Origin of the sequence: Nocardioides furvisabuli (assembly GCF_021083185.1) — a bacterium.
Lineage (GTDB): Bacteria > Actinomycetota > Actinomycetes > Propionibacteriales > Nocardioidaceae > Nocardioides > Nocardioides furvisabuli.
In genome coordinates this window covers 1-57,671 of the sequence record NZ_JAIGQB010000003.1, presented here as the reverse complement: position 1 = coordinate 57,671, position 57,671 = coordinate 1, and the positions used below count along the sequence as shown (strand labels likewise).

General features: G+C 70.4%; 49 protein-coding genes (1 of these 49 running past the window's edge). 28 read left to right on the top strand and 21 right to left on the bottom strand.

What is annotated here, in order from left to right; all coding sequences use genetic code 11:
• From K4G59_RS06620 to K4G59_RS06545, 16 genes are all read left to right on the top strand, one after another.
• Positions 1-884 carry the 3' portion of a transglycosylase SLT domain-containing protein gene (locus tag K4G59_RS06620; protein ID WP_231250184.1) on the top strand. Its footprint begins 88 nt before the window's first position, so 884 of the gene's 972 nt are visible here — the last part of the coding sequence; its start codon lies beyond the left edge, outside the window; its stop codon occupies positions 882-884.
• Positions 881-2,110 (top strand): flagellar hook-length control protein FliK, encoded by a 1,230-nt coding sequence (locus K4G59_RS06615; RefSeq protein WP_231250183.1) that lies wholly within the window; start codon positions 881-883, stop codon positions 2,108-2,110. Before K4G59_RS06620 ends, K4G59_RS06615 begins: the two co-directional genes overlap by 4 nt.
• Before the next feature lie 9 nt (positions 2,111-2,119).
• Positions 2,120-2,584 (top strand): flagellar hook assembly protein FlgD, encoded by a 465-nt coding sequence (locus K4G59_RS06610; protein ID WP_231250182.1) that lies wholly within the window; start codon positions 2,120-2,122, stop codon positions 2,582-2,584.
• Positions 2,585-2,610: 26 nt separating this feature from the next.
• Positions 2,611-3,450 carry a flagellar hook protein FlgE gene (locus K4G59_RS06605; protein WP_231250181.1) on the top strand — a complete coding sequence of 280 codons (840 nt, stop codon included), beginning with the start codon at positions 2,611-2,613 and terminating at the stop codon, positions 3,448-3,450.
• A 119-nt stretch (positions 3,451-3,569) separates the two neighbouring features.
• A complete protein-coding gene (locus tag K4G59_RS06600) occupies positions 3,570-3,845 on the top strand; it encodes a flagellar FlbD family protein (RefSeq protein WP_231250180.1) in 276 nt (91 codons plus the stop codon).
• Positions 3,845-4,621 (top strand): motility protein A, encoded by a 777-nt coding sequence (locus tag K4G59_RS06595; protein WP_231250179.1) that lies wholly within the window; start codon positions 3,845-3,847, stop codon positions 4,619-4,621. The genes K4G59_RS06600 and K4G59_RS06595 overlap by 1 nt, the downstream gene beginning before the upstream one ends.
• 1 nt (position 4,622) lies before the next feature.
• Positions 4,623-5,513, top strand: a complete 891-nt coding sequence (locus K4G59_RS20405; RefSeq protein WP_231250178.1) for an OmpA/MotB family protein — start codon at positions 4,623-4,625, stop codon at positions 5,511-5,513.
• Complete coding sequence (locus tag K4G59_RS06585; RefSeq protein ID WP_231250177.1) at positions 5,510-5,950, top strand: flagellar basal body-associated FliL family protein; 441 nt, start codon at positions 5,510-5,512, stop codon at positions 5,948-5,950. Before K4G59_RS20405 ends, K4G59_RS06585 begins: the two co-directional genes overlap by 4 nt.
• Before the next feature lie 62 nt (positions 5,951-6,012).
• Positions 6,013-6,981, top strand: a complete 969-nt coding sequence (locus K4G59_RS06580; RefSeq protein ID WP_231250176.1) for a flagellar motor switch protein FliM — start codon at positions 6,013-6,015, stop codon at positions 6,979-6,981.
• The gene (gene fliN, locus K4G59_RS06575; RefSeq protein WP_231250175.1) at positions 6,978-7,742 is read left to right on the top strand and encodes a flagellar motor switch protein FliN; all 765 of its coding nucleotides are present in this window, start codon (positions 6,978-6,980) and stop codon (positions 7,740-7,742) included. Before K4G59_RS06580 ends, fliN begins: the two co-directional genes overlap by 4 nt.
• A gap of 1 nt (position 7,743) precedes the next feature.
• The gene (locus K4G59_RS06570) at positions 7,744-8,262 is read left to right on the top strand and encodes a flagellar biosynthetic protein FliO (protein WP_231250174.1); all 519 of its coding nucleotides are present in this window, start codon (positions 7,744-7,746) and stop codon (positions 8,260-8,262) included.
• Positions 8,259-9,143: a flagellar type III secretion system pore protein FliP gene (gene fliP / locus K4G59_RS06565; protein WP_231250173.1), complete on the top strand. Its 885-nt coding sequence runs from the start codon at positions 8,259-8,261 to the stop codon at positions 9,141-9,143. The genes K4G59_RS06570 and fliP overlap by 4 nt, the downstream gene beginning before the upstream one ends.
• A gap of 6 nt (positions 9,144-9,149) precedes the next feature.
• Complete coding sequence (fliQ, locus tag K4G59_RS06560) at positions 9,150-9,419, top strand: flagellar biosynthesis protein FliQ (protein ID WP_231250172.1); 270 nt, start codon at positions 9,150-9,152, stop codon at positions 9,417-9,419.
• A 3-nt stretch (positions 9,420-9,422) separates the two neighbouring features.
• Positions 9,423-10,187 (top strand): flagellar biosynthetic protein FliR, encoded by a 765-nt coding sequence (locus K4G59_RS06555; RefSeq protein WP_231250171.1) that lies wholly within the window; start codon positions 9,423-9,425, stop codon positions 10,185-10,187.
• 3 nt (positions 10,188-10,190) lie between these two features.
• Entirely contained in the window at positions 10,191-11,321 is a 1,131-nt protein-coding gene (locus tag K4G59_RS06550; RefSeq protein ID WP_231250170.1) for an EscU/YscU/HrcU family type III secretion system export apparatus switch protein, read from the top strand.
• 122 nt (positions 11,322-11,443) lie between these two features.
• Entirely contained in the window at positions 11,444-13,489 is a 2,046-nt protein-coding gene (locus K4G59_RS06545; protein WP_231250169.1) for a flagellar biosynthesis protein FlhA, read from the top strand.
• Between the two features lie 168 nt (positions 13,490-13,657).
• Here K4G59_RS06545 and K4G59_RS06540 read toward each other — a convergent pair whose 3' ends face one another.
• The 9 genes from K4G59_RS06540 to K4G59_RS06505 form a co-directional block, all read right to left on the bottom strand.
• Complete coding sequence (locus K4G59_RS06540; protein ID WP_231250168.1) at positions 13,658-15,370, bottom strand: sensor histidine kinase; 1,713 nt, start codon at positions 15,368-15,370, stop codon at positions 13,658-13,660.
• A 204-nt stretch (positions 15,371-15,574) separates the two neighbouring features.
• Positions 15,575-16,180, bottom strand: coding sequence for an ACT domain-containing protein (locus K4G59_RS06535; RefSeq protein ID WP_231250167.1), 606 nt, complete (start codon positions 16,178-16,180; stop codon positions 15,575-15,577).
• A gap of 9 nt (positions 16,181-16,189) precedes the next feature.
• The gene (gene recD / locus K4G59_RS06530) at positions 16,190-17,968 is read right to left on the bottom strand and encodes an exodeoxyribonuclease V subunit alpha (protein ID WP_231250166.1); all 1,779 of its coding nucleotides are present in this window, start codon (positions 17,966-17,968) and stop codon (positions 16,190-16,192) included.
• Positions 17,965-21,309, bottom strand: coding sequence for a UvrD-helicase domain-containing protein (locus K4G59_RS06525; protein ID WP_231250165.1), 3,345 nt, complete (start codon positions 21,307-21,309; stop codon positions 17,965-17,967). The genes recD and K4G59_RS06525 overlap by 4 nt, the downstream gene beginning before the upstream one ends.
• Positions 21,306-24,650, bottom strand: a complete 3,345-nt coding sequence (gene recC, locus K4G59_RS06520) for an exodeoxyribonuclease V subunit gamma (protein WP_231250164.1) — start codon at positions 24,648-24,650, stop codon at positions 21,306-21,308. The genes K4G59_RS06525 and recC overlap by 4 nt, the downstream gene beginning before the upstream one ends.
• Before the next feature lie 36 nt (positions 24,651-24,686).
• Positions 24,687-24,821 carry a hypothetical protein gene (locus tag K4G59_RS19915; protein WP_269209785.1) on the bottom strand — a complete coding sequence of 45 codons (135 nt, stop codon included), beginning with the start codon at positions 24,819-24,821 and terminating at the stop codon, positions 24,687-24,689.
• Between the two features lie 43 nt (positions 24,822-24,864).
• Complete coding sequence (locus K4G59_RS06515) at positions 24,865-25,362, bottom strand: CinA family protein (RefSeq protein ID WP_231250163.1); 498 nt, start codon at positions 25,360-25,362, stop codon at positions 24,865-24,867.
• Between the two features lie 116 nt (positions 25,363-25,478).
• Positions 25,479-25,652 carry a CsbD family protein gene (locus K4G59_RS06510; protein ID WP_231250162.1) on the bottom strand — a complete coding sequence of 58 codons (174 nt, stop codon included), beginning with the start codon at positions 25,650-25,652 and terminating at the stop codon, positions 25,479-25,481.
• Positions 25,653-25,759: 107 nt separating this feature from the next.
• Positions 25,760-25,951 carry a hypothetical protein gene (locus tag K4G59_RS06505; protein WP_231250161.1) on the bottom strand — a complete coding sequence of 64 codons (192 nt, stop codon included), beginning with the start codon at positions 25,949-25,951 and terminating at the stop codon, positions 25,760-25,762.
• Between the two features lie 102 nt (positions 25,952-26,053).
• Between K4G59_RS06505 and K4G59_RS06500 the strand changes: the two genes are divergently transcribed.
• Entirely contained in the window at positions 26,054-26,920 is an 867-nt protein-coding gene (locus K4G59_RS06500; RefSeq protein ID WP_231250160.1) for a DICT sensory domain-containing protein, read from the top strand.
• Positions 26,921-26,930: 10 nt separating this feature from the next.
• Here the strand turns inward: K4G59_RS06500 and K4G59_RS06495 are convergent, their stop codons facing one another.
• Positions 26,931-27,209 (bottom strand): DUF7218 family protein, encoded by a 279-nt coding sequence (locus K4G59_RS06495; protein WP_231250159.1) that lies wholly within the window; start codon positions 27,207-27,209, stop codon positions 26,931-26,933.
• 76 nt (positions 27,210-27,285) lie between these two features.
• A complete protein-coding gene (locus K4G59_RS06490) occupies positions 27,286-27,723 on the bottom strand; it encodes an SRPBCC family protein (RefSeq protein WP_231250158.1) in 438 nt (145 codons plus the stop codon).
• Between the two features lie 72 nt (positions 27,724-27,795).
• On the opposite strand from K4G59_RS06490, the gene K4G59_RS06485 reads away from it, so the two are divergent.
• From K4G59_RS06485 to K4G59_RS06465, 5 genes are all read left to right on the top strand, one after another.
• On the top strand, positions 27,796-28,401 hold the full coding sequence (locus K4G59_RS06485; protein ID WP_231250157.1) for a Dps family protein: 606 nt from the start codon (positions 27,796-27,798) through the stop codon (positions 28,399-28,401).
• 270 nt (positions 28,402-28,671) lie between these two features.
• Positions 28,672-29,742, top strand: coding sequence for a sugar ABC transporter substrate-binding protein (locus K4G59_RS06480; protein WP_231250156.1), 1,071 nt, complete (start codon positions 28,672-28,674; stop codon positions 29,740-29,742).
• Positions 29,743-29,848: 106 nt separating this feature from the next.
• Positions 29,849-30,625 (top strand): ATP-binding cassette domain-containing protein, encoded by a 777-nt coding sequence (locus tag K4G59_RS06475; protein WP_231250155.1) that lies wholly within the window; start codon positions 29,849-29,851, stop codon positions 30,623-30,625.
• Between the two features lie 27 nt (positions 30,626-30,652).
• The gene (locus K4G59_RS06470; protein ID WP_231250154.1) at positions 30,653-31,918 is read left to right on the top strand and encodes a sugar ABC transporter permease; all 1,266 of its coding nucleotides are present in this window, start codon (positions 30,653-30,655) and stop codon (positions 31,916-31,918) included.
• 9 nt (positions 31,919-31,927) lie between these two features.
• A complete protein-coding gene (locus tag K4G59_RS06465; RefSeq protein ID WP_231250153.1) occupies positions 31,928-33,160 on the top strand; it encodes an ROK family protein in 1,233 nt (410 codons plus the stop codon).
• Positions 33,161-33,172: 12 nt separating this feature from the next.
• On the opposite strand, the gene K4G59_RS06460 is transcribed toward K4G59_RS06465, so the two are convergent.
• From K4G59_RS06460 to xylB, 3 genes are read right to left on the bottom strand one after another with little or no spacing between them, the layout of a single operon-like run.
• Positions 33,173-34,360 carry an ROK family transcriptional regulator gene (locus tag K4G59_RS06460; protein WP_231250152.1) on the bottom strand — a complete coding sequence of 396 codons (1,188 nt, stop codon included), beginning with the start codon at positions 34,358-34,360 and terminating at the stop codon, positions 33,173-33,175.
• Positions 34,361-34,362: 2 nt separating this feature from the next.
• On the bottom strand, positions 34,363-35,529 hold the full coding sequence (gene xylA / locus K4G59_RS06455; RefSeq protein WP_231250151.1) for a xylose isomerase: 1,167 nt from the start codon (positions 35,527-35,529) through the stop codon (positions 34,363-34,365).
• Entirely contained in the window at positions 35,526-36,932 is a 1,407-nt protein-coding gene (gene xylB / locus K4G59_RS06450) for a xylulokinase (protein ID WP_231250150.1), read from the bottom strand. The genes xylA and xylB overlap by 4 nt, the downstream gene beginning before the upstream one ends.
• A gap of 188 nt (positions 36,933-37,120) precedes the next feature.
• On the opposite strand from xylB, the gene speB reads away from it, so the two are divergent.
• The 4 genes from speB to K4G59_RS06430 all read left to right on the top strand — a co-directional run bounded on the left by speB (position 37,121) and on the right by K4G59_RS06430 (position 41,186).
• Entirely contained in the window at positions 37,121-38,131 is a 1,011-nt protein-coding gene (gene speB / locus K4G59_RS06445; RefSeq protein WP_231250149.1) for an agmatinase, read from the top strand.
• Positions 38,132-38,226: 95 nt separating this feature from the next.
• Positions 38,227-39,435 (top strand): glycoside hydrolase family 16 protein, encoded by a 1,209-nt coding sequence (locus tag K4G59_RS06440; protein WP_231250148.1) that lies wholly within the window; start codon positions 38,227-38,229, stop codon positions 39,433-39,435.
• A gap of 122 nt (positions 39,436-39,557) precedes the next feature.
• A complete protein-coding gene (locus K4G59_RS06435; protein ID WP_231250147.1) occupies positions 39,558-39,716 on the top strand; it encodes a hypothetical protein in 159 nt (52 codons plus the stop codon).
• Positions 39,717-40,112: 396 nt separating this feature from the next.
• Positions 40,113-41,186, top strand: coding sequence for a hypothetical protein (locus K4G59_RS06430; protein ID WP_231250146.1), 1,074 nt, complete (start codon positions 40,113-40,115; stop codon positions 41,184-41,186).
• Positions 41,187-41,305: 119 nt separating this feature from the next.
• On the opposite strand, the gene K4G59_RS06425 is transcribed toward K4G59_RS06430, so the two are convergent.
• The 5 genes from K4G59_RS06425 to K4G59_RS06405 form a co-directional block, all read right to left on the bottom strand.
• Complete coding sequence (locus tag K4G59_RS06425; RefSeq protein WP_231250145.1) at positions 41,306-45,637, bottom strand: NACHT domain-containing protein; 4,332 nt, start codon at positions 45,635-45,637, stop codon at positions 41,306-41,308.
• 55 nt (positions 45,638-45,692) lie between these two features.
• Positions 45,693-46,097, bottom strand: a complete 405-nt coding sequence (locus K4G59_RS06420) for a DUF6375 family protein (protein ID WP_231250144.1) — start codon at positions 46,095-46,097, stop codon at positions 45,693-45,695.
• Positions 46,094-46,993, bottom strand: a complete 900-nt coding sequence (locus tag K4G59_RS06415) for a radical SAM protein (protein WP_231250143.1) — start codon at positions 46,991-46,993, stop codon at positions 46,094-46,096. Before K4G59_RS06415 ends, K4G59_RS06420 begins: the two co-directional genes overlap by 4 nt.
• Before the next feature lie 194 nt (positions 46,994-47,187).
• Positions 47,188-47,778 (bottom strand): hypothetical protein, encoded by a 591-nt coding sequence (locus K4G59_RS06410; protein WP_231250142.1) that lies wholly within the window; start codon positions 47,776-47,778, stop codon positions 47,188-47,190.
• Positions 47,779-47,862: 84 nt separating this feature from the next.
• A complete protein-coding gene (locus K4G59_RS06405) occupies positions 47,863-48,678 on the bottom strand; it encodes a nuclease-related domain-containing protein (protein ID WP_231250141.1) in 816 nt (271 codons plus the stop codon).
• 158 nt (positions 48,679-48,836) lie between these two features.
• Here K4G59_RS06405 and K4G59_RS06400 point away from each other — a divergent pair, with 158 nt between their 5' ends.
• A complete protein-coding gene (locus tag K4G59_RS06400) occupies positions 48,837-49,886 on the top strand; it encodes a tyrosine-type recombinase/integrase (RefSeq protein WP_231250140.1) in 1,050 nt (349 codons plus the stop codon).
• A 60-nt stretch (positions 49,887-49,946) separates the two neighbouring features.
• On the opposite strand, the gene K4G59_RS06395 is transcribed toward K4G59_RS06400, so the two are convergent.
• Positions 49,947-51,389: a hypothetical protein gene (locus K4G59_RS06395; RefSeq protein WP_231250139.1), complete on the bottom strand. Its 1,443-nt coding sequence runs from the start codon at positions 51,387-51,389 to the stop codon at positions 49,947-49,949.
• A 98-nt stretch (positions 51,390-51,487) separates the two neighbouring features.
• On the opposite strand from K4G59_RS06395, the gene K4G59_RS06390 reads away from it, so the two are divergent.
• Positions 51,488-55,126, top strand: a complete 3,639-nt coding sequence (locus K4G59_RS06390) for a PIN domain-containing protein (RefSeq protein WP_231250138.1) — start codon at positions 51,488-51,490, stop codon at positions 55,124-55,126.
• Between the two features lie 412 nt (positions 55,127-55,538).
• Here K4G59_RS06390 and K4G59_RS06385 read toward each other — a convergent pair whose 3' ends face one another.
• A complete protein-coding gene (locus tag K4G59_RS06385) occupies positions 55,539-57,545 on the bottom strand; it encodes a KAP family NTPase (protein WP_231250137.1) in 2,007 nt (668 codons plus the stop codon).
• Between the last annotated feature and the right edge of the window lie 126 nt (positions 57,546-57,671).

Sequence of the window (57,671 nt, the reverse complement as noted above, 5' to 3'; positions counted from 1 at the left end):
CCGGCGCGACCGGCTTCGCGGACGCGATGGTGCGCACCGCCCCGGGTGCCGCCGCGGCGGGCGGGGTCACCGGGGAGGAGGTCTCGCTGAAGGCGCTCGAGCTGGTCGGGCTGCCCTACGTCTGGGGCGGCACGGACCCCGAGCGCGGGGTCGACTGCTCCGGACTGGTGCAGTCGGTGTACGGCTCGTTCGGCATCGAGCTGCCTCGTCTGTCCGCCGACCAGGCGCGCGCCGGGACACCGGTCGCGAGCCTGGACCAAGCGCGTCCCGGGGACCTCATCGCGTGGGACAACTCGGGTCGCAACGTCGGGGCCGACCACATCGCCATCTACCTCGGTGACGGGCGGATGATCGAGGCCCCGAAGCCAGGTGGCCAGGTCCAGATCGTCCCGGTCACCACGCCCCCCGACTACATCCGTCGCGTGCTGCCCGGCACGACCGCCTCCGCCCCGCTCGCCGCCGTGGGCGCGGTGGGCTCGGCGCGCAGCGTGGCGATGTCGGCCGGCACGCCGTACGGCGACCTGTTCCGTCGGTCGGGGGCGGCCCACGGCGTCGAACCGGCGCTGCTGGCGGCTGTCGCGCGGCAGGAGTCGGGCTTCGACCCGGGAGCCGTCAGCCCCGCCGGCGCCCAGGGACTGATGCAGCTGATGCCCGGCACCGCGCGGGGCCTCGGCGTCAGCGACCCCTTCGACCCGTCCCAGGCCGTCGACGGCGCCGCCCGACTGCTCGGGGACCTGCTTGGCCGGTTCGGCTCGGTCGAGCTGGCCCTGGCCGCCTACAACGCCGGTCCGGGGGCGGTCCTGCGCCACGACGGCATCCCGCCCTACCCCGAGACACGCGCCTATGTCGCCTCGATCATGTCCGAGCTGCAGGAGAGCAGATGACGATCACCCCTGTCCCGGTCACGGGGCGCGCCCCCGTCGCCGTCCCCACCTCCGAACCCGCCGGCACCACCGCTGCGTCCGCCGGCGCAGGCACCTTCGCCGATCTCGTCGCCCGGCTGCTCGGGGGCGCCGAGGCCGCGACCCCGGGCGGGCCGGTCCCCTCGGCACCGGACGTCGAGGCGGGCACCACCGCCGATGCGGGGGCCGCCCCCGAAGCCGCCGACGACACCTCCCCGCCGGGCGCGGTGTCGGTCGCCGTCCCGGTCATCCAGCTCCCTGCGGCGGTGGTCGTCACGCCGGACGCCGTCGTGACCGGGTCCGTCGTGACCGGCTCTGCCACGGTCGCCCCCACCCCGAGGGGGCACGGCTCCCTCCCGGCGGCACCCGAGCCGGCGGCACCCGCCGTCGACACGTCCGGAGCCGTGTCCCCGGGCGCGGTCGGTGCGTCGGTGGCCGAGGGGTCGCACCCCACCTCGTCCTCGGATGCGCACGGCCGGCAGTCCGGGCAGCCGGCACCGGCACCGGCACCGGCACCGGCTCCGGCGGAGCCTGCGGCCGCACCAGGTGCTGCTTCGACCACCGCGCCAGCGCTCGGCCCGACCGCCGCACCCGGCGTCACCGCTCCGGCCAGCGTCGTCGCGGTCGGTGTCGTACCTGCTGGTGTCGTACCTGTCGGCGTCGTCCCAGGCAGCGTCGTGCCGGTCACCGCAGCCCCTGCCGCAGCGGAGGCGTCCGCCGCCGCGGCGCCCTCGCCGGCAGCGCAGCTGTCCCCGGAGATCGGCCGGCTGGTCAGCCGCGGCAACGGGGTGCACCGCCTCACCATGCGCCTCCAGCCCGAGGCGTTGGGCGAGGTGCGGGTCACCCTCACCGTGCGCGACGGTGCGGTGCAGGTGCAGCTCTCGGGAGGTGACGAGGCCGCGCGCGCGATGGCCGAGGGCGCTCCGGAGCTGCGCCGCGTGCTCGAGCTCGCCGGCGCCCCGGAGGCCCGTGTCGTGGTGCGCGACCAGGCCGGCCAGTCGCTCGGCGGCCACGACCCCGGGAGCGAGTCGGCGTACGACCCGCGCGGACGCGCCGACACCGCGTCCCGCGAGGGCACCGGACAGCAGGACCAGCACGCACGGACGCGCGCTGGAGCAGGAGCCAAGGAGGGCCTCACCGACACAGCGAGCCCGCTGCGTCCAGAACCGGTCACCGCTGCCCGCCAGGGCATCGACCTGACCATGTGAGGAGGAACCGTGACCATCTCGGCGAACGAGGCGGTGAACGGCGCGACCACGGCGTTCCAGACAGGAGCGACGACGTCGGCGTCCAGCGAGGACAAGCAGATGTTCCTGGAGCTGATGGTGGCGCAGCTGCGCTACCAGGACCCGCTCAACCCGTCCGACTCGGGCGAGTTCCTCGCCCAGTCGGCCCAGTTCACGGCGCTGGAGAAGATGCAGGACGTCTCCGACCGCGTCGGCGCGCTCCTCGGGGCGCAGATGGCCTTCGGGGCCGGCGCGATGGTCGGTCAGCAGGTCTCGTGGATCGACACCGACGGCGTGACCACCCACACCGGGTCCATCGCCGGCGTGACCTTCGGCGCGCAGGGCCCGGTCTTCGACATCGACGGCTCCCAGGTCCCGCTCGCACAGCTGTTGTCCGTCGGCACGACCACCCCTCCCACCACCACCTCGACCACCCCTACGACCTCGACTCCCTGAGGCCGTCCTCGAAAGGAAAACCCTCCATGCTCCGCTCGCTCTTCTCCGGGATCAGTGGCCTCCGTGCCAACCAGACGATGCTCGACGTCACCGGCAACAACATCGCCAACGCCAACACGGTCGGCTTCAAGGCCTCCACCACGGTCTTCCAGGACACCCTCAGCCAGGTCATGCGCGGCGCGGGTGCCGCGGGCGCCACGGGCGGTGGCACCAACCCCATCCAGGTCGGCCTCGGCGTGCAGGTCGCCGCGACCCGCGGCAACTTCAACCAGGGTTCGGCGCAGGTGACCGGATCGGCCACCGACCTGATGATCCAGGGCGACGGCATGTTCGTCCTCGGGTCGGGTGCCGACCGGGTCTACACCCGCGCGGGGGCGTTCACCTGGGACGAGGCCGGCACGCTGGTCTCCCCGAGCGGCAAGGCCGTCCAGGGCTACGCCCCCGGCGACGCCGGTGGCACGCTCGTCGACATCAACCTCGACGCCCTGGCTGCCAGCCTGCCGGCCGGCGTCGAGATGACGTCGTACTCGATCGGCAGCGACGGCGTCCTGCGCGGCACCTTCTCCGACGACGTGCAGCGCGACATCGCCATCGTCGCGGTCGCCGACTTCACCAACCCCGCGGGGCTCGAGCGCGTCGGCGAGACCGCCTTCCGAGCCAGTGCCAACTCGGGTGCACCCGAGTTCGGCGTCGCGGGCCAGGGCAGCCGGGGCGACCTCATGGGCGGCACCCTGGAGATGTCCAACGTCGACCTGTCGGCGGAGTTCACCAACCTGATCCTCGCCCAGCGCGGGTTCCAGGCCAGCTCGCGCGTGATCACGACCTCCGACCAGGTGCTCGAGGAGCTCGTCAACATCAAGCGCTGACGTCGACGCGGTCGAGGACTCGGCCGCCGGTTCCCCTCAGGTCGGGTGACCGGCGGCCGATCACACGGACGAGGCCCACGGACGGGCCTCGCGTCCAAGCACAGGGATGGTGCACTGACATGATTCTGCTGACCCGACTCTCGGGTACGGCGTTCGCCCTGAACGCCGACCTGATCGAGCGACTCGACAGCACACCCGACACCGTCGTCACCCTCGTCGACGGCAAGAAGTACGTCGTCGCGGAGGACCTCCTCGAGGTCGTCGCCCAGGTCCGCGCGTGGCGCGCCGGGATCATCGCGGCGAGCGCCGTCGCCGAGGCGGAGCTGCCCGGGTGGACGCCGCGCAGCCACCTGGCAGCGGTCTCCAGCCACCCGAGCCGCGAGGGAGAGGCCTGATGGACCCGGCAACCCTGATCGGCGTCATCGTCGGGCTGGTCATCATCGTGGTCGCCAACCTGATGGAGGGCGGCAACCCGACGAGCCTGCTGCTCGTGCCACCGATGCTCCTGGTCTTCGGCACCACGCTGATGGTCACGCTCGCGGGCGGCACGATGTCGGACGCCAAGCACGCGCTCGGCGCCCTCAGGACCGCCTTCACCGGAGGGGTCCGCCCCGCCGGCGAGGTGGTGCCGATGGTCGTCGCCCTCGCCGAGAAGGCGCGCCGCGAGGGGCTCCTCGCGCTCGAGGAGGAGCTCAAGGGGGTCGAGGACCCGTTCCTGGTCAAGGGGGTGACCCTGGCGATCGACGGCACCGACCCCGAGGAGGTGCGCGACATCCTCGAGTCGGAGGTCCACGCCGTGAAGGCGCAGGGCAAGCACTCCGCGAAGTTCTTCGCCGACGCCGGCGCCTACGCCCCGACGATCGGCATCATCGGCACCGTCATGGGACTGGTCCACGTCCTGGAGAACCTCGCACAGCCCGAGGAGCTCGGCCACCTCATCGCAGCAGCGTTCATCGCCACCCTGTGGGGCGTGATGTCCGCCAACGTGATCTGGCTCCCCATCGGCAACCGGCTCAAGCGGCTCACCGAGCTCGAGGCGGCCCGGATGGAGCTGGTCATCGAGGGCGTCGCCGCGATCCAGGCGGGTTCCAACCCGCGCGTGATCGCGCAGAAGCTCTCCTCGCTCCTGCCCGCCGGGGAGCAGGCGGCCCCGCCGGCCAAGGCGGCCTGACGTGAGCACCGGGGGACGCCGCCGCCGCGAGGAGCACGAGGAGCACGAGAACCACGAGCGCTGGCTGGTGACCTACGCCGACATGGTCACGCTGCTGATGGTGCTGTTCATCGTGATGTTCGCGATGAGCTCGGTCGACCAGAAGAAGTTCAACGCCCTCAAGGACGGCCTGGCGGCCGGCTTCGGCGACTCGACGTCGGTCATGACCGGTTCGGAGTCCACCCTCGACCAGCCCGGCGTCGCGGCGATCGCACCGGTGCGCGCGGAGACCTTCATGGGCTCCGGCCCCGGCAGCGCCGGCGCGCAGCAGGCGATGGCGCAGCAGGCGGTGGAGTACGCCGACGCGGAGGCCGAGGTGGCCCGGCTCGACGCGCTCGGTCGCCGCCTCGCCGAGGCCCTCCGCAGGGCCGGCCTCTCCCACGACGTCACCCAGCGGGTGGACGAGCGCGGCCTGGTGCTCAGCCTCACCTCGCGGCACGTGGTCTTCGAGCCCGACCGTGCCGAGCTCAGCAGCCGCGGCCAGCGGGTGCTGGACGCGGTCGCCCCGGTGCTGCGCGGCACCACCGAGGACCTCCGGATCGACGGGCACACCAACCAGGTGCCGGTGAAGCCGCGCTTCTTCGCCACCGACTGGGACCTCTCCTCAGCGCGCGCGGTGACCGTCCTGCGCTACCTCTCCGAGGTCGGCCGGATCCCCGGTCCCCGCCTCAGCGCCGCCGCGTACGGCCACGAGCAGCCGCTCGTCGACCCCCGCGAGCCGGGCTCCCAGCGGGTGAACAAGCGCGTCGACGTTGTGGTCCTGTCCAGCCTGCCCGCCGCCTCCCGTGAGCTGCTCGACGACGTCGCAGCGGCCGGACCGGCACCCGACACCACCGATGGAGGAAGCTCATGACCAGCACCACGCTCGACCGCCCGACCGACGCCGCCGGCGCCCCGGAGGTGAAGGGCGGGAGGAGGAAGAAGCTGCTCCTCGTCGGGCTCGCGCTGGTCGTCGGCGCGGCCGCCGCTTGGTGGTTCGTGCTGCGTCCCAGCGGCCCCACCGAGCCCGTGCCCGGCGAGGTGATGACGATGGAGCCGATCCAGGTCAACCTCGCTGACGGCCACTACCTGCGCATCGGCATCGCCCTCCAGCTCTCCGCCGATGCGCACGGGGCGGACGGGAGCAAGGCCCTCGACGCCACGATCGACCTCTTCAGCGGGGTCGACCAGGCCGAGCTCGCCAAGGCAGGACAGCGGCAGGAGCTCAAGCACGAGCTCGAGGAGAAGCTGCACGAGCACTACCACGGTGACGTGCTGGAGGTGTACTTCACCGAGTTCGTCACCCAGTAGAGAGGCGGGCTCGTCTGCCCGGATCCCTCAGGTCGGCCCGGACGGGGCCGATAGCGGATGTCGTGACGAGCCTGCAGCCCCCGCGCGTACCCGTGCACCTCGGTGCCCGGGGGCGCCGTCGTGCCCGCAGCGGCGTCGAGGCGACGGCGTACGACTTCCGCCGGCCGATCCAGCTCTCGCGCGAGCACACCCGGCTGCTCCAGGTGAGCCTCGAGGGGTTCGCACGCCAGATGGGCACGGTGTTCACCGCCGCGCTGCGCTCGGTGTGCACCGCTCAGCTGCGCGGCGTCGCGCAGCAGACCTATGCCGAGCACGTCGACTCGCTCGACCCGATGACCTACGCCGTCACCGTCGGCATCGAGCCGGTGCCGGGCCTGGCCCTGCTCGACCTGCCGCTGCCCGCGGTGATGGGCGCCCTCGACCTCATGCTCGGCGGCCCCGGCGCCGAGGAGCAGCCGGTCCGGCCGTTCACCGAGATCGAGCACGCGGTCGTCGAGGGGGTCGTGTCCCGGCTGCTCGGCGAGCTGCGCACCGGGCTCGCCGGCATCGTCGAGGTCACCCCGACGCTGGTGGGCACGGAGTACCACGCCCAGCTGGCCCAGGCCGCTGCCGCGAGCGACGTGGTCGTCGTGGCGAGCTTCGACCTCGTCGTCAAGGAGCGCAGCCACCGGGTGACGCTCTGCCTGCCCTTCGCGGGTCTGCACCCCCACCTGGCCCGCGCCGCCGCTCCCGCGCCCGTCTCCGAGCGCGAGCGCGCCCAGCGCTCGCACGCCGCGACGCTCGTGGACCAACGCTTCCAGGACGTCCCGGTCGACGCCGTCGTCCGCTTCCACCCGACCCGTCTCGCTCCCGGGGTGCTCACCGGCCTCGCCGTGGGGGACGTGGTGCGTCTCGCGCACGGCTCGAGCGCCCCGCTCGACGTCGTCGTGGGTGCGGCCACGTTCGCCCGCGCCACGGCCGGCACCCACGGCGCGCGCCTCGCCGCGCTCGTCGTCGACACCGCCGGAACCGACACCCAGGAGATCCGATGACCGCCCTGACCGCCACCCCCTCCGACCTGCACGCGCGCGCACTCACCGCAGCCGCCGCGGCTGCGGAGGTGCTGCCTGCCGCGACGCCCCTCGCCGTCGGCACCCCGGCCGCGGGTGCGACCGAGGCGTGCCGTGACTTCGCCGGTGCGGCGGTGGCAGAGCTGCACCTGCCCGGTGCCCCCCGGATCGCCGTCCTCGTGGGCGCCGAGCTCGTCGCGGCCCTGGCCGGCAGCCCGTTGGGCGGGCTCGACCTCGCGGCCGCCACGCAGCCCGCCCTCACGGCCGCCGCCGAGGCGCTCGGCGTGGGCTGCGGTGCGGCCCGGGAGGTGTCGGTCGACCTCGTCGACGCAGACCTGGGGGGTCCATTCACGCTCGTCCCCCTCGAGGGCGCCGGCGCTACCGCGGGCGCGCTGCTGGTCTCCGCTGCTGCCGTCGCGGCCGTCGAGGCCGTGCGCGGACCGGAGGTCCCGATCAGCCCCCTCCCGACCGGGTCGCTCTCGCCGACCCCGGCCTCTCGCGGCATCGAGATGCTGCACGGGGTCGACATGGAGGTGACCGTCGAGCTCGGACGCGCACGCTTGACCGTGCGCGAGCTCCTCGCGCTCTCGCCCGGCGAGGTCCTCGAGCTCGACCGGGCCGCGGGCAGCCCTGCGGACCTCCTCGTCAACGGTCGCCTCATCGCGCGCGGCGAGGTCGTGGTGGTCGACGAGGACTTCGGCCTGCGGATCACCGAGATCGTCGACGAGACGACAGCGGGCTGACGTGCTGGAGCTGACCGTGCGACTGATCGCCTCCCTGGCGGTCGTCGTGGGACTGATGCTGCTGCTGGCGCGCCTCGTCGGCAAGCGCTACGGCGGCCGGGCCGGGGCGCCGGTGCAGGTGCTGCACCGCCAGCCTCTCTCCCGGGGGTCCTCGGTGGCTCTCGTCGCCGTCGGCTCGCGGGTCCTCGTGCTCGGCGCCACCGACCAGCAGGTGACCCTCCTGACCGAGCTCGACCCCGACGACCTCGACGACTTTGCGGACCTGCCCGACCTCGGCGAGGCCGAGGAGCCGGTCGTGCTCGACGGCGCCGCGCCTGACCCCACCCCTGTGACTGCTCCTGTCCCCGTACGCGGCCTCGCCGCCCTCACCTCGGTCGGCACCGGCGCCGCGGGTGGCGCCCACAGGGCCTCGGCACCGACGCGCGGCAGCGCCTCGGACACGGGTGGGCTGGCCGGCTCGGTGCTGTCGCCCCAGACGTGGCGCCAGGCGTTCGCCGCCGCCACCGGCAAGGCGTCGTGAGCGGTCTCGGCCGCGCCGCCCGGATGCTCACCGGCCTGCTCGCGGTGGTGCTCATCGCCCTCGGCGTCGTGGTCGCCCTCGCGGCGACCTCTGCCACCGCCGCCTCCGGACCCGTCGCCTCTGGCCCGCACGTGTCCGCGCCGTACGCCCTGCCGATGACCCCCCAGGGCCCGGAGGGACCGCGCGCACCCCGGGGTCCCGACGGCCCGGGCAGCGACAGCTCGGTCACCATCGATCTCGGCGGCATCACCGACAAGCCGAGCACCCCGGTCACGGTCATCATCGCGCTCACGCTGCTCTCGCTGCTGCCGGCGATCCTGCTCACCTGCACCAGCTTCACCAAGGTGCTGGTCGTGCTGGGGCTCACCCGCAACGCGCTCGGGTTGCAGCAGATCCCGCCCAACCAGGTGCTCGCCGGGCTCGCGTTGTTCCTCTCGCTCTTCATCATGGCGCCGGTGCTGGGCCAGATCAACGACACCGGCCTCCAGCCCTACCTCGACGGTGACAAGAACGCCTCGGTCGCCTACACCGACGGTGTGCAGCCGCTGCGCGAGTTCATGCTCGACCAGACCGGCGACGACGAGCTGCGGCTGCTCACCAGCGTCGCGCAGCGCGACCTGCCCGAGGACCGTGACGACGTCTCGATGGCCACGCTCGTGCCGGCCTTCGTGCTGAGCGAGCTGAAGCAGGCCTTCATCATCGGATTCATCATCTTCATCCCGTTCCTGGTGATCGACATCGTGATCAGCGGCGCGCTCATGGCGCTCGGCATGATGATGATGCCGCCGGTGATGGTGTCGCTGCCCTTCAAGCTCCTGCTCTTCGTGCTGGTCGACGGCTGGGGCCTGGTCATCACGTCCGTCGTCTCGAGCTATCAGTAGGCCACCATGACCGACACCACCGTCATCAACATCGCCCTGCAGACCATGCTCGTCGCCCTCAAGCTGTCGGCGCCGATCCTGCTCACCTCGCTGGTGATCGGCTTCACGATCTCGCTGTTCCAGTCGATGACGCAGATCCAGGAGTTCACGCTCGCGTTCGTGCCCAAGCTCGTCGGCGTCGGGATCGCCCTGCTCGTCTCCGGCGGCTGGATGCTCCAGACGCTGGTCGACTTCACCCAGGACCTCTTCGCGATGGTCCCCACCCTGCTGGGCTGACGCATGACCCTGACCGTGGCCGGCGAGCCCCTGCTGGCCTACCTGCTGGCCTCGGTGCGCATCATCGCGTGGCTGGCGCTGGTCCCTCCCTTCGCGGGACGCGCGGTGCCCCTGCCGGCCAAGGTCGTGCTGTCGCTCGGCCTGGCCTTCGCGGTGGTGCCGACCGTGCAGCCGGGCAGCGTCCCGACCGCCGGCGGGGAGCTGCTGGTCACCACGCTCACGCAGGTCGTGGTCGGGTCCGCGCTCGGCTTGGTGACGTACGTCCTCCTGGCCGCGGTCGCCACCGCGGGGTCCCTCATCGACACCTTCGGCGGCTTCCAGCTGGCGCAGGGCTTCGACCCGCTGTCGATGAACATGAACACCGTCTTCGGCAAGCTCCACCAGATGCTCGCGGTGATGATCCTCTTCGCCACCGGTGGCCACCTCATGGTGCTCGGCGGGCTGCTGCGCACCTTCGAGGTGCTGCCGCTCGGTGAGGCGCCGCGCATCGAGGGCGCCTCCCACGTGATCCTGACGGCGTTCGGGATGTTCTTCGTCACGGCCGTGCAGATCGCCCTGCCGCTCGTCGCGGTGCTCTTCGTGGCCGACCTCGGGCTCGCGCTGCTCACCAAGGTCGCACCGCACCTCAACGCGATGAACGTGATGTTCCCGGCCAAGATCGGACTCACCCTGCTCCTGCTCGGCATGTCCTTCCCGGTGCTCCCGGAGGCCGTGGCGCGTCTCGTCGAGCTCGCCAACCAGGCCCAGTCCTCGCTCGTGGGCGGGTGAGAGGTGTCGGAGGAGAAGACCGAGAAGCCCACGGTCCGCAAGCGCAAGGAGTCGCGCAAGGAGGGCCAGGTCCCGCGCACCCAGGAGCTCGGGGGATGGGCCACCCTCCTGCTCGTCGGACTCGCGCTGCCACCGCTGCTCACCCGCGAGCTCACCGCGCTGTCCCAGCTGATGCGGGAGTGCTTCACCCTCGGCGGCCACGTCGAGGTGGCCGACGCGATGGTGCTGCTCGGGCGCGGCGCCAGCCACGTGATGATCACCCTCGTGGTGCTCGGCAGCGCCGTGATGCTGGTGGGCGTGGGCGCGGCGCTGTCGCAAGGTGGCTTCTTCCTCGCAACCAAGAGCGTCAAGCCGTCGTTGAAGAAGCTCAACCCGATCCAGGGCTTCAAGCGCGTCTTCGGACCCCAGGCGCTCTGGGAGGGCGCGAAGATGTTGCTCAAGAGCTCGGTCGTCGGGTTCGTGGCCTACGGTGCGGTGAGCGCCCTGATGCCGCTCATCGGCGGCCTCGTCCCGATCACGGCTGTCCTCGAGGCGGTGCGCGACGAGGTGCTGTCGCTGGTCCGGACCGTCGCCGTGGCCGGCATCGTGATGGCCCTGGCCGACTATGCCGTGGTGCGCCGCCGGATGGGCAAGCAGACCCGGATGACCAAGCACGAGGTCAAGCAGGAGGGCAAGCAGACCGAGGGCGACCCGCTGCTCAAGGGTGCCATCCGCTCACGCCAGCTCGCCGCTTCGCGCAACCGGATGATGGCCGACGTGCCGAGCGCCGACGTCGTGCTGGTCAACCCGACCCACGTCGCCGTCGCGTTGCGCTACGACGCCGAGCGCGGGGCCCCGCGCGTGGTGGCCCGCGGGTCCGGTCTCGTCGCGCAGCGCATCCGCGAGCGTGCCACCGAGCACGGCGTACCCCTGGTGCGCGACGTCCCGCTCGCGCGCGCCCTCCATCGCTCGACCGTCGTCGGCCAGGAGATCCCCGCCGAGCTGTACGCCGCGGTCGCGCAGGTGCTGGCGTTCGTGATCTCCCGTCGCTCCGCCGGGGTGCGCGGCGGTGAGCACCGCAGCCCCCGGCAGGAGGCCGACCTGGTCGCCGCCCCGGCGCCCGGGCGTCGTCGCCGGGTCGTGGCTGCCGGCTGACCGGCGGGGCGAACTCCTCAGGAGTGCCTGACGACGGCCGATGGGAGCCGTGACGCCAGGACGGCGTCACCGGTGCCACGGACGGCGCGCCCGCGCTCCGCGCCGTCCCCGAAAGGCACTCCGTGGTTCCCCAGCGTCTGCTCCAGCTCGGCGTGCCGGCCGGCATGGTGCTCATCATCACGATGCTCGTCGTGCCGCTGCCGGCGGTCGTGCTCGACATGCTCATCGCGCTCAACATCACCACGGCGCTGCTGGTGCTGCTGGTGGCGATGTTCGTGCACCGCCCGCTCGACTTCGCCGCCTTCCCCGCCGTGGTGCTGGTCCTCACCCTCTTCCGTCTGGCGCTCAACGTCAGCGCCACGCGCCTGGTGCTGCTCGACGGCTACGCCGGCAAGGTCATCGACACCTTCGGGCACTTCGTGGTCGGAGGCTCGCTGATCGTCGGGCTGATCGTCTTCGCGATCCTGCTGGTCATCCAGTTCCTCGTCATCACCAAGGGCGCGGAGCGGGTGGCCGAGGTGGGCGCGCGCTTCACCCTCGACGCCATGCCCGGCAAGCAGATGGCCATCGACGCCGACCTCAACTCCGGCCTCATCGACGAGGACGAGGCCCGCCGCCGACGTCACGAGGTGCACGCGGAGGCCGACTTCTACGGCTCGATGGACGGTGCGTCGAAGTTCGTCAAGGGCGACGCGATCGCCGCCATCATCATCACCCTGGTCAACCTGCTCGGAGGTTTCGCGGTCGGGATGGCCCAGAAGGGGATGGCGTTCGGCGATGCCATCACGACCTACAGCCTGCTGTCGGTCGGCGACGGCCTGGTCTCCCAGATCCCGGCCCTGCTGCTCTCGACCGCCACCGGACTCATCGTCACCCGCAACACCGGCGACTCCGACATGGGCTCGGACATCCTTCGCCAGCTCACCAACAACAAGGTGCCGCTCCAGATCGCCGGCTTCGGGGCGCTGGCGATCTGCCTGGTCCCCGGGCTGCCCAAGCTGCCGTTCATGGTCGCGGGCGGCATCATGCTGCTCGCCTCCACACGCGTACGTCCACCGGTCGCCGCGGAGACGCACCTGGCCGTGGAGCAGGTCCACAGCTCCGCGCCCGACACGCCCGAGCTGCTGGCCGCCGAGATCCAGGTCGACCCGCTCGGCCTGGAGCTGTCGCCCGACATCATCGACCTCGTCGACGCCGCGAGCGGGGGCGACCTGCTCGACCGGGTGAAGGCGCTGCGCCGCAAGATCGCCGGCGAGCTCGGGATCATCGTGCCGCCCGTCCGCACCCGCGACAGCATCGACCTGCCGTCCAGCACCTACGCGATCCGGCTCTTCGGGATCGAGGTCGCGCGAGGGGAGGCGCCGCGCGGGACCGTCCTGGCCATCGGCGACCACCTCGACGCGCTGCCGGGCCAGCGCACACGCGAGCCGGTCTTCGGGCTCGACGCCTCCTGGATCCCGGCCGAGCTGCGGGTCCAGGCCGAGCTCAACGGTGCGACCGTCGTCGACCGCGCCTCGGTGATCACCACCCACCTCGCCGAGGTCGTCGGTCAGCACGCAGCCCGGTTGCTGGGCCGCGAGGACGTCAAGACCCTGACCGAGCTCGTGCGCACCGGCCACCCGGTCGTGGTCGAGGAGCTCACGCCCGCCCAGCTCAGCCTGGGCGAGGTGCAGCGGGTGCTGCAGGGCCTGCTCGCCGAGGGGGTCGCGGTGCGCGACCTGGTCCGGATCTTCGAGGCACTCTCGCTGAAGGCGCAGGTGACCAAGGACCCCGACGTCCTGGTGGAGGCCGCGCGCGCCGCCCTCGGGCCCGCGATCGTCGCGCCGCACCTGGCCGAGGGCGCCGTCCACGTCATCAGCTTCGAGCCGGGCCTGGAGCAGCGCATGCTCGAGGCGGTGCGACCCGGCGACCTCGGCGCGGTCGTGGCCCTCGACCCCCTGGTCGGCCAGAGCGTGCTCGGCGAGCTGTCCGACCTCCGGACCGCCGCCGAGGAGCGCGGGCTGCGGCCGGTCGTGGTCTGCGCACCCCAGCTGCGTGCCGCCGTACGCCGCATGGTCGCGCCGGCCCTGACGAGCACCCCGGTGCTGTCCTACACCGAGCTCGTCGGCGCCGCCCAGGTCCGCTCGGTCGGTACGGTCACCGGCGACCGGATGGCGGTGACCGCATGATCGCCCCGCAGCAGGTCGCTCCCGCCTGCTGGTCGGCCGGACGACGCTGCGGAGACCACCGGTGAAGCCGGTCTCGGGTGCGGTGCTCCTGGTCGCCGCCGTCCTGACCGCCCCCGCGCTGGCCGGCGCTGCCACCGGGGCCCTGCCCCTCGACGTCGCGCTCTCGCGCTACCTCCTGGCGCTCGGGCTGTCCTGGGTGCTCCTCACGCTCGCCTCGGAGTGGCTCTGGGCCGAGTCCGTGACCACGGAGGACCGCCCGGACCCCTCGACCGGGCCCACCGCGGCGGCTGCCTCCCCCGGATCGTCCGCGGTGGCCCAGGTCGAGGCCGGCGCGGAGACGACCTGAGCCTCCAGCGGGACCCGCCACTGCACTCGGGTTCCGTGCGGGTCGACCGACCGCACGACGAGGTCGCCGCCCAGGCTCGTCGCCCTCGACGCGATGTTGCGCAGACCGCTGCGGGCCACGTCCCCACCCGGGATACCACTGCCGTCGTCGCTCACCTGCAAGGTGAACCAGCCGGAGTCCACCCCCAGGTCCACCTCGCAGCGACCCGCGCCTGCGTGGCGGGCACAGTTGGACAGCAGCTCGCGCAGCACCACCGTGGCCTGGTCGCCGACGTGGGCGTCGACCAGGGAGTCCACCGGACCCCAGGAGCGCACCACCGGAACGAAGCCCAGCACCGGCTCGTACTCCCGGGCCATCGCCAGGGCGTTGCTCCGCAGCGAGGACGAGCGGCCCCGCTCGAGCTCGAAGATGGTGCCCCGGATGTCGCGGATCGACTCGCCGATCTCGCGGATCGCGTCGCTGACGTGCCGGTCGCCGACGCCCGCGCCGGGCTCCGCGCGCGAGCCGACCCGCAGGTTGAGCGCAGTGGCGTAGAGCCTCTGGATCACGACGTCGTGCAGGTCCTGCGCGATGCGGTCGCGTTCGGCGGCCAGCACGCCGTGCTGGCGCTCCTGCTGGAGCACGACGTGGTCGAGGACCAGCGATCCGTGCCGGACGAAGGTCGTCAGGAGCTCGTCGTCGGCGGCGGTGGGTCGAGGACGACGTGGCTCGAAGACCAGCAGCACGACACCCGCGAGAGCCTGCTCGCACCGCAGCGGCAACCCCCACACGTCGGCGTCCGCCACCTGGGCGGTGAAGTCCTGCCCGTCCTCCTGCGCCACGCGCACCAGGTCCGCCACGGCGGCGATCGTGCGGGTCAGCACCTCGTCGACCGTTCCGGCGGAGGCGGCCACGTCCGTGCCCTGGTGGTTCGCGCTGACCACCACGCACGACCGGGCGCCGACGATCCGGAGGGCGCCCTCGGCGATGCGGGTCATCGGCTCGGTCAGCCCGAAGGGCGGGTGCACGGACTGGTCGACCGCTGCGGCGAGCTCCAGCGACGCGCGCCGGCGCTCGCTCAGGGTGTAGCTCAGCGCGTTGCGGGCCGCGACCCCTGCCACCCGTCCCAGCGCGGCGACGCTCTCCACGGACACGTCGGTGAAGCGGCCACCCGGGGGGTCGAGCAGCAGGATGTCGGCGAAGAGCCGGCCCTCCACGACCACCGGCACCCGCAGCACCTCGCGACCCGTCGCGGGATCCTCCAGCCGCACCAGGTCCTGTTCGACCCGCTGCCCCGGCCCGCCCCGCAGCCCCGCGGTGCCCAGCCCGGCCCGCAGCGCCGCAGCGTCGGCGACGGTGATGCCGTGCACCAGGAGAGGATCCCCGGTGGACCGGTCCCCGGCTCCGTCGTCGGCGCGGGCGAGGACGACTGCTCCGGCCTCGGTGCGCTCGGCACCAATCCGCATGGCGCGGGTCAGCACCGAGTCGACGTCGAGCACCGACACCACCTCGAGCAGGTCCGGGCGCCTCGTGGCCGGGTCACCTGAGAAGACCATGCTCCATTGAATCAGCCGCCCCCCGGCGCCGAGCGGGCACTTCCTCGCGGTGGACGAGGCCGAGCGGGCAGTTCCTCGCGGTGCACGAGGCCGAGCGGGCAGCTCCTCGCGCACCGCACCGCGATTCAGCGCGAGGAAGTGCCCGGTCGGCGCGATCCAGCGCGAGGAAGTGCCCGCTCAGCGCGATTCAGGGCGAGGAAGTGCTCAGGCGCGGCTGATCGTCATCGCCAGCCCGAGCAGGTGCTCGAGCCGGGCGAGCTCGGAGTCGAGGAACTCCGGCCCCCCGCGCCGACCCATGGCGATGAGGTCGTCGCCGAAGGGCGCAGCGCACTCGACGTAGGTGTCGTCGCCGGGCAGGCGGGTGGGGGAGGTGAGGTGGCCGATGTCGAACTCGCTCGGCGCGGCGTCGGTCGCGTGCACCACCGCGAGACCTCCGTCGCCGCGGCGCACGCGCGCGGCCCAGTCGACGCGGAACGTGATCGGCAGCAGGTCGACCACCCGGTCCCGCGCCGAGGAGGGGTCCTCGGTGAGGGCCTCGACGACCTCGAGGTCGAGGAAGAGGTTGCCGCCCGCGGCATAGCGGTTGATCCAGAGCACGCTGACCCCGTCAAGCACGCTGCACGCCGACACGATCGAGTCGGGCATCGTGCCGGGCGGGATCTCGAGCACGACGTCGTCGACCGCGTAGCCGTCGCGCTTCTCGACGATCTCGATCGCCTCGATGTCACCACCCGCCTCGCCGATCGCGCTCGCGACGCGGCCCAGCGACCCCGGGACGTCGGGGAGCTCGACACGGATGAGGTAGGGCATGGCCCGAGGCTATCGGGCCGACATGTCGGCCAGGTTTCCGTCGTCCGACAGCCGGGCGCGCAGCCCACTCGCGCGCAGGGCCTGCCGAGCGATGGCGGCGCGGACCGCCGACTCCGAGCCGATGACGCGCACGCGTCGCTGCGCGCGGGTGACCGCGGTGTAGAACAGCTCGCGCGTCAGCAGCCGCGACTCCTCGTCGGGCAGCAGCACCGTCACCTCGTCGGCCTGGCTGCCCTGCGACTTGTGGATCGTCATCGCGTGCATCGTCTCCACGTCGCCGAGCCGTGAGGGGGCCAGCTCGAGGAACCCGACACCCGTCGCGATGGCCGCGCGCGGCCCCGACGGGCCGGCCACGACCACGCCGGTGTCGCCGTTGTAGACGCCGAGCGTGTAGTCGTTGGAGGAGACCAGGAGCGGTCGCCCGAGATAGGCGGAGTCCTGCACGGGCTCGCCGGTCTCGGCGGTGAACCACTGCTCGACACGCCTGTTCCAGTGGCGTACGCCGAACGGGCCGTCGCGGTGCGCGCACAGCAGCCGGTGCCGCTCGAGCGCCTCGAGTGCCCGCCGGGCGTCGCCGGCCGCTGCGGCGTCGTGCACGGCGAGCGCGTGGGGCAGCACGGAGGAGCGGATCGTACGGGCCGGGTCGCCGTCGCGCACCCACTCGACCGCCTCGCCACCGGCGCGCAGGGCCGCGACCGCCCGGTCGGCGTCGCCGAGGCGCAGCGCCTCGGCGAGCTCGCCGATCTCGGCGCCGTAGCGGTGCGCGGTGCGCAGGGCCGCGACCGGGCTGTCGGGACGGTGCTCGTAGCCCCGCACGAGGTCGGTCAGGACGGCGCCGGCGTCGACCGAGCTGAGCTGGTCGGGGTCGCCGACCAGCACCAGACGAGCCTCCGGCCGGACCGCCTCGAGCAGGCGCGCCATCATCGTCAGCGACACCATCGACGCCTCGTCGACCACGACGAGGTCGTGGGGCAGGCGGTTGCCGCGGTGGTGGCGGAAGCGGGTGCTGTTGCCGGGGTGCTGGCGCAGCAGGCGGTGCAGCGTCATCGCCGTCACGTCGGCGAGCCGGCCCTGGTCGGCCGGCCCGAAGCGGGCGGCGGACGCCCGCACCGACTGCTCGAGCCGCGCCGCGGCCTTGCCGGTCGGCGCTGCCAGTGCGATGCGCAGGCGCTCGCCCCGGGCCTCGGCCTGCTCGACGAGGACGGCCAGCAGGCCGGCGACCGCCGTCGTCTTGCCGGTGCCGGGGCCGCCGGTGACCACGGTCGTGGCCTGCGTGGCAGCCCGCCGGCAGGCCTCGCGCTGCTCGTCGGACTCCGCCGCGGGGAAGACCCGCACCAGCGACTGCTCCAGCAACCCGGTGTCGACGGCGTGCGCGACCCGCCCCCGCTCGCGCAGGTCGCCGAGCACCTGGGTCTCCTGCTCGTGGTAGCGGTCGAGGTAGACCAGTCCGTGGTCCAGGCGCACCACCCCGGCCGCCAGCAGCGGGCTCACCGAGACGGCCGCGGACCATCGCTCCGGCGTCGGCCACGGCAGCCCGAGGTCCGCGAGGGAGGCCGGCACGGCCGCCAGGTCGAGGCAGACCGAGCCGTGGCGCACGGCCCGCACGGCGAGCGCCACCGCCAGCAGGACGGACTCGTCCGGCTCGCCGGCGAGCCGCCCGAGCGTCGAGGCGACGTGGACGTCCGCCGACGTCAGCACCCCGGCGATGTTGAAGGTGTGCAGCAGCCCGTGGGCCGCGAGCGCCAGGTCGCGGTCGTGCGCGTCGACCGGCTCGAAGACCTCGCTCATGCCCCCACCACCCCGTCGAGCAGGTCGGAGAGCTCCTCCACGAGCGCCACGGGCGGGCGCCACGAGAAGACGCCGCACGGCATGCCGTCGACCACCGGGGTCTCGGGTCCGCACATGCCGCGGAGGTAGAGGTAGAGCACGCCGCCGAGGTGGGTCGCGGGGTCGTAGTCGGGCAGTCGCCAGCGCAGGAACCGGTGGAGCACCACCGTGTAGAGCAGCGCCTGGAGCGGGTAGTCGGAGTGCGCCATCGCCTCGTCGAGCACCTCGGGGCGGTAGTCGTGGGCCGTGAGCGGCTGGTCCGTCGGGCCGAGCCAGTTGGTCTTGTAGTCGACGGTGAGGTAGCGCTGGGCGCCGTCGACGTCGACGCGCAGCACCACGTCGATCGAGCCGGTGAGGTAGCCGCGCAGCGGCTGGGACGCGAGCTCGTGGTCACCGTCGAGTGCGTCGGCGTAGACCCGGACCGCGTCACCCTCGGGCAGGTGCCGGCGCAGCAGGGGCGCGAGGTCGCCCAGGCGTACGTCGGCGGGCGTGGCCACCGTGTCGCCACCGGCCAGCGGGACCTCGAAGTCGAGCTCGCGCAGCCGGTCGGGCAGGCCCAGGGAGAGCAGGGTCCGGTCGGCTGCGAGCGGTCCGAGCGGGCTCGAGCACACCGCGACGAGCGCGTCGGCGAGCTCGACCGGGTCGACGTCGACCGGCCACCAGACCAGCTGCTCGCGCACGTGTGCGAGCAGCTCGGCGTGGACGTCGTCGGCGCCCGGGTCGGCGTGCTCGAGCACCGCGTGGACCAGGGAGCCGAAGGTGGCGCCGACCGGCAGGGTCGCCATCGGCGACGGCACCGCTGCGGCCGCGAGATCGCCCTCGGCCGCCCCGTCCAGCTCCTCGGGCGAGACCTCCGCGTCGGCGCTCGCCTCCAGCTCAGGCTCCATCTGGGGCTCCATCTCGGGCTCCGACAGCGCGGCGGCGTGGGCGGCGCTCGTCGCGGAGAGCGAGGAGTAGGACGTACGGCGCCAGGAGGTGTCGACCTCGCGGCTGAAGGAGCGGACGGCCAGGCGCTCGGTCGAGCCCTCGATCGGCGTCGGGTCGGGCGGGGTGAGCGTGGCGAGCTCGACGCTCGGCCCGCCCGCCTGCTCCCAGGCCGACAGGATCGACATGAGGCGGTCCTCGTCCACCAGTGCCTGGCTGTCGGGCACCGGCGCCATCCCCGGCCGGCGTCCGAAGAGCATCCGGTGCAGGGGGGAGTCGGGGGTGTTGCGGTCGGCGGCGGCGTACCACGCGACGACCTGCGACTGGGCGCGCGTCATCGCGACGTAGAGCAGGCGAAGCGACTCGCCCGCGTCCTCGCGCCAGTGGCGGCGCACGGCGTCACGGTGGAACGCGCTCGCTCCGCCGACGTCGCGGCACCGGCGGCCGGTGTCGTCGTGGAAGAGCGGCACGGCCGGGTCGCGACCGGTGAAGCGGTTCCACAGGGTGGGGAGGTAGACGACGGGCCACTGCAACCCCTTGCTGCCGTGGATCGTGACCAGCTGGACCGCGGCGGCGTCGGAGTCGAGGCGGCGGGTGCGCTCCGAGGCGACCTCGAGCTTGTCGTCGGCGACCTGCTCGCGCAGCCAGGCGAGCAGGCCGACCAGCCCGAGGCGCTGCTCGGTGGACACCCGCAGCAGGGACTCGCCGATGTGGCGCAGGTCGGTCAGCGTGCGCTCGCCGCCCACGCGCCCGAGGACCCGGGCGGTCAGCCCCTCGACCGCGGCCACCTCCACCACGGCGGCGACCCCTCGCCGGGTGAAGACGTCGGCCAGGGTGCGGACGCGTGCTGCGAGGTGGTCGGTCAGTCGGTCGCCGCCGGCGTCGAGCGAGACCGCGTCGTGGCCGAAGAACGACGTGAGCGCAGCGGCGCGCACCCGGTCGGCGCGGTGGGGCTGCTCCATCGCCTCGAGCAGCGTGAGCCACTCACCGGCGGCAGGCGTGTGGAAGACCGACCCGCCGGCATTGACCACCGACGGCACGCCGATGTCGGCGAGGGCCGCCTGGACCGCCTCGAGCTCGTTGCGCCGGGCCGCCAGCACGGCGATGTCGCCGGGCCTGAGGTCCCGCCCCTCGAAGCGTGCACCGGCGTCGATGAGTCGCTTGATGTCGTGGGCGGTGTCGGTGACGACGTGGTCGCGCCACAGCGCCACCGGCGGCCTGGACCGCGGCCCCTTGCCGAGCTCGGCACGACGGACCACCCGAAGTCGGAAGGGAGCACCCGCTCCCTCGAGGCGTGAGTGGGCGAGGTGGGCCTCGACGGGATGGACGACGATGCGCTCGTCACCGAGCTGGGCGCCCTGGAGGACCGCGTGGACGGCGTCGAGCAGCGGGCGGTCGGAGCGCCAGTTGACGCCGAGGGTCTGGGTCGTGGTCGCGGTGTCGGCGGCCTGGAGGTAGGTCACGACGTCGCCGCCGCGGAAGGCGTAGATCGCCTGCTTGGGGTCGCCGATCAGCACCATCGTGGTGGTCTCGGAGAAGGCACGCCGGAAGACCTGCCACTGCACCGGGTCGGTGTCCTGGAACTCGTCGATCAGCACGAACTTCCAGCGGTGCTGCATCCGGCGCCGCGCCGCCGCGTGCGTGTCCTCGAGGGCGTCGGCCAGCTGGCTCAGCAGGTCGTCGTAGCTCAGCACGCCGAGGCGGCGCTTGCGGTGGTGCACCTCCTCCAGCACGTCGCACGCGAAGCGGACCCGCATCGCTGCCGAGGAGTCGGGTGACGCGGTGAGCACGGCGGCCGGCTCGACGACGGCTCGTGGGTCGCCGATGACGTGCCGCGCGAGCTCCAGCGCGTCGGCGCGGCTCCACGGAGGGCGTGCCTGGGAGCCGAAGCGGGCGAGGTAGAGGTCGTCGACCACCTCGGTGGTGAGCTGCTCGAGGTCCTCCACCAGCGTGGCCGAGGCGTCGGTGTCCCCGGCCACGCCGAGGCTGCGGAGCACGAGCTGGCAGAACTGGTGGATGGTGGCGATGGTGGCCGCGTCGAAGGACACCAGCGCCTGCGTCAGGCGGTCGTGGCGGGCCGCCCGCGCGGTCGAGTCGGCGTCGAGCAGCCACGTGTGCAGCCGGTTGGCCGGGTCGGGCGCGCGCGTGGCGGTGAGCAGCTGCACGGCCTCGTCGAGCTGGCGGCGTACGCGCTCGCGCAGCTCCTGGCTGGCGGCGCGGGTGAAGGTGACCACCAGCATCTCGTCGAGGCGTACGTCGCCGGACGCGACGTGCTTGGCCACGAGCGCGGCGATGGTCCACGTCTTGCCCGTGCCCGCGCTGGCCTCGAGCAGCGTGGTGCCGGGGCGGAGGTCCGCGGCGATGTCGAAGGTCTTCACAGGCCCCTCACCTGCTCGTGGCCGCCGTCGATGAGCGGTGCCCACAGGGACCAGGCGTAGTGGCCGAGCCGGTGCGGTCCGTCCTCGCCCGTGCGTGGCGCGGTGGTGAGGAGGGAGTAGTCGGCGTGGTGGCCGAAGGCGCGGACGTGCCAGGCGTCGGCGTCCTCCTTGGGGAAGCCGGCGTCGTTGAAGCGCGGCGTCTCCCACTCCGCGCGCGCCCGGGCGTCGGGGTCGCCGTCGCTGCCCGCGAGCACCCGGCGGTGCTCCTCGGCCCACGCCAGCGAGGTCTTCACCGGTAGCGGGAGCGGCTCGCGCTGGCCGGCGTCGTAGAGGGAGACGAGGCCGCGCAGCCACTCCTGTGCCTCGTGCTGGGCGAGTGGGCCGATGAGCTGCACCTGGCCGCCGGAGCGGTGCTTGCCGATGGTGTGGACGGTCCAGTTCTCGTCGGGAGCCCCGGCCGCGAGGGCCAGGGCGTCGATCCACGCGGCCAGGCGGTGCTTGGCGGCGAGGTTGGAGAAGGACACCGACACCACGTTGTTGCCCCACACGTCGCCCACCGTGCCGGAGAGCCGGCGCCCGGCGCCCAGGTCGACGTCGACGTCGAGGGTGCGCTGCGGTCCGCGCCGCAGCTCGAGTGCCTTCATCACCAGGGGGCGGACCACCTCGATGATGTCGTCGAGGACGCCCTCCCCGAGCGGGCCGGGTGGGAGCTGGCCGGTGACCTTGAGCGCCTTGCCCACGGCGAGGGCGTCGGCGCCGCCGAGCACCTCGGAGGCCAGGTGGTCGCCGACCGCCCACTTCTCCAGCGCGTCGAGCGTGATCGGGATGGCGTCCTTGACGACGTCGGCGTCATAGGGGCGCGCGATCCGCAACCGGCGGAAGAACCCGCGGACGGGGTGGGCGAAGAAGTCGTGGAGGTCGGCCAGCGAGACGTCCTCGGACGCGCCCGCGGGCGGGAGCGCGTGCGGCACCAGCACCCCCACGGGGCGGCGCTCGTCGCGAGCCGCGCTCGCACCGGCGAGCGCGAAGCGGTCGAAGGTGAAGGGCCCGCCCCCGCGCAGCGCACCGGCGACGAAGTTGTCCTCGTCGAAGGGCTGGAGCGGGTGCTGGGTCAGCACGTGCTCACGCACCGGCGACGCGGCGGTGCGGTCGAGGGCGTCGAGGAGCTCGCCGAGCGGCACGGCGGGCGGTCGCTCGGCGCCGGTGTGCTCGCCGCGGCCGGTGTAGGTGATGACGAGCTTGTCGGTGGCCGCGACGATCGCGTCGAGGAAGAGCTGGCGGTCCTCGGCGCGCAGGTCGCGCTCGCCGGTGCGGGGGCGGCGCGCCAGCACGTCGTCGCCGTCGACGGTCGACACCCGGGGGAAGACGCCGTCGTCGAGCCCGACCAGGCACACCACCCGGTGCGGCACCGAGCGCATCGGGACCATCGTGCAGACGGTGAGCGTGCCGGTGCGGAAGTTGGCGCGCGTCGGGCGCCCGCGCAGCCGCTGCCGGAGCAGGGCTCGTACGTCGGCCTGCCGCAGCCGGGTGCCGGTCCCCTCCGCGCCCGCCGCGATGCGTGCGACCTCGCGGTCGAACTGCGCGACCTGCCACACCTCGGACAGCGGCGTCGAGGTCAGGTGGTGCACCGCCTCACCCAGTGCCGTGGTCCAGTCGGTGACGGTCGTGGCCTGCTCGGCGCGGGTGACGAAGGTGTGGAGGCGCTCGACGAGCTCGGCGAAGCGGCCGACCAGGTCGAGGTCGCCGTCGCTCACGTCGTCGACCGGGACGGTGCCCGCGACCTGGCGGTGGTCGAGCCCGGACATCGCCGCGCCCAGCAGCACCCGGCGCAGCCCGGTGACCCACGTGTTGGCGTCGAGGCCGGCCAGGCCGAAGGTGCCGCGGTGATCGGCGTCGTAGCCCCAGCGGATGCCGCTGACGTCGACCCAGTGCGCGATGCGCTCGAGCTCCTCGTCGCCGAGGCCGAAGCGGGCGCGCACGGGGTCGGCGCCCGCGACGTCGAGCACCTGGCTGGCCGTCATCCGGCCGCGGACCAGCTCGACCAGCTGCGCCGCGAGCGCCAGGAGCGGGTTGGTGGCCGCCAGCGAGCGGTCGGCCAGGCGTACGCGGAGCCGGTGACCCGGGTGCCCGGCGCCCTCCCCGGCGACGTCGGCCATGCCGAAGGACGCGGAGATCAGGGGAGCGTAGGTCTCGATGTCGGGGACCATCACCAGGATGTCGCGGGGCTCGAGCGTCGGGTCGTCCTCGAGCAGCCCCACCAGCACCTCGCGGAGTACGTCGACCTGGCGCGCCGCACCGTGGCAGGCGTGCACCTGCACCGAGTCGTCGGTGCCGGTGCGGCCGGCCCGTTCGTCGGGACCGGGAGCGCTGTTGACGCGCAGGTCGTGCTGGAGCCACCCCAGCAACGTCGGTGGCGACGCCGGTGCGGTCCCGACCGACGTGGTCGGCAGGTCGCCGAGCGTGCGACGCAGCTCCCGCGCGTCACGACCGAGCGAGCCGAGGAGGGGGTGGCCGACGAGCGTGGCCGAGTCGTCGGCGGCGCGGGGCACCTGTCCCTCGCGTGCGGTCGGGGCGAGCGACTCCCACAGCGCCGTCGAGGCCTGTGGGAGCCACAGGTGGACCTCGCGGAGCGCGCCGAGCGCCCTCAGCAGGCCGACTTCCGTCTCCGGCATGCGGGTGTGGCCGAAGAGCGAGAGCCGCGGCGGCAGGTCGAGGTCGTCGCCTCCGCGGCGCAGCCGGGCCACGGTCTCGGCGTGGCGTACGTCGGGGGGCGGGTCACCGACCGCGTCGAGCAGCCGGCGCCAGAGCTCGGCCTGCCAGGCGAGGTCGGCGTCGAGCTCGCCGCCGGCGCCGTCCGAGCGCCCGCCCGCGCGCCAGTCGGCCAGGAGTGCCGGCCGCTGGACGGCGTAGGAGGAGAACAGCCCGGCCAGCCGCCGCGCCACGGCGTAGCGCCGTGCCGAGCGATCGTCGTCGGGGTCCCCTGCGCCGAGGTGGGCGGTGAGGTCCTCGAAGCCGGTCGTGCCCATCACGTCGTCGATGACCGACAGCAGCGGCCAGGCGAGCCGGTCGGGACTCCACGGGTCCTCGACGTCCCGGTCCAGGAGCAGCGACACCAGGGAGTGGGGCGTCACGAAGTCGACGCCTGCGCAGACGCCGTCGCCTCCCCGGGGGCCGGTGCCGAGGCGGTGGGACAGGCGCTGGGTGAGCCAGCGCTCGACGCCTCGCGCGGGCACCACCACGACTTCGCGGGCGAACGGGTCGGGCAGGGGTGTGACCAGCAGGTCGGCGAGGCCGTCGGCGAGGGCGTCGGTGCGCTCGGCCGTGTGCAGGTGCAGGGTCACGGGCGCCACCCTATGAGCGGCGACCGACAGCCGGTGTCAGCGCGCGAGGAAGTAGACCAGCAGCATCAGCGCGAGTGCGACCAGGATGCCGATCACGGCGCCGGTGACCATCACGGAGCGACCGCTCTGCTCCGTGGGGTCGACCTTGTCGGGTTCATGACGGGGGTCCATGACCCGTCGGTACCCGCGTCACGCCCTCCCATGCGGCCAGTCGTCAGTCGTCGGGGGCCGCGCCGAGCGCCCTCGCCAGCTCGACCAGCGCCAAGGTGGTCGCGGAGGCGAGGACCTCGTCCGGCTCCCCCTCGAGGTGCACCTCCTGCGACCGCGTCCCGCGTCGGTCCGCGATCGCGAGGTGAACCGTCCCGGGTGGACGTCCCTCCTGGCTGCCCGGCCCGCCGACCCCGGTCATCCCGAGCCCGACGTCGGCGCCCAGCAGGCGGCGTACGCCCTCGGCCATCTGGCGTGCGCAGCCGTCGGTCACGACCGGGCCGGGGTCCACGCCGAGAACCGCGTGCTTGACCTCGCTCGCGTAGGCCACGACCGCGCCGCGGTACCACGAGGAGGCCTCGCTGCCGCGGCCGAGCGTCGCCGAGAGCCGGCCGGCCGTCAGCGACTCCGCGACGGCCACGCCCACGCCGTCGGCCCGGGCCCGGTCGGCGATGCGCTCCACCCACTGCTGGTCGTCCGCCTCGCCGGCGCCGGTCGCGTCCATGCCGCAGTCGTACCCGCAGGGCCATCCGGACATGCGACCGCCGGCGGCCACACGGGGGTAGGTAGCCGCCGGCGGGGCCGGGGGGCGTCGCCTCGGGCGACGCGTGGTGCGGGCGGTCAGCCCTTGAAGACGTCCTTGACCTTCTCGCCGGCCTGCTTGAGGTTCGCGCCGGCCTGGTCGCCCTTGCCCTCGGCCTCGAGCTGCTCGTCGCCGGTCGCCTTGCCGGTGTGCTCCTTGCCCTGGCCCTTGAGCTCCTCGGCCTTGTTGCCGATCTTGTCGTCGAGTCCCATGGTGGTTCCTCCTACGTGTCGGGTGTGCGTCGGTGCTGACCGGGTGGTCACCATCGAACCTGCCACGCGGACGGGCGACCGAGGACACCCGTGCGGGTGGGTGCCGGTCAGGAGCCGATGTGGCGCGGGGGAGTGCTGGGTGCGGTGCGAGCCGGCACGACGCCGAGCTGCGGGCGCGGCGACGGCGGGGTCTGGTGCTCGATCTCGTCGGCGCGCGACGCGTCCAAGCGCCAGATGCCGAAGCAGCCGACGATGGCCACGATGATCGCCACCGTCCCGATCAGGATCACTGTGCCCATGGGATTCTCCTGGTGTCTCGTGTGGGGTGTCATCTGGATGGTGCGAAAACTTCTACAGTCCTGTATAGGTTATTTCCACACGTTGTACAAGGGTTGGACGAGATGAATCGTGGAGGCGTCATGGACACCGGAGCAGCCGGCGGCTTGAGCATCGGCGTCCTGGCCGACCGGACCGGGCTGACCCCGGCAGTGCTGCGGACCTGGGAGAACCGGTTCGGCTTCCCCGCCGGCGAGCGCTCGCCCACCGGCCACCGCCGCTTCTCCGAGGCCGACGTCGAGCTCGTGCGCCAGGTGCTCGAGGTGCGCGAGTCCGGGGTGGGGCTCCAGGTCGCCATCGACGCCGTACGCCGACGCCACGAGCGGGGTGCCGTCGACTCGGTCCACGCCGTGCTGTCGCGCGAGTTCCCGCACCTCGTCGTCCACCGGCTCGGGCGACGGGCGCTGCTGGCCGCGTCGCACGCGGTCGAGGACGAGGCACTCGCCCGCGCTGACCGCCCTCTCGTGCTCGGCACCTTCCAGGAGGGTCACAAGTTCGCCCGCTCCCGGCACCGCTGGGACGAGCTGGCGCGTACGGCGTCGTGGGCCGCCGTCGTGGCCGAGTTCGACGAGGCCCACCCTGCCGACCCCTCGGCGCACCCGGCCCGGTGCCAGCTGCCCGAGCGGTCGCCCCTGCGGCGGGAGTGGACGGTGGTCACCGTCAGCGCCTCGCGCGCGGCCGTCGTCTCGGCGTGGGAGGTGCCGGGCGCCCCGGGAGGCACGCCCGTCTACGAGTCCGTCATCAGCACCCACCGGCCTGCCGCACTGGCGGCGGCGCGCGTGCTCGTCGACGTGGCGCGGGCGTCCGGGGCGACACCGCCCGCCTCGGCGACGGCGGTGCTCGACGAGCCGTCACACGGTCCGGCGACCGCAGCGGTGGACGCTGACCGGATGTGGCTGCGCGCGCTCGCCCGGCTCGACCCGCCCGGGTGAGCTCCGTGCGTCAGCGGTGACGCAGGGCGTCGATCAGCTCGTCCTTGGTCATCGACGAGCGACCATCGATGTCGAGCTCCGCCGCGCGCTCGCGCAGCTCCTCGACGGTGCGGTCCTCGTAGTCGGCCGCCTCGCCGCCGCGCTCCCCGACCTCCGAGCGGCCCTGGGCGGCTGAGGCGTTCGCGATGCGCGCTGCCTTCTCCTTGCTCGCGCCGTCGTCACGCAGCGCCTCGTACACCTCGGCGTCCTTCACGGACGGCCCCGGGTCCCGTTTCTTCTTCTCGGCCATCGCTCCACCGTGCCACCCCTCGATGCTCTGATCCTCACCCGTCGGGAGGTGGGCGCCGCCACGCGACCGAGGTCGCTCAGCCGGCTTGACGGTCGAGGCAGGTGCGGAGCTGGTCCACCGTCTTCGAGGCCAGCAGCGGGAGGTAGGCCCGCACGAGCGGCGAGGCCAGCCGCGAGAGGCCGGAGAAGGACATCTGCGCCGTGTAGACGACCCGCGCGCCGCCGGTCGTCGGGGTGATCTCGAAGATGTCGGCACCTTCGAAGGACTCGTTGGTGCCGCGCAGGTGCACCCGGGTCGGCACCACGACCTCGGCGGCGGTGTAGGTGATCTCGACGGTGCGGCCGAAGAAGGACGAGATGTTGCGGTAGGTCGTGCCGACCCCGCCGTCGCCGCTGGTGCGCTCGCACGTGCGGGTGCCCGGGTCCCACTCCTCGGCCGTGCGGAAGTCGGCGAGGTAGGCGTGCGCCGCCTCGGGAGAGGCAGTCGTCGCGAAGGTGCGGGTGATGGAGGGCACGGGCCCACCGTAGCCAGCGGCCACCTCCCTCCGGCTGGTGTCGGCCTTGGTCGGGCCTCCTAGCGTGGAGCCATGGCGAAGAAGACGACTCGATCCGCGACCACCTCGGTGTCCAGCGACGCCGACGCCCCCCTCACCGTCCCCGGACTGGACGCCGCGACCGGCCATCGGGTGGCCGACGCGCTGCAGATGCGGGTGCACGCGCTCAACGACCTGGCGCTCACCCTCAAGCACGCCCACTGGAACGTCGTGGGCCCGCACTTCATCGGCGTGCACGAGATGCTCGACCCGCAGATCGACGGCGTGCGCGACATGATCGACGTCCTCGCCGAGCGGATGTCGACCCTCGGCGTCCCGCCGAACGGCCTGCCCGGCGCCCTGGTGGCCGCGCGCACCTGGGACGACTACGACCTCACGCGAGCCGACACCGCGGCCCACCTCGCCGCGCTCGACCTCGTCTACACCGGCGTGATCGAGGACCACCGCGCCGCGATCGAGGCGGTGGGCGACGACCCCGTGACCGAGGACATCGTGATCGGCCAGACGGCCGACCTGGAGCAGTTCCAGTGGTTCGTGCGCGCTCACCTCCAGGGCGTCTCCGGCGAGCTGGCCACCTCCGGCACCTCGGGCGAGGTCGAGGCCGCCGAGAAGGTGTCGAGGCGCTCCCGCAAGCGTTGACCTGCGCGGCGCGCAGACGCGTCGACACATCCGTCACTGAAGGGGCGGCTGGACCAGTGGTCCAGTCGCCCCTACGCCTGTCCGGGGGTCGACGACCCCCACTTCGGTAACGAACCGCTAACGGCGCGGCTCCCCTCTGGACGTGACGACCATCACTACATATGTTGTTCCGCACAACATATGTACGACGGCCCAGTGCTCCACAGACGGTCGCCGTGCGATCCAGATCGCTAGGAGGCGGTTCGTGTGAAGCGGAAGCACAGTTTGGTCTTGGTCCCCCTGCTCGGTGTCTCGATGGCGCTCACCGCCTGTGGCGGCGACGACAGCGGCGACGGTGGCAGTGGGAGCGACGGCAGCGGCGGTGAGGCGCAGGGCAAGATCGGCGTCATCCTCCCCGACACCGAGTCCTCGGTCCGCTGGGAGAGCGCGGACCGCCCGGCCCTGGAGGCCGCCTTCGAGGAGGCCGGTGTCGACTACGACATCCAGAACGCCGAGGGCGACGCCAACAAGATGACCCAGATCGCCGACTCGATGATCGGCAACGGGGTCACCGTCCTCGCGATCGTCAACCTCGACTCCGAGTCCGGCGCGGCGATCCAGGAGAAGGCCGCCTCGCAGGGCGTGGCCACCATCGACTACGACCGCCTCACCCTCGGTGGCTCGGCGGAGTACTACGTCTCCTTCGACAACACCAAGGTCGGCGAGCTGCAGGGCCAGGGCCTCGCGGACTGCCTCGGTGACAAGGAGGCGAACATCGTCTACCTCAACGGCTCGCCCACCGACAACAACGCGACCCTGTTCGCCGAGGGCGCCCACAGCGTGCTCGACGAGATGAGCAACTACACCGTCGTCGGCGAGCAGGCTGTGCCCGACTGGGACAACGAGCAGGCTGCCACGATCTTCCAGCAGCTCTACACGGCGGCCGACGGCAAGGTCGACGGCGTGCTCGCTGCGAACGACGGTCTCGGCGGCGCCGCGATCAACATCCTCGAGGGCGCCGGCCAGGCCGGCAAGGTCCCGGTCACCGGCCAGGACGCCACCGTCGAGGGCCTGCAGAACGTGCTGGCCGGCACCCAGTGCATGACGGTCTACAAGTCCGCCACGCAGGAGGCCGGTGCGCTGGCCGACGTCGCCATCGCGCTCGCCAACGGCGAGGAGGCCGAGGTCACCGGCAGCACGGTCGACTCCTCGGACGACAGCGAGGTCCCCTCGATCCTGCTGACCCCGCAGTCCATCACCAAGGACAACGTGGGCGACGTGATCGACGACGGCGGCCAGAAGGCCGAGGACGTCTGCGCGGGCAAGTTCGCCAAGCTGTGCCAGAAGGCCGGCATCTCCTGACCTCCTGAGGCCCGGACACACCACGGACGACGCCCGGGCCGCTCCCGGCCCGGGCGTCGTTCTGTCCACCCGCACAACAAATTCTTCTCGATCGGAAGTGAATCCCATGGTTGAGCCGTTGCTCGAGCTGCGCGGAGTCAACAAGAGCTTCGGCGTGGTGCACGTCCTGCACGACGTGGACTTCGCTGTCTACCCGGGGCAGGTCACCGCACTCGTCGGTGACAACGGCGCCGGCAAGTCGACGCTGGTCAAGATCATCGCCGGCATCTACGGCCGCGACAGCGGCGACTACCTCTTCGACGGCAAGCCCGTGGAGGTCCACGGTCCACGCGACGTCGCCGCGCTCGGTGTCGAGATCGTCTACCAGGACCTCGCGCTGTGCGACAACCTCGACATCGTCGAGAACATGTTCCTCGGGCGCGAGGAGACCAGCCGTTTCGGCCTGGACGAGGTCAGCATGGAGACGCGCGCCCGCGAGACCCTGACCTCGCTCTCGGTGCGGACCGTGAAGTCCGTGCGCCAGAGCGTCGCCAGCCTGTCGGGTGGTCAGCGCCAGACGGTGGCGATCGCCAAGGCCGTGCTGTGGAACTCCAAGGTCGTCCTCCTCGACGAGCCCACCGCCGCGCTCGGCGTGGCCCAGACCCGCCAGGTGCTCGACCTCGTACGTCGTCTCGCCGACCACGGCCTCGGCGTGGTCCTGATCTCCCACAACATGGGCGACGTCTTCGAGGTCGCCGACCGCATCACCGCCCTCTACCTCGGCCAGGTGGCCGCGGACGTGCCTGCGAAGGACGTCACGCACAGCCAGGTCGTCGAGCTCATCACGGCCGGACGCTCCGGGGACCTCGGCATCGCCGAGGACTCCGCGGACGCAGCCGTCTGACCCGCCCGCGAAGGACCGGAGACACTCATGACCGACGTCACCACCTCGACCCCGTCCGCGGGCTTCGACAACGACAACCGCCAGGCCGCGACGCTCGGCGACGCCTTCCACGACTACCTCAACCGCATCCGCGGCGGCGACATGGGCTCGCTGCCGGCCATCTTCGGCCTCGTGGTGCTGTTCGTGGTCTTCAGCTCGCTGCACGACCGGTTCCTCACGACCTACAACATGGCCAACCTGGTCATCCAGGCCGCCTCGATCATCGTGCTCGCGATGGGCATCGTCTTCGTGCTGCTGCTCGGCGAGATCGACCTGTCCGCCGGTGTCGCCGGCGGCGCCTCGGCGACCGTGATCGCCCTGATGCTGATCGACTACGACTGGCCGTGGTGGCTGGCCACGCTGGCCGGCATCGCGGTCGGGGCGGTGATCGGCCTCGCCATCGGCTCGCTCGTCTCCGTCCTCGGGATCCCGTCCTTCGTCGTCACGCTCGCGTTCTTCCTCGGCCTGCAGGCGATCCCGCTGAAGCTGATCGGCGCCGGCGGGTCGCTGCGGTTCAACGACCCGGTGCTGCGCGGCCTGTCGATCAAGAACGTGCCGGTCTCCGCCGGGTGGATCGCGGCGTTGGTGATCGTCGTCGGCTTCGCCGCCCTGTCGCTCTACCGCTACCGCTCGCTCTCCGCCAAGGGCCTGGTGCACCAGCCCCTGGGGCTCGTCGCGCTGCGGATCGCCGTCGTGGCCGCGGTCGTGCTCGGCATCACCGCGCTGCTGAGCGCCAACCGTGCGCCCAACCCGAACCTGTTCACGATCAGCGGCATCCCCTGGGTGCTCCCCGTGGTGATCGCCCTGCTGTTCTTCTGGACCTTCGTCCTGACCAAGTCGCGCTTCGGGCGCCACCTGTACGCCGTCGGCGGCAACGCCGAGGCCGCGCGGCGCGCCGGCATCAACGTGACGCGGGTCCGGATCTCGGCGTTCGTCATCTGCTCGAGCATGGCGGCCATCGCCGGTCTGCTGTCCGCGTCGTACACGGGCAAGGTGTCCCCCGGAGCCGGTGGCGGCAACGACCTGCTCTACGCCGTCGGCGCCGCAGTCATCGGTGGCACCAGCCTCTTCGGCGGTCGGGGCCGCGCGATGGACGCCGTCATCGGCGGGCTGGTGATCGCGACGATCCCCAACGGCCTGGGCCTGCTCAACCAGGCGAGCTACATCAACTTCATCGTCACCGGTGGCGTGCTGCTGCTCGCCGCGAGCGTGGACGCGATCTCGCGCCGTCGACGCTCCTCGGCGGGCGTCTAGGTCACGGTCGTGGGCGCTCAGCAGCGGCGCTCCGGGCTCGGCACCAACCAGGAGGCCGTCCGGCGCCACAACCTCGGGACGCTGCTGCGCCACGTCCACGGCACCGGACAGATGTCCCGTGCCGAGCTGACGAGCCTGATGGGGCTGAACAGGAGCACCATCGCCGGGCTGGTCGCCGAGCTCGAGTCCCTGGGCATCTCCGAGCGGGCGACCCCCGCGGGAGGTGCCCGGCAGGGCGCCGGGCGTCCCTCGGCCGGGGTGGCGATCGCCGCCGACGGCCCGTGCGTCATCGCCGTGGACCTCGGGGTCGACCGGGCCGTCGTGGCCCGCGTCGGCCTCGGGGGCCGGGTGCTCCAGCGGGCGCAGGCGCCGGTGCCCGTCGGGGGCGAGGCCTGGCAGGTCGGCGCCTCGGTGGCCGCACTCATCCGAGAGGTCGTCGAGGACGCCCCCGCCGCCTCGCCACTGGTGGGCATCGGGATCAGCGTGCCCGGCATGGTGCGACGCAGCGACGGCCTGATCCGGCTGGCGCCCAACCTCGAGTGGCACGACGTGTCGTTCGGGGGCATCGTCCTGGCCGCGCTGGGCCTCGACGTCCCCGTCTCGCTCGCCAACGACGCCGACCTCGGCGCGCTCGCCGAGCACACCCGCGGTGTCGGGGTCGGCGTCGACGACCTGATCTACGTCTCCGGCCAGGTCGGCGTGGGCGCCGGCGTGATCATGGGCGGTCACCGCCTCGAGGGCGCAGGCGGCTACGCAGGCGAGGTGGGCCACCTCCGCTTCGACCCCGGCGGTCGGCCCTGCCACTGCGGCAACCGCGGCTGCTGGGAGACCGAGGTCGGCGCCCACGCCATCGCCGAGGCCATCCACTGCCCGCCGGACAAGGTCGCCCAGCTCGACGAGGTGCTCGACGGGTTCGACTCCCCGTCACCGGAGCTGTGCCGCACCGGCACCGCCATCGGCCACGGCCTGGCCAGCATCGTCAACATGTTCAACCCGCGCCTGGTGGTCCTCGGCGGCTACTTCCGCTCGCTGCACCAGCTCGTCGGACCCGACATCCAGGCCGGACTGAGCGACCGCGCCCTCCCCGCCCCGCTGGAGTCCGTCCGGCTCACCCTGCCCGGCCTGGGCTCGGACTCGGCGCTGCTCGGGGCGGCCGAGATCGCCCTCGAGCCGCTCTTCGTCGATCCGGTGGCCGCCCTGGGAGCCGCTCTGGTCGACGTACGCGCCCGCCTCGCCGGCTGACCGGCCGCAGGCTCAGGACGTCAGGTCCAGCTCACCGCTGAGGACCGGTCCCAGCGACTGCTCGGCGGCGCCGAGGGCGGCCGCGCGGATGCCGAGCGTGCTGAGCCGCAGCTCCGGGCGCACCTGCGCCTCGGAGGCCAGCCGTTCGTCGAGCGTGCGCCTCGCCGGGTCGAGCACGAGGTCGCCGAGCGGCACGAAGTAGCCGCCGAGCACGACGACCTCCGGGTCGAGCACGCTGCTGAGCATCGCGATGCCGAGGCCGACGCCGCGCCCGACGCGCTCGAGGCCGGCCCGCACCCCGGCGTCGGTGGCGGCGCGCTCGGCCACCGCCTCCGCGGTCCGCAACGGGGTGTCCAGCTCGACCATCTGGACCTCGGCGAGCATGGCGTGCAGGCCGACAGAAGCCTCCCAGCAGCCGTGGCGGCCGCACCCGCACACCGCGGACGCATCGCCGAGGGGCATGTGGCCGACCTCGCCGGCGAAGCCCGCGCTTCCGCGCACCAGCTCGCCGTCCTGCACGATGCCGGCGCCGACGCCGACGGTGCCGGTGAGGTAGAGCGCGTGTGCGGCGCCGCGGGCGGCCCCGTGGTGGGACTCGGCGTACGCCGCACAGTTGGCGTCGTTGCTCACCCGCACCGCCGGGGCCGGGCCGGCACCGAGGTCGGCCAGCGTGGTCGCGAGGTCGTCGGCGAGACCCGCGCCGTCGAGGCGGAGGTTGGGCGCCCACGCCACGGTGCGGTTGTCGCCGCGGACCAGCGCCGGCACCGCGACGGTCGCGCCGACCAGCCGGCGGTCGTCGCCCACCGCAGCGGTGTACGCGTCACGGGCCAGGGCCAGCAGGTCGGCGGTCTCGCCGGTGCCGGGCCGGCTCTCGCTCAGGACCACCTGTCCGGCCAGGTCGAGGACCACGGCGGAGGTGTAGTCGACGTTCAGCTCCAGCCCGAGGGCGACGACGCCCTCTCCGCGCAGCGCCACCGGACGGCCGGGCCGGCCTCGCACCCCAGGACGCGAGCCCTCCTCGGCCACCGCGCCGGCGGACTGGAGGTCCGCGACGATGACGCCGACCGTGGCCTTGGCCAGGCCGGTGTCCTTGGCGAGCTCGGCCCGGGTGGAGGGCCCGCGGCGGCGCAGGGAACGCAGGACGGCGGCGGTGTTGTCGCGCCGCAGCCCCTCGGTGCCGGCGCCGCCGGGACGGTCCACGGTCAGCGGACGCCGTACAGGTGCTCGAGCGCCAGTTGGTCGAGCAGCTCGAAGCCGCCACCGCGGGTGGCGAGCTCCTCGGGGTCGCGCAGCTCGGCGGCGAGCAGGCCCTTCCACCCCTCGTCCGCGCCGACGGTGGGGACCTCGAGCTCGGGGACCCTGGCCGCCTCGAGCGCGGCCTGCACCTCCGGGTCGGCGCGGAAGGCCTTCACCTTCTCGCGCAGGATGAGGTAGTTGCGCATGTTGGCCGCGGCCGACACCCACACGCCGTCCTCGTCCTCGGTGCGGGCGGGCTTGAAGTCGAAGTGGACCGGGCCGTCGTAGCCGCCGGCGAGCAGGGTGTCGACCACCCAGAAGGCGCCGCGGACGTTGCCGGCACCGAAGCGCAGGTCCTGGTCGTACTTCGGGCCGTTCTGGCCGTTGAGGTCGATGTGGAAGAGCTTGCCCTGCCACAGCGCCTGCGCGTAGCCGGCGGCGGCGTTCATGCCGGCCATCTCCTCGTGCCCGATCTCCGGGTTCACGCCGACCAGCTCGGGACGCTCGAGCCGCTCGATGAACGCCAGCGCGTGGCCGATCGTCGGCAGCAGGATGTCGCCGCGGGGCTCGTTGGGCTTGGGCTCGATCGCGAAGCGCATGTCGTAGCCCTGCTCGGTCACGTAGTCGCCGAGGAGGTCGAAGGCCTCCTTCATGCGGTCGAGCGCGACCCGGGTGTCCTGCGAGGCGCCGTACTCCGCGCCCTCGCGACCGCCCCAGGCGACGTAGACCTCGGCGCCGAGCGAGGCTGCCAGGTCGACGTTGCGCATCACCTTGCGCAGCGCGAAGCGGCGGATGTCGCGGTCGTTGTTGGTGAAACCGCCGGACTTGAAGACCGGGTGGCTGAAGAGGTTGGTCGTCGCGGTGGTGACGACCAGGCCGGTGTCCTCGAGGCCCTGCTTGAAGCGGGCGATGATCTTGTCGCGGGTGGCGTCGTCGGAGCCGAACGGGATCACGTCGTCGTCGTGGAAGTTCACGCCGTAGGCGCCGAGCCCGGCGAGCTTCTCCAGCGCGTGGACGGTGTCCATCGGCGAGCGCGTGGCGGGGCCGAACGGGTCCGCGCCCTGCCAGCCGACGGTCCAGAGGCCGAAGGAGAACTTGTCCTCAGGGGCGGGGGCGGGGATCTGGGTGGTCATGACGTGCCTTCCGTTGCAGGAGTCCAGGGGGCGGTGCGCTCACGGAGGTCGGCGTAGACCTCGCGGACGTGGGGGGTGGGGTCGGCCTCGAGCACGGTCGTCTCGGCGGCCGGCCAGTCGGGGGGAGCGGACGTCTGGGCGAGGGCCCACGCGGCCTGCCGCGCGGCGCCGAGGGCGACGTACTCCCCCGACGGCGGCAGCGTCACGGGCGCGCCGAGGATCGCCGGGGCGAGCGCCCGCAGCGCGGGACTCCTGGTGGCCCCGCCGACCATCAGCAGGCGACGTGGCTGCTCGCCGGTGGCGGCCACGAGCCGGTCGACGGCGTCGGCGAGCGAGCAGAGCAGCGCCTCGTACGCCGCCCGCGCCAGGTCGGCGCGGGTGGTGCGGGGCGTGAGCCCGGTCCAGGTGCCGACGGCGTCGGGACGGTTGGGGGTGCGTTCGCCGCCGTAGTAGGGCAGCAGGGTGACGCCGCCCGCGCCGGGGGTGGAGGCGAGGGCGAGCTCGGCGAGGCCGTCGTGGTCGACGCCGAGCCACTGCGCCTGGAGGTCGAGGATCCCGGCGGCGTTCATCGTCGTCACCATCGGCAGGTAGCCGCCGCTGGCGTCGGCGAAGCCGGTGACCACGCCGGTGCCGTCCGCGACCGGGACCGTGCTCACCGCGGACGCGACGCCGGAGGTGCCGACCGAGACGAGCACATCACCGGGACGCAGGGCCATTCCCAGGGCGGCGCCCATGTTGTCGCCGGTGCCACCGGCGACCAGGGCTCCGCCGGCCGTCTCCGCCGCTGCCGTGCCGGGCGCGACCACCCGCGGCAGGTCGGCCGACCTGCCCAGCGCGCGCTCGAGCAGGTCGGGGCGCCAGGAGCCGTCGGCGGTCGCGAAGTATCCGGTGCCGGAGGCGTCGCCGCGATCGGTGAAGGCCGGCGTGCCCGGGGCCGAGAGGTGGCGGGAGACGTAGTCGTGGGGGAGCAGCACCGACGCCACGCGGGCGGCCCGGTCGGGCTCGTGGTCGCGCAGCCAGCGCAGCTTGGTGACCGTGAAGGAGGCGACCAGCACGCTGCCGACCGCGTCGGCGCACGCCTGCGGCCCGCCCATCTCGGCGATCAGGTCGTGCGCGGCGCCAGCGGAGCGGGTGTCGTTCCACAGCAGGGCGTTGCGCACCGGCTCGCCGTCGGCGTCCAGGGCCACCATGCCGTGCTGCTGGCCGGCGACGGAGACCGCATCGGCCCGCTCGAGCAGGCCGTGTGTCGCGTCGTCGACCGCGCCCAGCCAGGCCCTCGGATCCACCTCGGTGCCGGGCGGGTGCGGTGCGGTGCGGGCGTCGACCACGCGCCCGTCGTCGGTGTCGACGAGGAGCGCCTTGGTCGACTGGGTCGATGAGTCGATACCGAGCACGAGAGCCACGTCACTATTAAGTACGAGTCTCGAACTAATGTCAATGGTGCGGCCCGTCTCTCGTGGTAGTCCACCGGCAAACGGCTGACGACTCCGGCCCTGGACGACCGTTTCCCGGTGGACTACCCGGCCGGCCTCCGGTTGATCGGCGAGCGGTTCGCGGCACTGGGGGCCTGGTAGCGCTCTAGCATCTGCCCATGGCTCGCTACGGCGCTCAGTTCGGTCCGGACATCACCTTCCTCGGCGTCCCCGCGTGCGACCTCGACGACCCGGCGACCTACGCCGGTGCCGACGTCGTCGTGGTCGGGGCGCCCTTCGACGGCGGCACGTCGCACCGGCCCGGCACGCGCTTCGGGCCGCAGGCGATCCGGATGACCGACTACCTCCCGCACGACGGGTCGCGGCCGAGCCTGGCGCTGCGGACCGACGGCCTGCAGGACCTCCGGGTGGTGGATGCCGGCGACGTGGAGATGCCTCCCGGCGACATCGAGCGCGCGCTCGGGGTCCTGGAGGCGGCGGTGGAGAAGGTCGCCCGTGCCGGCGCGATCCCCGTCGTGCTCGGCGGCGACCACTCGATCGCCTTCCCCGACGCCAAGGGCGTGGCCAACGTGCTCGGCCACGGCCGGGTCTCGATGATCCACTTCGACGCTCACGCCGACACCGGAGACATCGAGTTCGGCTCGCTGTGGGGCCACGGCCAGCCGATGCGACGCCTCATCGAGTCGGGGGCGCTGCGGGGCGACCGCTTCCTCCAGGTCGGGCTGCGCGGCTACTGGCCCGGTCCCGAGACCCTCGACTGGATGGCCGCGGAGAGGATGCGGTCCTACGAGATGACCGAGATCGTCCACCGTGGGCTCACCGAGTGCCTCACCGAGGCGTTCGCCATCGCGACCGACGAGTGCGACGGCGTCTTCCTCTCCGTCGACATCGACGTCTGCGACCCCGGCCACGCGCCGGGCACCGGCACCCCGGAGCCGGGTGGCCTCAGTGCCCGCGAGCTCCTCGACGCGGTACGCCGCATCTGCCTCGAGCTGCCTGTCGTCGGCATCGACGTGGTGGAGGTCAGCCCGCCCTACGACCACGCCGACATCACGGCAGCGCTCGCCAACCGGGTCGTCCTCGAGTCACTGTCCGCCATCGCGAGGAGGCGGCGCGACGAGCGCGACGGCACGACCTGGGACCCGGCCCGGCCGCTGCTGGACCGATAGACGCCCGACGATTTGGCTGCGAGTGGTGCCCGGGACACCCTCGACGGGAGACCTGTCGAGAGACACGAGCCACGACCAACGAAGGAGACATCGCCATGCCCGCACGACGTGCGCTGGCTGGTGGCGCCCTCGCGCTGCTGATGCCCGCGTCCCTGCTCCTCACCACCGGCACCGGATCGGCCGCCGATCCGTCGGTGGCCGCACCGACGGTGCTGTCGTCGTCCGAACGCCTGGCCACCCGGTCCCGCGCGAAGATTCAGGTGCTTCCCCAGATCGTGCAGCAGGGGCGCCGCACGGCCAGTCCCGACGCTGCACGGGTGGCCGTCACGGCCACGGTCAAGCCCCGCCGCGCGGGTCGTCCCGTCCGGCTCCAGGTCAAGCGCGGCACCCGGTGGAAGAACGTCGGGAAGGCACGACTGGACCGCCGCGGCCGTGCGGAGTTCTCCGCCCGCGCCTCCCGCCGTGGCGCCCCCCTGACCTACCGCGTGAAGGCCCAGCGCTTCAAGGGCCTGCGACCCACCGCGAGCCGCGGCGAGAGCACCGCACGCTGGAGCACGCCGCTCTACACCGAGACCTTCTCGGGCCGCTCGCTCGGCCCCGAGTGGAGCCACCGCGGCCAGACCTACGAGAGGGCCAGCAAGCGACTGTGCTCCAAGGGCAGCCCGAAGGCCGTCAAGGTGCGCGGCGGCAAGGTGCGCCTCAGCGTGATCAAGGACCGCAGCCGCAAGGGCAGGTGCAAGGCGGTCAAGCGGGGCTCCTCCTCCGGCCGCTACGCCTACCGCCTCAACGGCCACATCTCGACGCAGAACCGCGTGTCGTTCAAGTACGGCTTCGCAGCCGCGCGGATCAAGATGCACACGCGTCGTGGCCAGCACAGCAGCTTCTGGATGCAGCCCGAGGTGTCCCGTGCCGGCAGCCCGCGCACGGCTGGCGCCGAGATCGACGTCATCGAGTACTTCGGCGACAAGCACCGCCGCGGCGGCCTGACGAGCTTCATCCACTGGAAGCGCGACGGCCGGGTCGTCAAGACCGGCTCCTGGATCAAGCAGCCGCGGAGCTTCTTGAAGAACCGACGGGACGGGTGGTCGAAGAACTACCACGTGTTCTCGGTCGAGTGGACGCCGAAGCACTACATCTTCCGCATCGACGGCAAGGAGACCTGGCGTACCCGCAAGGGCGTGTCCGGCCAGCCGCAGTACCCGATCCTCAGCCTGCTCTCCTCGGACTACGAGCTGTCCTACATGAAGGACAAGCAGCTGCCGCAGCACATGTCGGTCGACTGGCTGCGGATCTGGCAGGCCTGATCAGGTCCGCCGGCTGACGAGCCCGGGACTTCCGGCCCACCCGCGACAGGTCCTCAGGGCCTGTCGCGGTGGCGTTTCCGGGGGCATGCTGGAGGGCATCAGCACGAGACCCGGAGGTAGCGATGCTCACCCAGCAGTACGTCCAGCACGACTGGCCGCCCTTCCTGTGGGCGGCGGTGCTGCTCACCCTGGCCACTCTCGTGGTGATGGGGATGGGCCTGTTCCTGGTGGGCGCGAACCGGCCCAAGCGCAACCGGCACAGCGGTCCGCAGGCGGGTTGAGACGCAGAAACGGCCCCGGCACGGAGCCGGGGCCGTTTCGATCTGCGCGCCTGTAGGGATTCGAACCCCAAACCTTCTGATCCGTAGTCAGATGGTGAGTAGGCACCAACAGTCGAACTGAGCGTGGAATCGGACAATGTCGAGCGCAGATCGACGCATATCAGCGCACATCTTGCGCCCCTGCTGTGTCCGCAGTGTGTCCGAGCGCGCGCTCGGAGCGTTGCCGGGCTCGGCCGACGGGCGCTGCCTGCATCTGGGTCAGATCGAGGGTTGCCTGGGGTGCCCCTATGGGAGGACGGAATCGAGGACCGCGTGGTGTCGGTCGATCTAAATCGCGCCGATACAGATTCCGAGCGGGCGCGATCGACACGTCCGCCGCGATCTCAGGAGCACTCAATGGACTACACCTTCCTCCCGACCCCCCTCGCCATCTCGCTCGACCGCGTCCGGGATTCTAAGGGCAATCCGGAGTTAGATCCGTGGGGCGGCGCCACCTTCGAAGCGACCAGTCCTACCTATCCGGAGCTATCCGGCAGGTCGTCGAGCGCCGATGAGGCCACCCAGCACCTACTCGAAGCAGTCATGTACGCGCTACCACTGGCGCGCGAGGTGACGGACGCTCTTCAAGCCGCCGGTTACCCACTCGAAGTGGTCATCGCCTGGGAACGTGAGACTAAGGACTGCGCCGATCGCAGTTACCGACACAGCGCGGACTTGGCCGTCGCCACATTGAACGACTACACGACCTCGGGCATCCCCGCGCTCACTGCGTGCGGATTCGTGCCATTGCTCCCTCTGGCAGACGCGGTTGCAGTGCACATAGCAGGGTGCGGACCCCAAGACGTTCGGGAGTACGCACGGATGGCCGAATCCAGCCGATGGTGGGACGTCGACTTCGACATCATGTCTTGGCTGCTTGCGGGCTTACCAGCGAGCCGCGGGCACCTGTACGTCGACCACTGCGCGGTCGAGGAGGCCGTCGAGTGGGAAGCCTTCATCGAGGGCTTCCCGGTCAGTGACGACGATCTCCGCAGCCTTGTCCGGGCCCACATCCGGCCGCAGGACGTGGCCCGTGGGTTCCCAGTGCGCAGGGGTGCCTTCTATGCCGAGCACTCGTCGCCACGCATCGACGCTGTGGCATGGGAAGGATTCGCCACTCGATACGGGGTCGCCGATGACAACCTTGTCGGCCTCACCGCGCTCTTCGCGGAACCCGGAACGGTTGTCCCAGGATTCCCACTACATCGGGCTGCCTTCTACGCCGCGTGTCGCACCCCCATCAACCTCGTTCTGAGGTGGGAGGACGTCCTGTCCGAATATGGGCAGCCGGTCGACGACTCTGACCTCTGCGACATTCTCTCCGCAGAACTCGAGCCGGAGTGTCTGCTGGAGTGCGCCGCCACGAGTGACGACGCCGGTTTCGACCTCGGCCAGGCTGCGCGTGCGCTGATGGGGTTGCGCCCACGGTGAAGCTGCCCCACAGCGCCCACTAAGACGCGCAGTGATTCGGCCGGGACGACGGCTGCGGGGTAGGCACCGGGTGGCGACGAGTGCTTTGTGAAACAAGAGGTGTCCCGAGGTAGCAGCGACTACTCGGGCTTTCCTTCGTCCTTTTGCCTCCCGCCGACCGCTTTCGGCCTTCCTTCAGCGATGACGCGATGTGTTCGCCAGACGTTGCGGTAAGCCCGGTAGACCTCCAGGAGTCGATCGGGAGTCTTCTTGGACCAGTCGGCGTGGATCTGGCGTTCGCCCCATCCAAACGTGACGACGGACCGGTCACCCGTGAACGCCGTCACGAGGTCCTCTCGGATGTACAGCACATGGCCGTCGAAGCCCTCGGGCGCGCTGAAGCTCAATGACGCGGGACGACCTTCGACATCGACTTGGTTAAACCCAGCGGGAAGCGAGCGGAGGTCCGAGTGCTGCGAGAGACGTTGGCTCGGCACGTAGGCGAAAGACTGGTTCTCCGAGCTGTTATGCCCCTCCCACGCGAACGAGTGGGCCAGCGACTCGAATTCCAACTCCACGTACGGTGGTACTTTTGCGCGGTAGGCATCCGCCCTGGCCCGCATGAGGGCCAGGATGTCGATCTCTCCACCCTCAGCGCCGTCCTCGGGCTCGCCGTATGGGATCTCGAGGAGTTCATCGTCCGACGTCTCTCGATCAACGCGCGCATCATCGCCGTCTGTGGGGACGGGCAGATCCATCCGGATGTGATCGACGTACGGGTCCTCGCGGTCGTGGTAGTCCTCCCAGCCATCATCCTCGTCGCGCTCGATGGGACGCATACCCGTGCCCGCGATGTCGTCGCCCGAGGTCACCATCCGCTTGTGCCACGGGATCTCCCCAGCGAAGAGATAGTACGCCTTGGGGAGTTCGATGAGGTCGCGGCCGGGGTGCTCTACGTGCTCCCAGACTTCCATGAACGAGGCGAGATCGTCCGGTGCGATCGCGACGGTGTTGAACAGGCCGTAGCCGCCTCGCCCAGTCCGCTCGTCCTTCGCGTTGATTTCGGCGTGGATCAGGACCCACGGACCTTCGACTCCCGCCAGGGTCTGGGTGTACATCAGGTCGTCCGGGATGCTCACGATCCCGTTGATGAGCCAGTCACGGTCATCGGCGGGTGTTGCGTGGACCCAGGTCGGGATCGAGAACGGCAGGGGCGGTGAGACCTGCGGGAAAGTCGGGTCGATGTCGACCTCGAGCTTGTAGACACGGTCCCCGCGCGCATGCAACATGCCGGTCACCAGATACAGCCCTATCCAGCTGTATTTCTTCCCATACCGCTCGACGCGGTTCGGATTCTTGTCTGTGTCCGTGCGGCCTAGGATGTTATCGACGGACGAGAACCGGTCTTTGCGCCAGCCGAGGTCGTAGATGACGCCGAGGACCTGGGCGGTGGCGTTGCGGTGTCCTTCGTGCTCGTAGTTGTAGTTGCCTCGATCGTCGAAGAGCCGACCGAGGGTGTAGTTCCCGAAGTCCATGTGGATGGTTTGTTCGACTTCATCGTGTCGACCGTCGCCCTCGGGGAGGGTTTCGGGGAGGTGACCGTCGGCGAACTCGATGCCACCGGCAGCATTTTCCGGCAACGCGTCCGGGTAGTAGATGCGCGCGAATTCGAACGTTCCAGCGATGTAGTACCGGATGAGCCGGTGATAGGTCGGCGCCGTGGGGGCGTCCCCGGCGGTCGCAGCCAAGAGCGCCTCGAGGTAAGTCCGGAGCTGGTTTCCCAAACTGGGGTCAGGTTGCTGGTGAGCGGTGGCGACGCCGTACGCCGCGGCAATTGCTCGTTCCCCGACGTACAGGTCATTGATCTCCAGCGCCCCGGCGGCGAGCTCGAACAGCGACCCAGCGTCGCCTCGGCCGAACCAGTACAGGGCGGCGGTCGCTGCATCGCGCAGGTCTCGGACGGTGCTAGTTAGCATCCACATGAACCACCGGGCGCGCAGTGCGTCAGCCTCGGTTCGTTCATCGGTCTCCCGCCAACGCGTCGTCCACAACCGCAGGTCTTCCATCGCACGTGCGTCGGTTCCCGGCTGTCGAGGCAGATACGACTGGGTCGAACTCCGGAGCCACTCGGTCCAGGTGAGGTCGCGGTCGGCCACCGTCACAGACCGGAGAACGGCGTCGGAGAAGAGCGCGTTGAACGGGTGCTCCGGTACCGCACGAACGGACCGAAGCCGCGCCCAGAAGGTCGGCCGGCCCGCCAAGGTCGGCAGGTTCTGTTCCCAGGCCGCGATGGTGGCTTCGTTGACATCCTCCGGCGCGAGTTCGGTCGCTCGGAGGAGCGCGGCGTCGAGGAGAGTGCCCTGGACGTACTCCCAGAGGTGGCCAAGTCCGCGTTGCGGGAGCACGAACACCAGTGCGTCGAAGATGTCCAGGGCCAAGGGGTGTACCTCGGCCGTCTCGCCGAGAAACTTTGCCTCGACTCCGGGGGCACGCAGAGACGTCGCGAACGACGCGCCGCCGGCTTCGGCCATGGCCGACGCGACGATGTGACCCGCGAGGAGGTCGTAGACGACAGCCACAACGAGCCCTTCCTGACCGTGGGGCGCCTCAGGGGTCTCGAGCCCATCCTGTTCCTCGTCGAGCTCTTGCGCTGTCTGGCGGATGAGGACACCCTCGCCCTGGAGCGCGTTGAGGATGGTTTCGTCCCAGCGCCGCTGGGTGTCTCCGAATAGCTGCTTAGCCCTGATCTCGCTGACCTCGCGGGAGTTGGTGTTCCACATCTCCACGCCGAGGGCCCGCAAGGCCGAGCGAACGTCGGTGGCACCAATGCGAGAACTAGTAAGGGTCTCTATGCGATTCGCGACGTCGTCCAAGTACCCGTCGAACATCGCGTTCAATGAGTGTGCTCGTCCGATCAGGCGCACCCTAGGTTCCCTGTTCGGGTTCATGACCGCGCAGAAGATCCGCAGCGCGATCGGGTGATCGAATCGCTCTAGGGGCAGGTCTACGCCACCGGCGTCGATGTTGAAGTGATCGAAGTACCTCGCGACCGCTTCCTCGACGTCCTCTCCGAAGCCGTCGAGAACCACCACGGAGTCGCTTAGCGACAGCGGGATCGCCCGGGAGGCGAAGGCCGACCGGAGCGTGCAGATCAGGAGAACCGACGGATAGTCCTTGAGCACCAGTTCCGCTTGCGCCAGAAGCGACTTCCACTCGCGAGGATCCTCGGCCTCGTTGAGCCCGTCGATGACGACTGGGAGGCGGCATTGGGCGCGGGCCGCGGCCGCGTCGACGGCGGCAAGCAGGGCTTCGAAGGTCTCGACCCTCCTGCCGTTGACGGACACTCGCGCGGCGAGGTCGTCGAGACTGTCGCGGCTTCGAAGCTGGCGGCCGAAGAGCAGCATGCCAGCGGGTCGGGATTCAGAGGGGCTTGCGAGCTTGGCCGCGAGCTGGGTCTTCCCGTACCCGGCATCACCGGTGACTGTGACGCACCGGACCGCGAGGTGACCGAACACGCTCTTGGCCAGCGCCGCGGCATCGCGGGTGTGGAAGACCAAGTTGGCGCAGGCGAGCGCCGCCGGGTGGTTGGCGGCACGAAGCTTGCGCAGTACCGGAGGAATCGCGGGAGGCGGGTCTGGGACAATTGCTTCTCCTAGTTCGCGCCACGTGTGGTCTCCCCCCGGCGTGAGGTGCTCGTGAGCGTCGGCGAGGAGCTGCCGGACCGTTTCCGCAGTCCCGAGCAGCACATCCAACTCCTCTTGGATAGATGCTTCGAGTGGCTCCGAGTCGACATCGCTCTCGATAATCGCCGTGAGCGAAGTGATCTCGGTTCCGAACAACTTGAGGTCTTCCCACGCATCAGGTTCGGCGAGCATGCGCCGGAGCTTCGTTTCGGCGGGGCTGGTCTGGTGCACCTGGGGGAACCAACGCTCCTGGACGTCGGCGAGAGCGCGCTCCTGAAGCACTTCCAGCCGGTCCGGGGTGAGGACTAAATCTCCGAAGTACGTCTGCCTGAAAAGTTCAGCATCGCCGGTGAGTAGGTTGGCGAGGTCATCTGCTACCTGGTGATCCAGCTTGAACGGCGCGCTACCGGACAAGGAATCCCACCAAGGCTCGTCGGTCGGTGCGAAGGGGCGGCGGGTGCACAGAACCCAATCCGTGAGCCCTGGAAGGTGGGTCTTCGTCTTGTCGAGCGAGTCCTCGACGTCGTTCTTCCGGGATGCGGTGATCGTGCGGCCGGGCTGAAGACCTGGCCACCATTTCGTTTGCCAGCCGAACCAGTCGCCGGCATCTCCGAGCGGGCAGCCCCTCTCGAGCTTGAGGTGGAACTCGACGCCCGGCTGCTGGGATCGCGCCTGGAACCTCCCGAATCTGCCGTAGGTGTGACGCACCGCGCCGCGCCACAGGAGCTCGAAGTTGGCGGTCTGGTCGCCGGGCAGGTCCTCGAACCGGCTCCAGTCGAGCTCGGTCACGACGCCGCCTTCACGGCGGGTTCGCCGGTGCGGCGCTCAGCAGGCGCAGAGGGCACTACTGGCCCCCCACCCCGGTGCTGTGATCGTGCATGGAGAACATCTCCACAATGGCGCCACGGGCGAGGAGTACCTTGACGAAGGCGATCACGTCGATCTCGTCCGTCTGAACGACGACGTCGGACCCATCTGCTTTGACGTCGGCGTCGTACAGGAACTGCTCAACGTCGGCGTACCCAAGACTATGGATCTTCACCTCGCTCAGCACGGCGAGAAGTTCGTCGCCAAACATCCGAAGGGGCTCGCCGTATTCCAAGCGTCCAGCCTCATGCTCCAACTCTGCTGCCGCGGTCAGGACCTTGATGACCTCAATCGCTGCATTCGCTTCATCTGCGTCCGCGAAGTGCCCGATGAGCTTGAGGTTCATCGAGTGCTCGGTCCCGTAGCCATGCCAGATCTTCATGCCGCCTCCACCTGTGCGAGCTGCTCAAGAGCAGCGATCACGCCATCTTCGCCAATCCGAACGCCTCTGGCTGCGTACGACGAGGCGCGAGCCGTTCCGCTCGCGTCGATGTGTGCGTACGAGCGGAGGCCCACTTCCCTAGGAAGTGCGTCCGCGGTTGAAACGCCAAGCTCAGCTTGCGCCGAGGTGGCGAGCGGCACTGGGCCGGTGTACGCGGCGACCCACTCCTGCAGGACACGCAGCGTTTCCTCGCCGGCGCCGGTCGTGCCGCCGGTCGGCTGCTCCGGGAGCAGGAGAAATTCGGAAGCCCCGTGCTCCGCGGCGACAGCGACGAGGGCGTCGAGGTCTCCAATCGTGTCTTGGTTGATCACGGTATTGATGCCCCATCGGAAGTCGCCGGCGATCGCGTCCAAGGCGGCGCGCAGCTGCGTAAAGCTTCGCCCGCGGAGGCGCTCGTAGGTGCTTCCGACCCCGTCAACGCTGACCCGAACGAAGTTCACGGTGCCTCGAAGGCGCGAGATCAGGTCGGCGTTCCAGCGGAGGCCGTGGGTCGTCATGGTCACCGCGAGGTCGGTTTTCTCAGCGGCGTGTGCGCAGACCTCGGGAAGGTGCCGGTACAGGGTCGGCTCGCCGCCGCCGAATCCGACACCGAGTGCTCCAGCTTGGTCGAGCTCGTCCATCCACCTGAACACGTCGCTCTTCTCGAGGACCGCGCGGTGCTTCGGGGCGTAGCAGTACGAGCACGCTAGGTCACATGCATTGGTCACCGCGACCGAGACTTGGCGCGGCGCAGTGGCCCAGGCTCGCTTTGGCGGCTCGATCTCGTCGAGGAGGACGTTCAGGCCGGTCCGCCTGTCGAAGACGTGCATGCCGTCGGGCCCGAGGCGGATCTTCATGCACGTCTCCCGTAAACGTTGATTGCATCACCAAGTCCTAGGCGGCCAGCCTAGAGACAATGGTGGGGCCTGTGTTCTAGTTCTGCCTCGCCGCCCTTCGGTTTGACACCACGGCCGTTCGGGACCGCTGCACTGATCGGTGACAGCCGACCTAGCCCATTACGCCGCTCAAGCGCCACGCGATTAGGCGGTGGCTACGTCGATCGCGTGAGTCGACTCGGCTCACCTGCGGACGCGATTGCGTCGCCAAGTTCAGAGAACGGCAGCGGCGGTCCGGCAACTCTTGCCAGCGTCGCGAGGCCCATGGAGGCGCCGCGCTGTGCCTCGATGGCTCCTCGATCAGCGACGTAGAACTCCCATTGCGAGACGTCGAGTACGTCGTAGCCGTCGTGGGTCACGGCGGTGTGGAGGCAGAACACGTACGCATCTGCGTTGAACGCCTGGGTCGTCGACCACGCTCCCGTGACTTCATCCCATCCGTAGGCAGCAGCGACTCGGAATCTCGGAATGCTGAGCTTCTTCTGCCCCCAGGCCTGAAGGTAGCCAGACGACTTGACCTCGACCCTGATGCCGTCTGGCCCAGTCACGTCCCATGGAGCCCATTCGACCCGCGCGGCCGTTGAGCCGATGGCGCAAGCAACTAGGAATTCGGCCAGGTAGCCACGGACGTTGTTCGTGCGGAGGTCGTTCATCGCGAACCGCCAGAACTCGATGACTGCGGCGTCCACGCCGTTGAACTGCTCGGTACCGGTGAGCCGGGGCGCCGGCGGCGCATCAAACGTCATTGGTCGATCGAAGCAGACCAGTGCGAGTCGCACGCTGAGTTGGGAGATCTAGGCGTGCGCACGACTCCGCCGTCTTCTTGGGCGCTAGGCAGGACGCAATGCGTCAGACAGCTCACGATGCACTCGGCCCACGCCTTCGGCGTCCAGAGCCCCTGCTTGCGCAAGGTTCGACAGCAGGCGCTTAGACCACAGGACCTCGACATCGCGTGTGGCGAACGTGCCGCCGATCAGCGGCCAGTCAGCGTCCACGAAACACAAGACCCCGCGCACCGAGACCTGCTCGCCGACAATGCTGCGGACGGTTTGGACCTGCGCGAGGACACCGTCAACCAGCTTGGTGCAGTCCCGGCGGCCGACGATCAGGCGCTCCACTCGTGGGCGCAGCAACCCGCCTTCGATCCGTAACTGTGGGCGACCCCGGTACCTCTTCGCGTCGATGACGTAGACGCCCGTCGGCGTCACCGCGAGGTGGTCGATGTTCGCGCGACTGCCGGGCATCCGGCGGTCATGGAGCACACGGCACGTCTCGGACTCCGACTCATTCAGGCGCCTACCGAGTCGTTCCTCGCCCACAGCGCCAGTGTCCCAAGCCGTGGTGGACTGCGGCTCGTCGCTCAAAGCCAGGATGAGATCGCCGAGCTTCGGATGCTTGGTGCGGATGCGTTGCTCGCGGGCGGCTTTGCGGCGCTCGAACTCGCGTCGCGCGGAACTGCCAGCCGTGCCCACGTCGACGGGGGTGGGCTCCAGCTTGGGTTGCTCGTGGGTCAGGCAGCGGACGGTCCTGGCTTCTCGCTCGTAGATGGCTTCGGAGTTCGCGGGAAGCGCGATGTCGCATTCCCTGCACCTGCCGGGATACCGAAGCCGCATGCGCTTCTCCGCAGGCGCGGTCGTGTCGTCCACACACGGACCGTAGCCGTCTATCGCGGCTCCCGGACGGGCATTGCCGAAGGTGATGGCTTTCCACCGTCGGGCCGCTACCGGCCCTAGCGTCGGGCAAGTGCCTCGCCTTAGTGCGGCGGACAAGGGCGAGGCTCAGCCGACTCCGCCAGGTGACCTAAATGAACACCCTCCTGCCGTTCCAGCCAGACGCCATGACACCAGCCCAGCTCGCTGCCGTGTCGTACCTCGCCCGCTACTCCGGGCACACCCACACGCTGTACGCCTCCCAGCTGCGGCGCTGGTTCGCCTGGTGCGAGACCAACGCCCTCGACCCGCTCGTCGGGATCCAGCGCGCGCACATCGAGCTCTACATCCGACACCTCGGACAAGCCGGGCTGATGGCGTCCTCGGTCGTCACCTCGATGCACGCCGTGCGCGGCTACTTCCGCTACGCCCACATCGACGGACTCATCGTCTCCGACCCGGCCGTCTACGCGCGCCTGCCGAAGGTGCACCGCGACGAATCCCGCACCCAAGGCCTGGACCGTCTCGAGCTGATCCGCTTCCTGCAAGTCGCCCAGACGATCACCGTCCATCACGGAGCGCTGGCGTTCCTCCTCGGCATCAAGGCGCTACGGGCATCCGAAGCGGCCGCGGTCCGGATCGAGGACTACGCCGAAACCCTTCGCGGACACCGCGTGCTGCACCTGGTCGGGAAGGGCGACAAGCCCGCCACCATGCCGATCACCGTTCCCGTGCTGCGCGTCCTTGAGGCCTGCCGCGGCAGCCGTACCGGGGGCCGACTCATCCTGCGACCCGTGTCCGGCAAACCGATCGACCGGCGAGACGCCTACCGGATGGTTGCCCGCATCGCGAAAGCAGCAGCTATCCCGCGGCACATCAGCCCACACTCGCTACGCCACGCCGCCATCACCAACGCCCTCGACGCCGGCGTCCCGCTACGAGACGCACAGATCCTGGCCAGACACTCCGACCCCCGCACGACCGAGCACTACGACCGTGCCCGGGAAACCTCGACCGCCACGGCGTCCACTTCCTCACCGCCTACGTCGCCGGCGTCTAGACGAGAGCGGACGCTAGCGCCGCGAAGGCGCATGCAAACGCCCAGAATGGGTCACGGCTTCAAGCGGCCGAATCGCCGAAATCAGAGCACGCACCTGTTGTCGCGATTTCGTCCGTTTCGAGCGCTGGAGGGCGAGTTGATATGAATCATGCCGCGTTCAGGGCTGCGCGACCTGGTCCGTTCTCCTGCAACGCCGTCAAGCACTTCAGATGCCCGCAGGCGGCGACGGCCAAGGGTAGGACTCCCAGGCTTTGGTCAGAATGGGGTTCTCTGCGCCCTCAGGTTTCCCGACCTTTCCTAGGCTCACCACTCCGTCGCCGCGCGTTGCGATCAGCTCGAGGAGGATTCCCTCTACACCGGCGTCGTGTGTCACAAGCCATTCAAGTTCCCGTGCGCTCGCTACCGCGATCGGAACGTCGGGAAGGCTTACGCCGGGGATTACAGCCACGTCGTGGTTCATCAGATAGGCAGCGCCGGTGTAGAAGGGTTCGGAGGTAACCACGAGCGCGAGCATGGGGCGGTCGGTGGGGATGTGCGCAAACGCGGGGTTTGCCTCTGCCAGCTGCTCGACGGTTCGGCCCAGCTGTTTGCGTGCCTTGCCCAAGGTGTTTGACAGGACGTCGAGGAGACCCTCGTCGCCTGCTTGAGCTGCTGCAGTTAGCCTTCGCGACTTGACCTCGACGAGAACGACGAGGCCGGGGAGCACCACGAACCAGTCGACGCTCTGGCGGCCGTCACCTTTGCCGTAGAAGATCTCCGGGTGAACTTCCGCGGTTGCGATGAGTTTCAGTTGCCGTCCGACATAGTGCTCGAACAGGTAGCCGAGCTCTCTGGCGAAGTCCGGTCCGTAGTTGGCGATGCCTGCGTAGTAGAGGCTGCCCGGGGTCACCGAGCGCAAGATGAGTCGGGCCGCTGGCGCGATGGGTACTCCGTCGCCCATGTCGACGAACGGCGTAGCGACCAAGGGGTTGTAGTCGAACCGCGCGGTCTCGGAGGTGCCGACCGAGTGAGCCCTAAACGCGTCTCGGAAGTCGCTAGGGGTAATTGTCAGCCTAGCCGCCATCGCCTCGATGGACGCGCGCGGATACAGGTCCAGCACCGGCTTGAAGTGCTCCAGATCGAGCCAGCTCGGGTCGTACACACCGCCGTTCTGGAAGGCGCCGACTTGGAGCAGGAAGGTCGCCCCGACCGCCTCGCGCAAAGGGATTCCACCTAGCATCTCGGCGATCGAGGCCGGCGTCACGATCTCGGTCGCGACTTGCTCCAAACCGTCGATGAGCATTGCGTGGCTGCGCGAGACCTCCTCGTACATCGACTCTTGGTAGGGGAACTGCTCGTAGGTGAGTCGGGTCATCAGCGCGATGAGCAGGTCAGGGCGAGGTAGGGACGACTCTGGAGGTACACCGGAGATATTGAAAGTGCGCATCAGTCTCTCGAGTGCCCGCATGTCTGCTCGCTTGTCACGGAACTCGTTGCCGTAGAGCAGTGAGTCTCTCGCTGCGGCCGCTAGACCCCACGGCGCCAGTTTCTGCTTGATCGCCTCGGCGTAAGGCGGCTCTCCCTGGGCTGCCGAGATGCGCGCCAGAACTGGCATTAGCTCGGTGGGCTTGAACGCGCGGCATGCCTGGGCAAAGGTCGCGTACGGCACGCTCGGGTCTGACGAGTACGGCATTTGCTCCTCCGGTCGGCCCGGCATGAATGTCGGAGCTGAGAGCTATCGTGTCGCCTGAAACGAGGGAGCTCCAGATGGCGGACATCGGTTCAGCGGCGAAAGCGACCGTAAAGGTAGCGAAGGCAGCTGGCGGGTGGCCGCTGCTGGCTGAGGTTGCCGCCGACTTTGCGGCGCAGGCTGCGGTCCGGCTACTAAAGGATCGCACCGTTCGTCAGCGGGTGGCCAAGTCGGCCTCAAGGGCGGCCGAGGACAAAGGCATTGTCATTACCGCTGGGTCCTTAGCGCAGTGGCTCGAGCGCGATGACGTCCAAGATTTGCTCGCCACAGGAACCGAGCAGGGCGTCCACTCGGCGATCGATCAGTTGAAGTGGCTCATCGTGGGCCATGACGACACCCTGGATCAGAAGGCTCGAGACCTGCTGACCATCGTGCTCGCCGAGTTCCTCATCGCCCAGGACCCAGCCACCGCGATCTCCTATCAGCACACCTGGCTGCGCGGCTTCATCGGACGACAAACCGAGGAGATCGTCGAGGCCATCGAGGCCAGCCGTGACTCCATCCTCGAGGCGGTCTCAGACGTCAACACGTACCCGGTCGCCCTACGCAAGTTGCATCCATGGCGGAATGACACCGGTCGCGAGCTTGCCGAGGAATGGCCTCCACTCATCGGCCTAGTGCAGGCCTTAGCCGCCGCCAACGACCGCAGTCAGGTCCTGACCGACTGGTCGTTGCACCCGCCTGAGCAGCTCGAGACCGCGAACACTCGGGTCTGGGAGTGGCTTGCGCAGGTCGCCCAGGACTACGGCGCAGGCGAGGCGGCGTGCACGTTCTACGAGAGGGCAGTCGACCTCGGCGGAAGCCCACGTGGACTGCTCTACGCGCGTGCTGCCCATTCTGTAGCAAGCACCAACCTTTCGCGGGCGCGCGAAGTCCTAGACAAGGCCCTTGATCACCCGTTGGGGCGTGCGCTTCAAGCCCTCTGGGACGACGACCTCCGTGCAGGGATCGTTGCGCTCGAGGACTGGACTGTCACGACCCCCTCCGAGGTTGCGATGAAGGCCGGGTTGCTTGCGCGCGCCCAAGCTCCCGAGAGCATCAACCACGCCGTCGCCACAGCAAGGACTGCTCTGGAGTCGACTCAGCACGCCTCGGGCCTCGCCCTGATCGCAGCAGAACTCCTTCTCCAGCGAGCGAAGTTCGGCGGCAGCGTGTGGCCCTCAGCCGACGCGTCTGAGGCTTTCGACCTTGCTGTGCGCTCACGCAACGGCCGACGCCAGTGGTCAGGCGATGTCGTAGCCGCAGTGCGCGTCGCCATCACTGCAAGCGCCCTTATGCACGACCTGAACCGTGGGTACCAGCTGACCCGCACACCGCCCTCGGGCGACGCCCTCCCCAACGAGGCGGAGGACCCCTTTGTGAAGCAGCAGGCCGCGGTGCTCGCAGCGATGACCGGGAGACGGGAAGACGCCGCGCTCTTAGCACAAGCCTCCGGGGACGAGTACGCGATCGCCACAGTGGCTGGCATGGAAGCGCTGTACGCCCACGACGACGAGACCGCGATGGCCGCCTGGACGCGTGCGTACACGGCTGCACCGGACAACCTCGCCCGCGTGCAGACCGCTCTGATGATGGTGGGTGGGGACGTCGAACTCCCCGACTTGTCCGAAGTGGAGACTGAGTACCCCGATCAGGTAGCCGAGGTGCGTGCTCTCGACGCCCTCCCCCGCGATCGTGACGAACGACTTGCCATACTCCGGAATGGGGCGCTCAACGACCGACTGATGGCCGTCACCCTTGCCGGCATGTACAACGACGAGGAGGACTACCGACGGTCAGGCGAGACGATGACCACCGCAGGCGAGCGCTGGTCTGACCCGTCTCTGATGCGGATGGGGAGCGCTCAACTGTTGCGTGCGGGCGATGTCGAGGAGGCGCGCCAGGCCGCCGAAGCAGCCCTCGACTTGGGTGGCCCACAGTGGGGCGGCGAGATCGAGACGCGCAAACTGCTATTCACGATCCACGAGCAGCTCAACGAACCGGCATCGTCGATTCGCCAACTGCAGACCCTCATAACGCTCGACCCCAACGACGACGCGCACCGGTGGACCTACGTCCGCTGCCTCGTCCGGCAAGGCGACGTCGACGACGCGTGGGACGCGCTCCGGCCCGATGGCGATCCCATCGACCCGTCAGACGCCGAGGATGCGGCCCTGTGGGCCAAGCTCATCACTCGCTTCGATGTCGATTTCCGATACCTGCGTCGGATCCTCAACGAGATGGAACGGTGGCGAGACGACTCGGATGCACTGGGGTCCCTCGTCGCCCAGCTCTACTTCTGGCTCCAGCGCAACGGTGTCCAGCCCTCATCGGAGGACGAGACCACGATCCGAGCCGCGATCGATGACTACGTAAACAGGTTCCCCGAAAACCCCCACCTCTTCGCCGCCCCGGTCGCTGACCTGCAAGCCCAGCTGCAAGAGCAGGCCAGGTCACAGTTCGAGTCTCTTCAAGCCATTCGAGGGGAGGTCGCTGGCGGACCGCTTCCCCCAGGTCTGCTGGGCCAGGTATACAACCTCCCGCACGCTGCTGCGGCGCTTCTCAAGCTCGAGGGGTGGACCTTGAGCCATGACCCAACGCGCGACAACAGCAGCGACGTAGACGCGGCGCTAGACAAGGTCGTCGCCGTCGATCTTTCGGCGATCGCGACGCTCTCAGCACTGGGCCCAGCCCTGTCTGCGAGTCTTACGAGCGCGTTCCAGCGGATGGACTCGACCGAGATTGACTTCCTCGACACCCTCAACACTAGGGAGATCTTCGAGTTAGGGATGGCCCAGGTCATCGTTTGGGATCCCGGGTCGGAGTCGGCCAGTCTGATGCAGCCCAGCCAGAAGCAGTCCGAGCAACTCCTTGCTCAGGCCATGCAGATGACCATCCTCTTGTCGGCAGCGCGGCGCCATGCCGTTCGTGAGTTTCGTGCGCTGTCCAGCCACCGGCTCGCTGAAACGCCATGGCTGGCGACGATGGACCACGCAGCGCACACTGGCATTCCGTTCTGGTCCGACGACGTCGGGGTGCAGCAGCTGGCAAGAGAGCATGGCCTGTTTACGTTCGGTTCCTTCGACCTAGCTACGCGCCTCGCTTCCGCCGGGCGCATTGCGCCTGACCTCGCCGTGGCTATCAGAGCGGGTCTGGTTCGTGACCACCATGTCGACTTGGGATTCGACCGCGACGCGATGAGCCTGGCCGGTGACCTAGATGGTTGGGCGCCGGGCGGGTTGGCAACGTCATTGGCACGGGCGCGGACGTGGATGGATGGCGAACAGGCTCTGAGTTTCTTGATGCAGGCGCTTAGCCGCCCGGAGAACCACGTCCCTGACCGCCTATTCAGGTGGATGGCTAGTTCGGCGACCGGCCTGACAAGTGGGCTGGTCGCCGAGCAGGCGTCAAGCAACCTGCGGGTTCTACTTCGCATAACGGCGAGCCAGCCGTGGGTCACAGCCGAGCTCTTCGTCACGATCCTAGACGGGGTTCGGGTCGGGCTTCGCCGATCAGACGAGATCACAGATCCTCTAAGGCCCGTGCTGTCTGAGTTCTGGAAGGCGCTGCTCGAACGGCTCGACCATGCCGGAGCCAAGGCCGTGCTGTTGGAGCGGATGAAGTTCTGCTCAGAGCAAGATCGACAGTGCGCTGTCGCCGTGGTTCTAGCGCCGTAGGAGCGGTCTTCGAGCGCGCCTAGGGTTGCAGTTTTGATCGCCTCGCGCGCAATTGTGGCCGCGCCCGCAGCGGCCGCGCGTAGTGCGCACTCCGCCTGTCGGGGCATCCGAACTGCCGTTGATCCGGCACAGCTCCCCTTCGAAGTCGGTCGAGAGATCAGGCTGTTTCCTCACCTTCCGACTCCCCAAGCCAGGGAGAACGCCGAGGAGACTGCCCGCTCATCGGTGTCGAGGATGCGGAAGGCTGTGCGCACGAGCGAGTAGATCTGGTCGACCCACGCGGTCGCAGCTGGACTGACACGTCCCGGGAATTGGGACCCAATCGCCAGAGGTGCGTGCCGGGCACGTTGGTTGTCGACCGAATGCGAGGTGGGAAGACATCCGGCGCGGCGGCCATTCGATGCGAGGCTGGTCAGTTCGAATCCGGCGACGTCGAAGATTTCTGGGGTGCGCTGACCCGTCCAGCGACGAAACGCCGTCGGTTCGCCCAGCTCAGGTCATGCACGTCTACGTCGGAGTCCATCGGTTCGTGGTACCAGGGATCGTCCCCAGCGGGTGCGAGCTCGTTGAACATCTCTTGCTCGAACTCGACTTGCAGTTGCCGGTCCTCACCGCTTCCGCTAGTCGAAGCGAGTCTGGAGGCGAGGATGGACAAGCTGGCCTCCCCGGACTCCAGCAGGTCCGCAATGCCACTACGAATGCCCGCGGGGTCGTGTCCGAGCACGAACGCCGCTTGGTAGGCGACCATGGAGGATCCCGGGGCGGCATCACCCAGCTTGAGGTGCTCGATGAAGTCCGTCGCACAGCCGCGGACGAGCGTAGCTGTGACATGGTCGAACCACTGCGGACGGCTTGAGCCGTGGATGCGGGCCATCCTGTTCTCGACCCGTCGCCAGGTCTGGATGCGGTTGGGTGGGCTGCTGATCCTGTCAAGAACTTCTGCAACTGGCTCAGCCGGGCTTTCCTTGTCAAGTCCGATGAGGATGTCCGCGATCCAGCCGCGAATCTGGTCGTCGCTTGAAAAGTCAGACGTCGCTTTCGATGGGAGGCGATTCAGTACGTCGGCCAGGCCTAGGGCCAGTTGAAGCCGGCCGGTGTCGTCCGTCGGCTGGGAGGCCTCAGCTTGCGCCTTGCCAAGCACCAGGTTCGCGCGACTGTCGTCCTCGGTCAGGATGAGCTCACCCAGGTCAAGAGGCTCGCCGGCCACCGCGCGTGCGACGGCGGACGCGACGATCGCGTCGCTCACATCGTGATCAAGGATTCCCATGGCGAAGTAGCGATCGAAGTATTCGTCGTGCTGGACGCTTTGTCGTCGGTCGCTTGCCGGGACGAAGAGGGTTCCCGTCGCGCCGATGTTGGGGAACAGCGCCACGAGCAGCGTCTGGGCGTAGGCCCGCAGCGCTTCCGGCGCAAGCTCCAACAAGGGAGTCGGATCGAACTTCACGTACTCGAACGTGGGGGACTTTGGTTGGAGCTCGCCTGTGTTCCCCGTGATGAGCTCGTTGCGGTAGCGCGGAATAGCGTTGAAGAGTGCGGGAAAGCTCACCCTGACCAGGGTCAGGAACTGCACGTCCTCGTCGTCGATCTCGTCGGGCGGGAGAAGCGGAATGTGGTGCTTGACCTGTGCGATGTACCGGTCGATCGCGCGCGGAGTGGTCAGCAGCCGGGTGAAGCAATCAGTGAGCTCGCTGAGCCGACCGGACGCGATCCGGTCACCCGCGCGCCCGGCCAGGACTGGACCCAAGCCGTCGTTCAGGCGGGTGATCTGCTGGTAGCGCATCATCGGTGGCACGATCAGCGGGTACTGGACGATCTTCTCCATGAACCGTTCGGCGGTGCCGTCGTGAGGAGTGACTGCGCCCGAGGTGGTCATGCTGCGGTACAGCGTCTCGTCGTCGTAGGCGAGGAGATACTGAACGCCGTCGAAGCGGCCCAGGAGCCTGACGACCTTGAGGAGCGCCATCAGCTCGTCCGCGTGCAACCGGTCGATGTCGTCGACCACGATGAGGATGGGCTTCTGCAACTCCTTCAGCTCCGCAGATGCGGCGTTGAACGCGACCTGCCAGGACGGCGACTTGGTTAGCGCTTCGGAACCGAGTCGGATACCTTCCGCGACGACGCCGCCGCCGAATGGGATCAGGTTCGCCGCAGGAGCCGCGACCGACGCTGTGACGGCAAGCGCCTTGCGGACCTTCTCGCCCTTCTTTGGAGGCAGCACCTCGGCGAGGGATGAGTAGAACTCCGCCAGCAATCCAGCGACGTCGCTGGTTGCCCAGGGCGTGAATCGGGCGATGCCCCACTTAGGGCGGACGCCTTCGAGTTCCTCGACGATCATGTTCACCAGGGACGTCTTACCGCTGCCCCATTCACCGCTCAGTCCGAAGACGGTGCTTGATTCGAATGAGTGAGTTGAGACCATGTCGCGTGCCGGGTTCAGTGGAGGCTCTGAACTGACGCGCCGACGGTAGTCGGTGTGGGATTGTGCCGGTAGTGCTCGTCCTCGAACTCGACTGGTGGGACGAGTCCGATCTCGCCGTGCAGGCGT

Excerpts from the sequence above, each read along its gene's own strand:
- recD (WP_231250166.1), bottom strand. The coding sequence starts at position 17,968 with ATGAGCGAGGTCTTCGAGCCGGTCGACGCGCACGACCGCGACCTGGCG.
- K4G59_RS06555 (WP_231250171.1), top strand. The coding sequence starts at position 9,423 with ATGACCCTGACCGTGGCCGGCGAGCCCCTGCTGGCCTACCTGCTGGCC.
- fliN (WP_231250175.1), top strand. The coding sequence starts at position 6,978 with ATGACCGCCCTGACCGCCACCCCCTCCGACCTGCACGCGCGCGCACTC.
- K4G59_RS06605 (WP_231250181.1), top strand. The coding sequence starts at position 2,611 with ATGCTCCGCTCGCTCTTCTCCGGGATCAGTGGCCTCCGTGCCAACCAG.
- K4G59_RS06615 (WP_231250183.1), top strand. The coding sequence starts at position 881 with ATGACGATCACCCCTGTCCCGGTCACGGGGCGCGCCCCCGTCGCCGTC.
- K4G59_RS06510 (WP_231250162.1), bottom strand. The coding sequence starts at position 25,652 with ATGGGACTCGACGACAAGATCGGCAACAAGGCCGAGGAGCTCAAGGGC.
- K4G59_RS06420 (WP_231250144.1), bottom strand. The coding sequence starts at position 46,097 with ATGAAGATCTGGCATGGCTACGGGACCGAGCACTCGATGAACCTCAAG.
- K4G59_RS06430 (WP_231250146.1), top strand. The coding sequence starts at position 40,113 with ATGGACTACACCTTCCTCCCGACCCCCCTCGCCATCTCGCTCGACCGC.
- K4G59_RS06595 (WP_231250179.1), top strand. The coding sequence starts at position 3,845 with ATGGACCCGGCAACCCTGATCGGCGTCATCGTCGGGCTGGTCATCATC.
- K4G59_RS06515 (WP_231250163.1), bottom strand. The coding sequence starts at position 25,362 with ATGGACGCGACCGGCGCCGGCGAGGCGGACGACCAGCAGTGGGTGGAG.
- K4G59_RS06600 (WP_231250180.1), top strand. The coding sequence starts at position 3,570 with ATGATTCTGCTGACCCGACTCTCGGGTACGGCGTTCGCCCTGAACGCC.
- K4G59_RS06505 (WP_231250161.1), bottom strand. The coding sequence starts at position 25,951 with ATGGGCACAGTGATCCTGATCGGGACGGTGGCGATCATCGTGGCCATC.
- K4G59_RS06385 (WP_231250137.1), bottom strand. The coding sequence starts at position 57,545 with ATGGTCTCAACTCACTCATTCGAATCAAGCACCGTCTTCGGACTGAGC.
- K4G59_RS06440 (WP_231250148.1), top strand. The coding sequence starts at position 38,227 with ATGCCCGCACGACGTGCGCTGGCTGGTGGCGCCCTCGCGCTGCTGATG.
- speB (WP_231250149.1), top strand. The coding sequence starts at position 37,121 with ATGGCTCGCTACGGCGCTCAGTTCGGTCCGGACATCACCTTCCTCGGC.
- K4G59_RS06475 (WP_231250155.1), top strand. The coding sequence starts at position 29,849 with ATGGTTGAGCCGTTGCTCGAGCTGCGCGGAGTCAACAAGAGCTTCGGC.
- fliQ (WP_231250172.1), top strand. The coding sequence starts at position 9,150 with ATGACCGACACCACCGTCATCAACATCGCCCTGCAGACCATGCTCGTC.
- xylA (WP_231250151.1), bottom strand. The coding sequence starts at position 35,529 with ATGACCACCCAGATCCCCGCCCCCGCCCCTGAGGACAAGTTCTCCTTC.
- K4G59_RS06495 (WP_231250159.1), bottom strand. The coding sequence starts at position 27,209 with ATGGCCGAGAAGAAGAAACGGGACCCGGGGCCGTCCGTGAAGGACGCC.
- K4G59_RS06400 (WP_231250140.1), top strand. The coding sequence starts at position 48,837 with ATGAACACCCTCCTGCCGTTCCAGCCAGACGCCATGACACCAGCCCAG.
- K4G59_RS06540 (WP_231250168.1), bottom strand. The coding sequence starts at position 15,370 with ATGGTCTTCTCAGGTGACCCGGCCACGAGGCGCCCGGACCTGCTCGAG.
- K4G59_RS06410 (WP_231250142.1), bottom strand. The coding sequence starts at position 47,778 with ATGACGTTTGATGCGCCGCCGGCGCCCCGGCTCACCGGTACCGAGCAG.
- K4G59_RS06435 (WP_231250147.1), top strand. The coding sequence starts at position 39,558 with ATGCTCACCCAGCAGTACGTCCAGCACGACTGGCCGCCCTTCCTGTGG.
- K4G59_RS06390 (WP_231250138.1), top strand. The coding sequence starts at position 51,488 with ATGGCGGACATCGGTTCAGCGGCGAAAGCGACCGTAAAGGTAGCGAAG.
- K4G59_RS06470 (WP_231250154.1), top strand. The coding sequence starts at position 30,653 with ATGACCGACGTCACCACCTCGACCCCGTCCGCGGGCTTCGACAACGAC.
- K4G59_RS06535 (WP_231250167.1), bottom strand. The coding sequence starts at position 16,180 with ATGCCCTACCTCATCCGTGTCGAGCTCCCCGACGTCCCGGGGTCGCTG.
- K4G59_RS06415 (WP_231250143.1), bottom strand. The coding sequence starts at position 46,993 with ATGAAGATCCGCCTCGGGCCCGACGGCATGCACGTCTTCGACAGGCGG.
- K4G59_RS06585 (WP_231250177.1), top strand. The coding sequence starts at position 5,510 with ATGACCAGCACCACGCTCGACCGCCCGACCGACGCCGCCGGCGCCCCG.
- K4G59_RS06485 (WP_231250157.1), top strand. The coding sequence starts at position 27,796 with ATGGCGAAGAAGACGACTCGATCCGCGACCACCTCGGTGTCCAGCGAC.
- K4G59_RS19915 (WP_269209785.1), bottom strand. The coding sequence starts at position 24,821 with ATGGACCCCCGTCATGAACCCGACAAGGTCGACCCCACGGAGCAGAGC.
- K4G59_RS06500 (WP_231250160.1), top strand. The coding sequence starts at position 26,054 with ATGAATCGTGGAGGCGTCATGGACACCGGAGCAGCCGGCGGCTTGAGC.